This is a genomic window from Paraburkholderia nodosa, from assembly GCF_001718195.1.
GTDB lineage: Bacteria > Pseudomonadota > Gammaproteobacteria > Burkholderiales > Burkholderiaceae > Paraburkholderia > Paraburkholderia nodosa_A.
This window is the reverse complement of the sequence record NZ_MCNV01000001.1, coordinates 400,170-455,897: the sequence shown is the minus strand read 5'-3', so window position 1 is coordinate 455,897 and position 55,728 is coordinate 400,170. Positions and strand designations below refer to the sequence as shown.

52 protein-coding genes (1 of these 52 cut by a window edge) are annotated in these 55,728 nt (G+C 65.4%); 24 read left to right on the top strand and 28 right to left on the bottom strand.

The features are described from left to right. Positions 1-6: 6 nt before the first annotated feature. Together BFD71_RS01945 and BFD71_RS01940 are read right to left on the bottom strand one after the other, a co-directional pair. Entirely contained in the window at positions 7-648 is a 642-nt protein-coding gene (locus BFD71_RS01945; protein WP_069261576.1) for an HAD family hydrolase, read from the bottom strand. Between the two features lie 176 nt (positions 649-824). Next, on the bottom strand, positions 825-1,553 hold the full coding sequence (locus BFD71_RS01940; RefSeq protein WP_069261575.1) for a Crp/Fnr family transcriptional regulator: 729 nt from the start codon (positions 1,551-1,553) through the stop codon (positions 825-827). 115 nt (positions 1,554-1,668) lie between these two features. On the opposite strand from BFD71_RS01940, the gene BFD71_RS01935 reads away from it, so the two are divergent. Continuing rightward, positions 1,669-2,208: an Mpo1 family 2-hydroxy fatty acid dioxygenase gene (locus BFD71_RS01935; protein ID WP_069261574.1), complete on the top strand. Its 540-nt coding sequence runs from the start codon at positions 1,669-1,671 to the stop codon at positions 2,206-2,208. An 18-nt stretch (positions 2,209-2,226) separates the two neighbouring features. Here BFD71_RS01935 and rarD read toward each other — a convergent pair whose 3' ends face one another. After that, a complete protein-coding gene (rarD, locus tag BFD71_RS01930) occupies positions 2,227-3,120 on the bottom strand; it encodes an EamA family transporter RarD (protein ID WP_069261573.1) in 894 nt (297 codons plus the stop codon). 479 nt (positions 3,121-3,599) lie between these two features. Between rarD and egtD the strand changes: the two genes are divergently transcribed. After that, on the top strand, positions 3,600-4,604 hold the full coding sequence (egtD, locus tag BFD71_RS01925; protein ID WP_069261572.1) for an L-histidine N(alpha)-methyltransferase: 1,005 nt from the start codon (positions 3,600-3,602) through the stop codon (positions 4,602-4,604). A gap of 67 nt (positions 4,605-4,671) precedes the next feature. Here egtD and BFD71_RS01920 read toward each other — a convergent pair whose 3' ends face one another. Further along, positions 4,672-4,968 carry an acylphosphatase gene (locus tag BFD71_RS01920; protein WP_069261571.1) on the bottom strand — a complete coding sequence of 99 codons (297 nt, stop codon included), beginning with the start codon at positions 4,966-4,968 and terminating at the stop codon, positions 4,672-4,674. Between the two features lie 128 nt (positions 4,969-5,096). On the opposite strand from BFD71_RS01920, the gene hpnA reads away from it, so the two are divergent. Together hpnA and BFD71_RS01910 are read left to right on the top strand one after the other, a co-directional pair. Beyond that, on the top strand, positions 5,097-6,119 hold the full coding sequence (gene hpnA, locus BFD71_RS01915; RefSeq protein ID WP_069261570.1) for a hopanoid-associated sugar epimerase: 1,023 nt from the start codon (positions 5,097-5,099) through the stop codon (positions 6,117-6,119). Positions 6,120-6,228: 109 nt separating this feature from the next. Continuing rightward, on the top strand, positions 6,229-6,861 hold the full coding sequence (locus BFD71_RS01910) for a hypothetical protein (protein ID WP_069261569.1): 633 nt from the start codon (positions 6,229-6,231) through the stop codon (positions 6,859-6,861). A gap of 73 nt (positions 6,862-6,934) precedes the next feature. On the opposite strand, the gene BFD71_RS01905 is transcribed toward BFD71_RS01910, so the two are convergent. Both BFD71_RS01905 and hpnC read right to left on the bottom strand, forming a co-directional pair. After that, the gene (locus BFD71_RS01905) at positions 6,935-8,113 is read right to left on the bottom strand and encodes a glycosyltransferase (protein ID WP_069261568.1); all 1,179 of its coding nucleotides are present in this window, start codon (positions 8,111-8,113) and stop codon (positions 6,935-6,937) included. Further along, positions 8,110-8,979 (bottom strand): squalene synthase HpnC, encoded by an 870-nt coding sequence (gene hpnC / locus BFD71_RS01900; RefSeq protein ID WP_069261567.1) that lies wholly within the window; start codon positions 8,977-8,979, stop codon positions 8,110-8,112. The genes BFD71_RS01905 and hpnC overlap by 4 nt, the downstream gene beginning before the upstream one ends. A gap of 407 nt (positions 8,980-9,386) precedes the next feature. Between hpnC and ispH the strand changes: the two genes are divergently transcribed. Further along, positions 9,387-10,331: a 4-hydroxy-3-methylbut-2-enyl diphosphate reductase gene (gene ispH / locus BFD71_RS01895; RefSeq protein ID WP_028202780.1), complete on the top strand. Its 945-nt coding sequence runs from the start codon at positions 9,387-9,389 to the stop codon at positions 10,329-10,331. Positions 10,332-10,343: 12 nt separating this feature from the next. Then, positions 10,344-11,495 carry an adenosyl-hopene transferase HpnH gene (gene hpnH, locus BFD71_RS01890; RefSeq protein WP_028202781.1) on the top strand — a complete coding sequence of 384 codons (1,152 nt, stop codon included), beginning with the start codon at positions 10,344-10,346 and terminating at the stop codon, positions 11,493-11,495. A 76-nt stretch (positions 11,496-11,571) separates the two neighbouring features. On the opposite strand, the gene BFD71_RS01885 is transcribed toward hpnH, so the two are convergent. The 3 genes from BFD71_RS01885 to BFD71_RS01875 form a co-directional block, all read right to left on the bottom strand. After that, the gene (locus tag BFD71_RS01885; RefSeq protein WP_069261566.1) at positions 11,572-13,545 is read right to left on the bottom strand and encodes an SMP-30/gluconolactonase/LRE family protein; all 1,974 of its coding nucleotides are present in this window, start codon (positions 13,543-13,545) and stop codon (positions 11,572-11,574) included. A gap of 289 nt (positions 13,546-13,834) precedes the next feature. Next, entirely contained in the window at positions 13,835-14,041 is a 207-nt protein-coding gene (locus BFD71_RS01880; RefSeq protein WP_069261565.1) for a YbdD/YjiX family protein, read from the bottom strand. Between the two features lie 26 nt (positions 14,042-14,067). After that, a complete protein-coding gene (locus BFD71_RS01875; protein ID WP_069261564.1) occupies positions 14,068-16,155 on the bottom strand; it encodes a carbon starvation CstA family protein in 2,088 nt (695 codons plus the stop codon). Between the two features lie 340 nt (positions 16,156-16,495). Here BFD71_RS01875 and BFD71_RS01870 point away from each other — a divergent pair, with 340 nt between their 5' ends. After that, on the top strand, positions 16,496-17,986 hold the full coding sequence (locus BFD71_RS01870) for a cache domain-containing protein (protein ID WP_069261563.1): 1,491 nt from the start codon (positions 16,496-16,498) through the stop codon (positions 17,984-17,986). A gap of 2 nt (positions 17,987-17,988) precedes the next feature. Then, a complete protein-coding gene (locus tag BFD71_RS01865; protein ID WP_069261870.1) occupies positions 17,989-18,654 on the top strand; it encodes a response regulator in 666 nt (221 codons plus the stop codon). Positions 18,655-18,721: 67 nt separating this feature from the next. On the opposite strand, the gene BFD71_RS01860 is transcribed toward BFD71_RS01865, so the two are convergent. Then, positions 18,722-19,330, bottom strand: coding sequence for an MlaC/ttg2D family ABC transporter substrate-binding protein (locus BFD71_RS01860; protein WP_069261562.1), 609 nt, complete (start codon positions 19,328-19,330; stop codon positions 18,722-18,724). Positions 19,331-19,573: 243 nt separating this feature from the next. On the opposite strand from BFD71_RS01860, the gene BFD71_RS01855 reads away from it, so the two are divergent. Then, the gene (locus BFD71_RS01855) at positions 19,574-22,201 is read left to right on the top strand and encodes an MMPL family transporter (protein WP_069261561.1); all 2,628 of its coding nucleotides are present in this window, start codon (positions 19,574-19,576) and stop codon (positions 22,199-22,201) included. Then, entirely contained in the window at positions 22,198-23,244 is a 1,047-nt protein-coding gene (locus BFD71_RS01850) for an MlaA family lipoprotein (RefSeq protein WP_069261560.1), read from the top strand. The genes BFD71_RS01855 and BFD71_RS01850 overlap by 4 nt, the downstream gene beginning before the upstream one ends. A gap of 103 nt (positions 23,245-23,347) precedes the next feature. Here the strand turns inward: BFD71_RS01850 and BFD71_RS01845 are convergent, their stop codons facing one another. The 8 genes from BFD71_RS01845 to BFD71_RS01810 all read right to left on the bottom strand — a co-directional run bounded on the left by BFD71_RS01845 (position 23,348) and on the right by BFD71_RS01810 (position 31,010). Further along, positions 23,348-23,833, bottom strand: a complete 486-nt coding sequence (locus BFD71_RS01845) for an acyl-CoA thioesterase (RefSeq protein WP_069261559.1) — start codon at positions 23,831-23,833, stop codon at positions 23,348-23,350. Positions 23,834-23,950: 117 nt separating this feature from the next. Beyond that, positions 23,951-24,616: a phosphorylase gene (locus tag BFD71_RS01840; RefSeq protein WP_069261869.1), complete on the bottom strand. Its 666-nt coding sequence runs from the start codon at positions 24,614-24,616 to the stop codon at positions 23,951-23,953. Between the two features lie 53 nt (positions 24,617-24,669). Next, positions 24,670-26,688 carry a squalene--hopene cyclase gene (gene shc / locus BFD71_RS01835; RefSeq protein WP_083244994.1) on the bottom strand — a complete coding sequence of 673 codons (2,019 nt, stop codon included), beginning with the start codon at positions 26,686-26,688 and terminating at the stop codon, positions 24,670-24,672. Beyond that, complete coding sequence (hpnE, locus tag BFD71_RS01830) at positions 26,685-27,953, bottom strand: hydroxysqualene dehydroxylase HpnE (protein WP_069261558.1); 1,269 nt, start codon at positions 27,951-27,953, stop codon at positions 26,685-26,687. Before hpnE ends, shc begins: the two co-directional genes overlap by 4 nt. Beyond that, complete coding sequence (gene hpnD / locus BFD71_RS01825) at positions 27,953-28,804, bottom strand: presqualene diphosphate synthase HpnD (RefSeq protein WP_069261557.1); 852 nt, start codon at positions 28,802-28,804, stop codon at positions 27,953-27,955. The genes hpnE and hpnD overlap by 1 nt, the downstream gene beginning before the upstream one ends. 280 nt (positions 28,805-29,084) lie before the next feature. Then, positions 29,085-30,029, bottom strand: a complete 945-nt coding sequence (locus BFD71_RS01820; RefSeq protein ID WP_069261556.1) for a sensor domain-containing diguanylate cyclase — start codon at positions 30,027-30,029, stop codon at positions 29,085-29,087. Next, positions 30,026-30,649 (bottom strand): chemotaxis protein CheC, encoded by a 624-nt coding sequence (locus BFD71_RS01815; protein ID WP_069261555.1) that lies wholly within the window; start codon positions 30,647-30,649, stop codon positions 30,026-30,028. The genes BFD71_RS01820 and BFD71_RS01815 overlap by 4 nt, the downstream gene beginning before the upstream one ends. Further along, on the bottom strand, positions 30,642-31,010 hold the full coding sequence (locus BFD71_RS01810) for a response regulator (RefSeq protein WP_028202798.1): 369 nt from the start codon (positions 31,008-31,010) through the stop codon (positions 30,642-30,644). Before BFD71_RS01810 ends, BFD71_RS01815 begins: the two co-directional genes overlap by 8 nt. A 615-nt stretch (positions 31,011-31,625) precedes the next feature. On the opposite strand from BFD71_RS01810, the gene BFD71_RS01805 reads away from it, so the two are divergent. Both BFD71_RS01805 and BFD71_RS01800 read left to right on the top strand, forming a co-directional pair. Continuing rightward, on the top strand, positions 31,626-33,905 hold the full coding sequence (locus BFD71_RS01805) for a hybrid sensor histidine kinase/response regulator (RefSeq protein ID WP_069261554.1): 2,280 nt from the start codon (positions 31,626-31,628) through the stop codon (positions 33,903-33,905). Between the two features lie 165 nt (positions 33,906-34,070). Beyond that, complete coding sequence (locus tag BFD71_RS01800) at positions 34,071-34,790, top strand: hypothetical protein (RefSeq protein WP_069261553.1); 720 nt, start codon at positions 34,071-34,073, stop codon at positions 34,788-34,790. Between the two features lie 40 nt (positions 34,791-34,830). Here the strand turns inward: BFD71_RS01800 and BFD71_RS01795 are convergent, their stop codons facing one another. Further along, on the bottom strand, positions 34,831-35,385 hold the full coding sequence (locus BFD71_RS01795) for an NADPH-dependent FMN reductase (protein ID WP_069261867.1): 555 nt from the start codon (positions 35,383-35,385) through the stop codon (positions 34,831-34,833). A gap of 362 nt (positions 35,386-35,747) precedes the next feature. Further along, entirely contained in the window at positions 35,748-36,101 is a 354-nt protein-coding gene (gene arsC, locus BFD71_RS01790) for an arsenate reductase (glutaredoxin) (protein WP_069261552.1), read from the bottom strand. 490 nt (positions 36,102-36,591) lie between these two features. Between arsC and parA the strand changes: the two genes are divergently transcribed. Together parA and BFD71_RS01780 are read left to right on the top strand one after the other, a co-directional pair. Continuing rightward, complete coding sequence (gene parA / locus BFD71_RS01785) at positions 36,592-37,254, top strand: ParA family partition ATPase (protein ID WP_042271984.1); 663 nt, start codon at positions 36,592-36,594, stop codon at positions 37,252-37,254. Between the two features lie 24 nt (positions 37,255-37,278). Continuing rightward, the gene (locus tag BFD71_RS01780) at positions 37,279-38,358 is read left to right on the top strand and encodes a ParB/RepB/Spo0J family partition protein (protein WP_069261551.1); all 1,080 of its coding nucleotides are present in this window, start codon (positions 37,279-37,281) and stop codon (positions 38,356-38,358) included. Between the two features lie 137 nt (positions 38,359-38,495). On the opposite strand, the gene BFD71_RS01775 is transcribed toward BFD71_RS01780, so the two are convergent. Beyond that, entirely contained in the window at positions 38,496-39,854 is a 1,359-nt protein-coding gene (locus BFD71_RS01775; RefSeq protein WP_069261550.1) for a replication initiation protein, read from the bottom strand. A 41-nt stretch (positions 39,855-39,895) separates the two neighbouring features. On the opposite strand from BFD71_RS01775, the gene BFD71_RS40240 reads away from it, so the two are divergent. After that, positions 39,896-40,180 (top strand): hypothetical protein, encoded by a 285-nt coding sequence (locus BFD71_RS40240; protein ID WP_141710542.1) that lies wholly within the window; start codon positions 39,896-39,898, stop codon positions 40,178-40,180. 1,549 nt (positions 40,181-41,729) lie between these two features. Continuing rightward, positions 41,730-42,932 carry a DNA-binding protein gene (locus BFD71_RS01770; protein WP_069261549.1) on the top strand — a complete coding sequence of 401 codons (1,203 nt, stop codon included), beginning with the start codon at positions 41,730-41,732 and terminating at the stop codon, positions 42,930-42,932. A gap of 65 nt (positions 42,933-42,997) precedes the next feature. Here BFD71_RS01770 and BFD71_RS01765 read toward each other — a convergent pair whose 3' ends face one another. The 3 genes from BFD71_RS01765 to BFD71_RS01755 all read right to left on the bottom strand — a co-directional run bounded on the left by BFD71_RS01765 (position 42,998) and on the right by BFD71_RS01755 (position 45,203). Then, entirely contained in the window at positions 42,998-43,990 is a 993-nt protein-coding gene (locus BFD71_RS01765; protein ID WP_256094451.1) for a tyrosine-type recombinase/integrase, read from the bottom strand. A 53-nt stretch (positions 43,991-44,043) separates the two neighbouring features. Then, a complete protein-coding gene (locus BFD71_RS01760) occupies positions 44,044-44,451 on the bottom strand; it encodes a DUF2471 family protein (RefSeq protein ID WP_069261548.1) in 408 nt (135 codons plus the stop codon). 98 nt (positions 44,452-44,549) lie between these two features. Further along, positions 44,550-45,203 carry a helix-turn-helix domain-containing protein gene (locus BFD71_RS01755; RefSeq protein ID WP_069261547.1) on the bottom strand — a complete coding sequence of 218 codons (654 nt, stop codon included), beginning with the start codon at positions 45,201-45,203 and terminating at the stop codon, positions 44,550-44,552. 163 nt (positions 45,204-45,366) lie between these two features. Between BFD71_RS01755 and BFD71_RS01750 the strand changes: the two genes are divergently transcribed. Beyond that, positions 45,367-46,566: a glycine C-acetyltransferase gene (locus BFD71_RS01750; RefSeq protein WP_069261546.1), complete on the top strand. Its 1,200-nt coding sequence runs from the start codon at positions 45,367-45,369 to the stop codon at positions 46,564-46,566. Positions 46,567-46,583: 17 nt separating this feature from the next. Continuing rightward, entirely contained in the window at positions 46,584-47,615 is a 1,032-nt protein-coding gene (gene tdh, locus BFD71_RS01745; RefSeq protein ID WP_069261545.1) for an L-threonine 3-dehydrogenase, read from the top strand. A gap of 24 nt (positions 47,616-47,639) precedes the next feature. Here tdh and BFD71_RS01740 read toward each other — a convergent pair whose 3' ends face one another. Beyond that, entirely contained in the window at positions 47,640-48,317 is a 678-nt protein-coding gene (locus BFD71_RS01740) for a YceI family protein (protein WP_069261544.1), read from the bottom strand. A gap of 201 nt (positions 48,318-48,518) precedes the next feature. Between BFD71_RS01740 and BFD71_RS01735 the strand changes: the two genes are divergently transcribed. The 6 genes from BFD71_RS01735 (at position 48,519) to BFD71_RS01710 (ending at position 53,226) form a co-directional block, all read left to right on the top strand. Further along, positions 48,519-49,364, top strand: a complete 846-nt coding sequence (locus BFD71_RS01735) for an AraC family transcriptional regulator (RefSeq protein ID WP_069261543.1) — start codon at positions 48,519-48,521, stop codon at positions 49,362-49,364. Positions 49,365-49,431: 67 nt separating this feature from the next. Beyond that, a complete protein-coding gene (locus BFD71_RS01730) occupies positions 49,432-50,406 on the top strand; it encodes a DMT family transporter (RefSeq protein WP_083244992.1) in 975 nt (324 codons plus the stop codon). A 98-nt stretch (positions 50,407-50,504) separates the two neighbouring features. After that, positions 50,505-51,227 carry a TetR/AcrR family transcriptional regulator gene (locus BFD71_RS01725; protein ID WP_069261542.1) on the top strand — a complete coding sequence of 241 codons (723 nt, stop codon included), beginning with the start codon at positions 50,505-50,507 and terminating at the stop codon, positions 51,225-51,227. Continuing rightward, the gene (locus BFD71_RS01720; RefSeq protein ID WP_069261541.1) at positions 51,220-51,699 is read left to right on the top strand and encodes a nuclear transport factor 2 family protein; all 480 of its coding nucleotides are present in this window, start codon (positions 51,220-51,222) and stop codon (positions 51,697-51,699) included. The genes BFD71_RS01725 and BFD71_RS01720 overlap by 8 nt, the downstream gene beginning before the upstream one ends. A 187-nt stretch (positions 51,700-51,886) precedes the next feature. Continuing rightward, positions 51,887-52,459: a hypothetical protein gene (locus tag BFD71_RS01715; RefSeq protein WP_141710541.1), complete on the top strand. Its 573-nt coding sequence runs from the start codon at positions 51,887-51,889 to the stop codon at positions 52,457-52,459. 152 nt (positions 52,460-52,611) lie between these two features. Further along, complete coding sequence (locus BFD71_RS01710; protein ID WP_069261540.1) at positions 52,612-53,226, top strand: thioredoxin fold domain-containing protein; 615 nt, start codon at positions 52,612-52,614, stop codon at positions 53,224-53,226. A 128-nt stretch (positions 53,227-53,354) separates the two neighbouring features. Here the strand turns inward: BFD71_RS01710 and BFD71_RS01705 are convergent, their stop codons facing one another. The 3 genes from BFD71_RS01705 to BFD71_RS01695 form a co-directional block, all read right to left on the bottom strand. After that, positions 53,355-54,248: a DUF1571 domain-containing protein gene (locus BFD71_RS01705; RefSeq protein ID WP_069261539.1), complete on the bottom strand. Its 894-nt coding sequence runs from the start codon at positions 54,246-54,248 to the stop codon at positions 53,355-53,357. A 112-nt stretch (positions 54,249-54,360) separates the two neighbouring features. After that, positions 54,361-55,407, bottom strand: a complete 1,047-nt coding sequence (locus BFD71_RS01700) for an alpha/beta fold hydrolase (protein WP_256094450.1) — start codon at positions 55,405-55,407, stop codon at positions 54,361-54,363. After that, a protein-coding gene (locus tag BFD71_RS01695; RefSeq protein WP_069261538.1) for an alpha/beta fold hydrolase crosses the window boundary here: on the bottom strand, positions 55,404-55,728 show its 3' end. Its footprint extends 566 nt past the window's final position; only the last 325 of its 891 coding nucleotides appear in the window; its start codon lies beyond the right edge, outside the window — the gene reads right to left on this strand; it ends in the stop codon at positions 55,404-55,406. The genes BFD71_RS01700 and BFD71_RS01695 overlap by 4 nt, the downstream gene beginning before the upstream one ends.

The window sequence follows — 55,728 nt, the reverse complement described above, 5'->3', positions numbered from 1 at the left end:
CACCATTCACGCCGCGCCGAAGCCGCCCGCCGCCGCGAGCGGCGGCAGCGCCGACTCGCCGCGTATCCATGCGTACTGCGCCAGCTCGGCCATTTCCTTGTCGCCGCGGCTGTCGCCATAAGCGTATAGCGTGGCGGGCGCGTTCGTCCCCCACCACGCGCGCAGCCGCGCGACCTTCTCCGGCCCCCAGCAGTTGTTGCCCGCCAGATGGCCCGTGTATATGCCATCGCGCCATTCGAGTTCGCTCGAAAGCACGGTGCCGATGCCGACCGTCGTGGCCCACATGCGCAGATAGATCGACGGCGACGCGCTCACGAGCACGACCTCATGGCCGAGCGCCTGGTGCTCGGCCACGCGCGCGAGCATCTCGGGGCGCAGCAGCGCGGGGAGACGGCGCTCGACGAAGCGCTGCGCGGCGGCTTCGAGCACCTCGCGCCGCACGGCTCCCATCGCGGCGTACAGGAAGCGCGCCTTGGTCGGCCCGCGCGGCGACCAGCCTAGCGGGACGCCGATGAGCGAGGGCAGGCAGCGCAGCGCGGCGGCGGCGAAGCGGGCGGGGCCGGCGGCGTCGAGCATGAACGCGCGAAAGCTGTCGGACGTGGTGATGGTGCCATCAAAGTCGAATGCGGCGACGACGCGGTCGTTCATGAAACGGTATGGGCCTGGCGTGGAAGGGAAAGGCGACGCGGCTGGGCGCGCCGAACGGGCGTCATTGTCGGCGCAAACGCGATGCAGCTGCAACGCAGCCCAAGCGCGCCCGAGATGTTGACGCAATTCGTCAACATGTATCGATATGGACTCGCATCGATGCCGATGCATTAGCGTCATTGCGCGTTAGACGCCAGACCCGCGGCATCGACGATCTCGATTTCGCCGTAGCGCAATGCGAGCAACCCTTCGCGCTCGAACTGGCGCAGGATCTGGTTCACCGTTTGCCGCGAGAGTGCGAGCATCAGCGCGAGATCCTCCTGCGGCACGTTGATCACACGGCGCGCGCGCTGCCCGCCTTGCGTGCCTGCCGCCTCGCCGTACTCGTTCGAGAGCAGCAGCAACCGGCGCGCCACGCGCGCGGAAGCACCCAGCAGCGCGGTCTCCTCGATCGCGTCGAACGCGAGTCGCAGCTTTTGCGCGAGCAGCAGACCAAACGCATGCCAGTACGCAGGCGTTGCGTCGAGCAGCGCCACCAGCGCCGCGCGCGGCACGTGAAAGAGCGTGGAGTCGCGCTCGGCGTAGGCGTCGTGCGTACGTGCGCCGCCGTCGAAAAGCGCGATCTCGCCGAACCAGTGCGCCGGCCCGACCACGGCGAGCAGCACCTCGCGGCCCGCGACGCTCGCCGCCCCCACGCGCACCACGCCTTCCAGCACGCAGTAGAGACCGTCGTCGGCGTCGCCGCGCATGAAAAGGCGCTCGCCCGCCTGCAGCGTGCGCACGCGCCCCGCCGCGCGCAGCGCGTCGCGCAACGGTGCGGGCGCGCCGCGAAACCATGCGCTGCGCTCGAGCGCGGCGGCGGACGGCGAACTGGCGATGACGGGCGGGACGGAACGTGAGGGCATCGGGACAGGGCAAGCGGGGCGAGGCGAGTCACAAAGCGGCGCAATTGTCGGCTAGCCGAAGGTTTGCGCTCGTCAGCCCGACGATCATAATGATTTTGGAGACAGAGAGACACCCATGAGAAACCTGACCGGGCAGCTCACCCAGTACGCGGCCTATCACCGCGACGTGCGCAACATCGGCACCCATTTCGTCGGCATTCCGCTCATCGTGCTCGCGCTTGCGGTCCTGCTTTCGCGTCCGGTGATCGCACTCGGGATGCCGGTTCCGGTCTCGCCGGCGTGGCTCCTGTTCGGCGCCGCGACGATCTACTACCTCGTACTGGACGTGCCGCTCGGCCTCATGATGGCGGTCGTTTCCGTCGCGTGCGTGGCCTTCGGCGCCTGGCTCGCGCAGCAAGGCACCGCCGCGTGGCTGGGCGGCGGCGTGGGGCTGTTCGTGGTCGGCTGGATCTTCCAGTTCGTCGGTCACATCGCGTGGGAGCATCGCAAGCCGGCCTTCGTCGACGATCTCATCGGCCTCATGATCGGCCCGCTCTTCGTGCTCGCCGAAGCGCTGTTCAGCATCGGCTGGCGTCCTGAGCTGCGCGCGGCGATCGAGGCGAAGGTGGGGCCTACACGCATCAATCCGCCGCGTGCTCAGGCAGCGCGGCAGTAAGTGGCCGCTGCAAGGTCCTCAGCGTTCGAACCGAATGAGCCGCGCCGCGTGCACGGCCGTGAGCGCGACGGCGAGCCAGATCGGCACGTAAGTCCCGAGCTGCCGCATGCCCAGGTGCTCCCCCAGCAGCGTGACGGAGACGATCACGAGCAGCACCGGCTCGACATAGCCGAGGATGCCGAAGAGCGCCATCGGCAGCAGCCGGCTCGCCTTCAGGTACGACGCGAGCGCAACGGTGCTGAGCACGCCGAGCCCCGGCAGCAGCGCGAAAGCGAGGAACTTGTGCGCGTCGAGCAGCGCGAGCGAGCCGCCCGCACGCACTTCGATCACCGCCACCGGCACGAGCAGCAGCATCTCTACGGCGAAGGTGACGAGTGAATCCGCGTGGATCTTGCGGCGCAGCACGAAGTACGGCGGATAGCCGAACGCGACGAGCAGCGTGGGCCACGAGAACGCGTGCGTCGCCCACAGCTCGTGCGCCACGCCCACGGCGGCACACGCCACGGCGAGCCATTGCAGCGGCTCGAGGCGCTCGTGATAGTAAAAACGTCCCACCAGCACCATGATGAGCGGCAGCAGGAAATAGCCGAGCGACACTTCCAGCATGCGCCCGTGCAGCGGCGCCCACAGAAACACCCATAGCTGCGAGCCCAGCAGCGCGGCGCTCGCCACCAGGGCGAGCGCGGTGCGCGGCTCCTTCATCATGCGCGCGACGAGCGCGCGCAATTGCGGCGCGCGCTTGCGCAGCACCAGCAGGGCCAGCGCACCGGGCGCGGTCCAGATCACGCGCCACGCAAAAATGTCGAGGCCGCCGAGCGGCGCGAGCAGGAGCGTATAGGCCGACATCAGCGCGAACAGCGCCGAAGCGCCCACGGAAAGCGCAATGCCGCGCCCGGGTTCGTACTGGTTCATCGGGACACGCGGTGACAGAAAGCGCTAACAGCGGGATCGCGAACGGCGCCGTGCGTAGTTTTCGCACGCGCGGGTAAAAACGTTGTCATTTGAATTGGCTATTGAATAAGGCGGGGGCGGGCGTTGGCGTCGGGGAGACCGCATTCTAGTCGCGTTTGGGCGGCGGCAGGCGGCGCAAACCTGCGCCGGACAAGGCGGGCACACGCCGTGCGCGCTTCGCGCCCTGGTGCAGGCCGAGCAATTTTGTCCGGCAGATCACGCCACGATGGACTAGAACGTAAGTCTCGCCACGCCAGCCCGCCGTCGCCTTAACCGGCTGCAATCCGCGGCTGGAACTCGCGGCTGGAATTCGCTTCGACGAGCGAGATTTCACCGGGGCCGCTGGAGCCGCAGCCCGGCTTATCCCGGAGCGCCACGCCAGCGCCCGCCGCCGTGATTCACGACGCCGTCCCCAACGTCCAACGCCCCCTGGAGCCCGCATGCCATCTTCTGCGCCCCGCCCCGCCGTTGCCGACCTCGCCGGTGCATTCGCCCTTTCCCCCGCCGCCAGCGCATTCGCCGCCGAAGTGCGCGCCGGTTTGATGCGCTCGCCGCAAAAGGAACTGCCGTCGAAATATTTGTATGACGAAGTCGGCTCGGCCCTCTTCGAGGTCATCACCGTGCTGCCCGAATACGGCGTCACGCGCAGCGAGGAGCGCCTGCTCACGCGCTACGCGACCGAGATCGTCGAAGCGCTGCCCTCCGACGTGAAAGTCGCCGAACTCGGCAGCGGCAGCGGCCGCAAGACGCGCCGCATTCTCGAAGCGCTCTGCCGCAAGCGCCCGACGTCGTACTGCCCGATCGAGATTTCGCGCACCGCGCTGCAACTGTGCCGGCGTGAACTGGCCGACATCGAGCGCATTTCGATCGTCGGCTACGAGCGTGACTATCTCGCCGGACTGTCCGAAGTGAGCCGCCAGCGCAAAGAGGGCGAGCAACTGCTCGTGCTCTTTCTCGGCAGCACGATCGGCAACTTCGCGCGCCTCGCGGCCACGCGTTTCCTGCGTGACATCCGCGCGATGCTGCGCCCCGGCGACACGCTGCTGCTCGGCACCGACCTCGTGAAGCCCGTGGATACGCTGATCGCCGCCTACGACGACGCCATCGGCGCCACGGCCGCATTCAACCTGAACCTGCTGTCGCGCATCAACCGCGAACTGGAAGCCGACTTCGACCTGCACGACTTCGAGCACGTCGCGCGCTTCAATCCGGACGTGCGCAGCATCGAGATGCATCTGCGCGCGAAGCGCGACGTGCATGCCGAAGTGCGCTCGGCGCATCTCACCGTCGACATCGGCGCAGGCGAGACGATCTGGACCGAGAGCAGCCACAAGTATCACGCCGACGAAATCCCGGCGATCGCCGCCGACGCGGGCTTCGAATGCACGCGTCAGTGGGTCGAAAAGGATTGGGGATTCGCGGAGAGCCTGCTAGCCGTGAAGTAAGCGGCGTCCGAAACGAAAAAGCGGTGCGCCAATGTGCCTGGCGCACCGCTTTTTTATCGGGCGACGCTCAATGCTGCTCGAAGCGCTCGTAACGTTTTTCGGTCAGGCGTTCCTCGCTTTCCACCGAACTGACGCGCGCGGCCGGCGGCCCGTGGCGCAGCCACGAGAGCATGCGGTCCACCTGGTTCGCCGTGCCCTGGATCACGGCTTCGACCGAGCCGTCCTCCATGTTCGCGACGTAGCCGCGAATGCGCAGCGCGTGCGCCTGGCGCACCGTCGCGTGACGAAAACCCACGCCCTGCACCGTCCCGTGCACGCGCACGTAGTACGTTTCGAGGCGCGTATCCAGATCCGGTTCGCTCATTGTTCCTTTCTCCATGCAGGCTTTACGGTCGGCATTGTAGACGCCAACGCGCGCACGCGCCGGGCCCGCGCCACGTACAATCCGTGCCACGCCGCCGCGCCAATACCGAACATGGAAACGACCCTGCAATGACCGACACCTCCCGAGCCAACCGCGATCTCGTGCTGATCACCGGCGCGTCCGGCTTCGTCGGCTCGGCCGTCGCCCGCATCGCGCAGGAAAAGGGCTATGCGGTGCGCCTGCTGGTGCGCGAGACGAGCCCGCGCAAGAACCTCGAAGCGCTCGACGCCGAAGTCGTCACCGGCGACATGCGCGACGCCGCCTCGATGCGCCGTGCGCTCGACGGCGTGCGCTATCTCTTCCACGTGGCCGCCGACTACCGCCTGTGGGCGCCCGATCCGCACGAGATCGAGCGCGCCAACCTCGAAGGCGCCGAAGCCACCATGCGCGCGGCACTCGACGCGGGCGTGGAGCGCATCGTCTACACGAGCAGCGTGGCCACGCTCAAGGTCACGAGTTCGGGCAACTCAGCCGACGAAACCTCGCCGCTCACGCCCGAGCAGGCCATTGGCGTATACAAGCGCAGCAAGGTGCTGTCCGAGCGCGCCGTGGAACGCATGATCGAGCGCGACGGGCTGCCCGCGGTGATCGTCAATCCGTCGACGCCGATCGGTCCGCGCGACGTGAAGCCCACGCCCACGGGCCGCATCATCGTCGAAGCGGCCACCGGCAAGATCCCCGCGTTCGTCGACACCGGCCTGAACCTTGCGCACGTGGACGACGTGGCGAACGGCCACTTCCTCGCGCTGGAGCGCGGACGCATCGGCGAGCGCTACATCCTCGGCGGCGAGAATTTGCCGCTGCAGCAGATGCTCACCGACATCGCCGGCATGGTCGGCCGCAAGCCGCCCACGATCGCGCTGCCGCGCTGGCCGCTCTATCCGCTTGCGATGGGCGCGGAAGCCGTGGCGCGCTTCACGAAGCGCGAGCCATTCGTAACTGTCGATGCGCTCAAGATGTCGAAGAACAAGATGTATTTCACGTCGGCGAAAGCGGAGCGCGAACTGGGTTATCGCGCGCGGCCGTATCGCGAGGGCTTGAAAGATGCGCTCGCATGGTTCCGCGAGGCCGGCTATCTGAACGCCAGATGAGGCAAGCTGAGGAAACTGTTACAACTTTTCTTGCGACATGCGTACAACGCCTGAAGGGCAATGCGCGCAAGCTGCGGGTAGAATCGCGGGTCTTACCTGAGAAGCTCGCATGAATCTTCAAGACCAGATTGGCGTGCTCGAAGCGGGCGTCGATCAGCTCCTTCAGGCCGCCGCCGCCGCGCACGCACCGCGCGCCGATGAACGCGCCGCCGCAGTTCCCCAGCAGGACACTCCCGTTGCAAGCAGCGAAGCGGAGCAAGCCGTCGCTGAGCAGCCGCACGCCGTTGCCGTCGATACGGCCGCGGAGGCTGCCGGTGCGGTCGCCACCGCAGAACCCGTTGAAGCCGCCAATGCAACCGTGACCGACACTGCCGAAGCCATCGAACCCGCTGCCGAAACGGCCCGCGCCGCGCCTGCGCAGCCCGAACTGCACGTGGCGCGCCCGTCGCAAAACGAGATCACACTGACGATCGGCGGCCAGACGGTGACGCTCAACGCGCTGCAAGTCGGCCAGATGATCGAGGAGCTGTCGAACGCACGCGCCTCGATGCAGCCCGAACCGCCGCCCGGCATTCCGCAAGGCTGGCGTTTCGCGTCGACGAAGAATCCGATGATGGCCGTGCAGAAACAGTCCAACGGCGACCGCCTGCTGGTGCTGCGCCACACGGGCCACGGCTGGGTGCCGTTCACGTTCTCGCCCGACATCGTCGTGCAGATGTACATGATGCTCACGCAGCGCTAACGCGCGCGGGGATCGAAAAAAAGCCGTCGAAACCGACGGCTTTTTTCATTGGCAGCTTCTCGCACGAAGCGCTTTATCGCCCCTGCGCCGGCGCCTGCACGCGCGCCTTCCACTGACCGCCCTTGCCGCGCCAGAAGCGCCACGCCGAAGCGAACGTCGCGCCCACGTAGAACAGCGCGACGAGCGGCAGGAACGGCGCCCACAGCGGCGAACGCCGGTAGTAGGCAAGCATGGGCGAGTAGGCGCAGCACATCAGCGCCCAGGCGATCCACGCGGGCCAGCCGTGCGGCCCGAGCACGAGCGCGACCACGGGCGGCGCGAGATAGATGATCGTCATGCCGAGCAGCGTGCCCGCGAGCTGCCACGCCGAATAGTGCAACTGTGTGAACGCCGTGCGCGCGATCATGTTCCAGATGTCCTTCCACGAATCGTACGGGCGCAGCGACACGCTCTTCGCGGCAACGTCGAGCCGGATCGGGTGATGCCCTTCGCCGCGATGCTTGATGCGCGCGGCGAGGCTGCAGTCGTCGATCAGCTCGGCGCGGATCGATTCGATGCCGCCCGCCTCTTCGAGCGCCTGGCGGCGCACCAGCATGCAGCCGCCGGCCGCGGCCGCCGTGCGGTTCTTCGGGTTGTTGACCCACGAGAACGGATAGAGCTTCGCGAAGAAGAACACGAACGCCGGGATCAGCGCCTTTTCCCAGAAGGAGTCACAGCGCAGCCGCACCATCAGCGAGACGAGGTCGCGGCCTTCGGCCTGCGCGCGCACGACGAGCTGCGCGAGCGCCTCGGGCGGATGGCCGATGTCGGCGTCGGTTAGGAGCAGGTAGTCGGCGGGCAGCTTGAGCGTGCGCACCGCCTCGATGCCCTGCGACTGCGCCCACACCTTGCCCGACCAGCCCGCCGGCAGCGGCTTGGCCGTTATCACGCTGAGCTTTTCCGGGCACTGCAGCGCGAGCGCGGCGGCGCGCGCGGCTTCCGCGGTGCCGTCGGTGCTGTGGTCGTCGATCACGATCACGTGAAACTCGCCGCCGTAGTCCTGCTGGAGCAGCGAGGTCACGGCCTCGCCGATCGCGTCGGCCTCGTTGCGCGCCGGCACGACGGCACACGCGGCAGGCCAGCCGGCCGCGGGCTCGACGATCGGCAGCGGCGCGGCCGGGCGCGCGCGCCAGAATCCGCCGCGCCCGAACAGCAGCACGAGCCAGATGAGCAGCGAGAGACAGGAGACGGCAAAGAGAATGGTCGTAGTCATACGTTGTTACTCTCGATCGAAGGGGCGCGCACGCCCACGCGGCGCGACAGCCACATAGCCGCCGTGCGCAGGAGCACCACGGCCCAGTCGGGCGCGCGCAGCGCAGGCCGCGCGCGGAACACATCGTAGCCGCCGCGCTCGATGATTTCGAGCACGCGCAGTCCGCCATGCACGACACTGCACAGCTCGAGGCCGAAGCGCCCCGGCACGCGCAGCGCGAGCGGCGCGCCGCTCACCATCAGCGCCCGCGCGCGCGCCACCTCGTGCGCCATCAGCGCGCGCCAGGCGTCGTCCACCTTGCCCGCGGCGATCTGCGCTTCGGTGACGCCAAAGCGTTCGCGCTCGGCGAGCGGCAGGTAAATGCGGCCGCGCGCCCAATCGGCGCTCACGTCCTGCAAGAAGGTGATGAGCTGCAAGGCGGTGCAGATCGCGTCGGAATCGGCCAGATTCTCGGGCGTCGCCGCGTGAATCAGATGCAGCATCAGATGGCCGACCGGGTTCGCCGAGCGCCGGCAATAATCCAGCAGCTCGAAGCGATCGGCATAGCGCGTCGTGTCGATATCCTGATCGAACGCCGCGACGAGGTCGTAAAACGGCGCGAGCGGCAGGCGGCACTCGCGCACCACGTCCGCGAGCTTCGCGAACAGCATGGGGTGCACGCGCGCCGGGCGGCCTTCGGCCACCGCGTTCAGGCCTTCGCGAAAATCGGCGAGACGCGTGTGGCGTTGCTCGGGGCTCCAGTCGCCTTCGTCCGCGATGTCGTCGAGCGTGCGCGCGACGTGGTAGATCACGCCGACAGGCGCCCGCAGCGCCTTCGGCAGCAATACGCGCGCTACCGGAAAATCGTCGTAGTGGTCGGGTTCCATCAAGGCGTCCAGAATGGGGTCGTATCCCGACGCGCCATCCAGGCGACCCGCGGGACGCGATATTTTAAGCGTTCCCGGGGTATGTTGCACCGCGCAACGAGGCAGCGGCCGTTCCACAGCCCCTCCTGCATCGCGTGCACGAAGCGCCTTGCACAGGCCGTGGGAGCGCCACGCGGCGGGCTTTTTGAGAAAAATGGGTGGCTGACCGGGGTCCGGCGTCGCGTGCACGCCGCACTGCGCGCGCTGCACACAGCAAACGAAAGGCGAAGGGGTTAAAATGCGCGTCTGGTTTTGACTCCGTCACTCCTTTGGCGGATTTTTGCATCTTTAATAATAGACAGCCGCCGGCGATCAGGTCATTTTTACCGACTTGCTCGTCTTATGCGGCAGTCGGAGTTCGCCACCCTATGCGAGTGATCCTTGCCCAACCCCGCGGCTTTTGCGCGGGGGTTGTCCGCGCTATCGAAATCGTCGATCGCGCACTGCAGAAGCACGGCGCGCCGGTCTATGTGCGCCATGAAATCGTCCACAACCGTCACGTGGTCGAAAACCTGCGCAACAAGGGCGCGCGTTTCGTGGAAGAGCTCGACGAAGTGCCGGAAGGCGCCGTGGCGATTTTCAGCGCCCACGGTGTGGCCAAGACCGTGGAACGCGCCGCCGAGGAACGCGACCTCGACGTGCTCGACGCCACCTGCCCGCTCGTCACCAAGGTTCATGTACAGGGCCGCCAGTACGTCGCGGCGGGCCGCACGCTGATCCTGATCGGCCATGCCGGTCACCCGGAAGTGGAAGGCACGATCGGCCAGATTCCCGGCACCGTGCTGCTCGTGCAGAGCGAAGCCGATGTTTCGAAGCTCGATCTGCCGCTCGATGCACCGCTCGCGTACGTGACGCAAACCACCCTTTCGGTGGACGACACGCGCGGCATCATCGACGCGCTGCTCGCGCGGTTCTCCGACATCGTCGGTCCGGACACGCGCGACATCTGCTACGCAACGCAGAACCGCCAGGCAGCGGTGCGCGAACTGTCGGATCAGGTGGACGTTCTGCTCGTCGTTGGTGCGACGAACAGCTCGAACTCGAATCGTCTGCGCGAGATCGGCAGCGAAACGGGGGTGCCGAGCTACCTCGTCGCCGACGGTTCGGAAGTGAAGGCCGAGTGGTTCGCCAATGTGCAAACGGTCGGCATCACGGCCGGCGCATCGGCGCCTGAAGAAATGGTTGAGAACGTCATTGACGCGCTGCGCGCGTTGGGGCCTGTCGAGGTGTCGACGATGGCGGGCCGTGAAGAAAAAGTCGAATTCAAGTTGCCGTCGAAGCTCTTGCAACCGCTCGTCGCGCGCGAAGTTTAAGGAGGACACGCTTTGTCTATTCCGCTGCTACAAAAAGTCCGCGTTGGCTCGTACATCTTCCGCCAGCATTTCAGCGGCAACAAGCGCTACCCGCTCGCGCTCATGCTCGAGCCGCTGTTCCGCTGCAATCTCGCCTGCAATGGCTGCGGCAAGATCGACTATCCGGATCCCATCCTGAACCAGCGCCTGTCGCTGGAGGAATGCCTCGAAGCCGTCGACGAGTGCGGCGCGCCGGTCGTTTCCATCGCAGGCGGCGAACCGCTGCTGCACAAGGAAATGCCGCAGATCGTGAAGGGCATCATGGCGCGCAAGAAGTTCGTGTATCTCTGCACGAACGCGCTGCTCATGGAAAAGAAGATGGACGACTACCAGCCGAACCCGTACTTCGTCTGGTCGGTGCACCTCGACGGCGACCGCGAAGCGCACGATCACTCGGTCTCGCAGGAAGGCGTGTACGACAAGGCCGTCGCGGCCATCAAGGAAGCCAAGCGCCGCGGCTTCCGCGTGAACATCAACTGCACGCTGTTCAACGACGCCGTGCCCGAGCGCGTGGCGAAGTTCTTCGACACGGTCGGCGAGATCGGCGTGGACGGCATCACGGTGTCGCCGGGCTATGCGTATGAGCGCGCGCCGGACCAGCAGCACTTCCTGAATCGCGACAAGACCAAGAACCTGTTCCGCGAAATCTTCAAGCGCGGCAACAACGGCAAGAAGTGGTCGTTCAGCCAGTCGAGCCTGTTCCTCGACTTCCTGGCCGGCAACCAGAGCTACCAGTGCACGCCGTGGGGCAACCCGGCGCGTACGGTGTTCGGCTGGCAAAAGCCGTGCTATCTGGTCGGCGAAGGTTACGTGAAGACCTTCAAGGAGTTGATGGAAACGACCGACTGGGACAAATACGGCACGGGCAAGTACGAGAAGTGCGCGGACTGCATGGTCCACTGCGGCTTCGAGGCCACCGCCGTGATGGACACGGTCGCACATCCGCTCAAGGCCGCGCGCATCGCCCTCTCGGGCCCGCGCACGACGGGCGCGTTTGCGAAGGACATCCCGCTCGAAGGCGCACGTCCGGCTGAATACGTGTTCTCGCGTCACGTCGAGATCAAGCTCGAAGAGATCAAGAACTCGGCCAAGACCAAGAAGCCGGTTACGGTCGCAGCTAGCTAAAGCGGTTTCCGCCAAGGGCGGATGAAACGCAAAAAGGGCGCAACGGTTCTAGCCGTTGCGCCCTTTGTCTTTTTTGTCACTTCGCACTGAACGGCGACACCGTCGCATTCGCTGTGGCCGTGCTCGCCGCTGCCGGCGTCCACCGGTACACCACCGCGCTCGAAGCGTTGTAGTTATCCTTCGTCACGACATACTCACCCGTCGAGCGCAGATACGCGCGCAGACCGTACATCGAATCCACGTCGTTGCCCACGTACACCGCGTTCGGGTTGCTGTTGATGAGCGTCGTGTCGATCGCGCCCGTGGTGAGGTTGAACGCATCGATGTTCGGCACGGTGTGCACGTAGCCCACGAACAGATAGTTTCCGGCGGCCGCTATCGATTTGGGATTCGCGCTCGTGAGCGTGATCACCGGATTCGGCGCGCTCGTATTGCCGGCGAGCCAGCCGCGATACACCTCGACGCGCGTGCCGACCGCCGTCCAGTCGGTCACGCTCGCGTCCTCGCCCGTGAGGATCATCGTGTCGCTTTCGGGCAGGTAGGCGATGCGGGTGAGCCGCGAGATCGTGGCAGGAATCGGCGTGGTGATCGCGGCGCCCCAGGTCGGCTTGCCGGTCGAGTCGAAGCCGGTCAGCGGGTGGTGGGAAATGACGTTGGTCTTGTCGAGGCCGACCCACAGGTCGCCCTTGCTGTCGAGACAAAAGCCGTTGCGCACCGGGGCCGTCGTACTGAACGCCGCCCCCGGCAGCGTGTAATCCGGAATGGCGATATAGCCGCTCGCCGCATTGAAGTGGAAGAAGTAGAACGTATCGGGGTTCTGGCCGGCCGCCACGAGAATGCGCTTGCCGCTCACGCTCGCCACCTGCGCGAAATGGTCGCCGCGACCGGCATCGGCGAGATTGATGCGCGGATCGGACGGATACGTTATCGGGTCGATCGTGTTGGCCACAAAGGTGCCGCCGGCCGTGCCCGAATAGATATTCATGCCGCCGTAGAACAGCGCGCCGTCGGTGCCCGGATCCGGCGCCGCATTGCCTTCGAAGTTGAGCGACTGGAGCTTCCAGCGCAGCGTGCCGGTGCCGTCGTAAGCCTGCAGATCGGTGCCGCCGTTGCGGCCGAGGTCCCACGAGCCGCCCCACGGATTGTTCAGCACGTACAGCATGCCCGCGGAATCCTTGCCGATACCGACCACGCGCGTAAAGCGCTTGTCGCCCACCTGGCCCTTGACGCCCGTGGTCGTGTCGAGATAGCCGCCCAGCACGCCGAACGTGCCGGTTTGCGAAGGCGTGCCCGCTACGCTGAAGGTCTTGATGTTCATGTCGGGACCCGAGTCGCCGATCATCAACTGCGAGGTCTGCGCATCGAAATACAGCGACGACGGCCGCGCCGTGGACGCCAGCTGGATGGTATTCAGCAGCTGACCGCCGGCACTGAATTCGAGCACCGCGCCCGCGCTCTTCTGGGCGACCCAGAGGTTGCCGCCCGCGTCGAGCGTCAGCGCGCCCGGGCACGCCACGCTGATATCGCGTTGCCAGACGCCGTCCGTGGTGTACACGCGCACGCGGTTGCCGGGGAAATCGCTCACGTAGAGCAGCGAGCCCGAGGTCGCGAGTCCGGTGATGACATCGGCGAGCTTTTCGGTCGTATCGGCGCTCACGGGGATCAGCAGGTCGCGCGCGCCGCTCGTGCGGTTGTAGCGCCCGACGTTGCCGCTGCCATACGTGGCGTTGTACTGCATCGCGACGAACAGCGAAGTCGTGTTGCCCGTGATCGCGCCGCCCTGGAAGTCGCCATGCCCGCCGATCGAGCCGAGACTCTGGCCGTTCTGGTAGATCGCCACGCCGCCTTCGTTTTCATCCCACATCGACGAGGTATAGATGACGCCTTCGGGCGCGACCCACATCGAGCGGGCCACATTGCCCACGTGCGTCGCGTTGGCGCCGTAGGTGTTCGCAATCCAGTCGGTGGAGGATTGCGCTTCGCAAACGGGCGTAACCGTTGCGGTGAGAGCGGCCGCCAGCCAGGCTGCGCCGATTCGATGCAAGATCATGAAAGATTCTTTGATTCGCACACCTTACGGTGCGATTGTTGAAAATGCCGTGTTGCCCACGGGGCAAGCCCGCAGGCCGATTCCCGACGATTCGAATCCGTGCGCGCCGCCGCGCGCGGCGTCATGCGTCGAATTGGTGTGGAACTTCGTCAGAGTTAACGGCAGCCACACTGCGGGAATTGAGTGTTTTTTTTGAGCGCGCGCCGAGCCGCGAAGATTACAGGCGTAAAAAAAGCGCGACGGCCTTCGCCGTCGCGCTTCTTGCCGAACGTATCCGCTCAGTCGGGAGTCAGCAGCACTTCCCCGCGCCCGACCCATAGCGGGCATTTTGCCGCTCGCGGAAAAACTCCTCGTAGGTCATGACCGGGCGCTCGGGATGCGTCTCGCGCGCATGCGCGACGTAGCCCTCGTAGTCCGGCAAACCGACCATCAAACGCATGGCCTGGCCGAGATAGCGCCCGGCGGTCTGTACGTTGTCGCGAAGTCCCGAGAACATGATGTGCTCCGTTCAATAACGTCGATTCAATGCACGCGATTCGTCACGGCCGCCGCGCCGCCAGCCGGCATCGCCTGATACGGCGTTTCCTGCACGGTAGGACGGTCGATGCGGCGAGCACGCGCAATCGCGATCAGGCCATACACGACGATGCTCACCACGACGAAGATGAACAGGCCCGAAAGCGCGGCATCGACGTAGTCGTTGAAGACCATGCGCTGCATCTGCTCGAGCGACTTCGCGGGCGCGACGATCTTGCCATCCGCGATCGCCGCCGACAGCTTCTGTGCGTGCGCGACGAAGCTCACCTTCGGGTTGCTGTCGAAAATCTTTTGCCAGCCCGCCGTGAGCGTGCAGATGAGGAGCCACACCGTGGGCAGTGCCGTGACCCATGCGAACTTCTCGCGCTTCATCTTGAAGAGCACGACGGTGGCGAGCGTGAGCGCGATACCGGCGAGCATCTGGTTCGAGATACCGAAGAGCGGCCACAGCGTATTGATGCCGCCGAGCGGATCGACCACGCCTTGATAGAGGAAGTAGCCCCATGCGGCCACACACAAGCCCGTGGCGATCAGGTTGGCCGGCAGCGATTCCGTGCGCTTGAGCGACGGGTGGAATGTGCCGAGCAGGTCTTGCAGCATGAAGCGGCCCGCGCGCGTGCCCGCGTCGACGGCGGTCAGGATGAAGAGCGCCTCGAAGAGGATGGCGAAGTGATACCAGAACGCCATCATCGCCTCGCCGCCCACCACCTGGTGCAGGATCTGCGCCATGCCCACGGCCAGCGTCGGGGCGCCTCCGGCGCGCGCGACGATGGTCGTTTCGCCCACGGCCTGCGCGGTGTGCGTGAGCATCTCCGGCGTGAGCATGAAGCCCCAGTGGCCCACGGTTTGCGCGACCGCGTCCGGCGTCGTGCCGAGCACGGCGAGCGGCGCGTTCATCGCGAAGTACACACCCGGCTCGATCACCGAAGCGGCCACGAGCGCCATGATGGCGACGAACGATTCCATCAGCATCGCGCCGTAACCAATGAAGCGCGCGTTGGTTTCGTTATCGAGCAGCTTGGGCGTCGTGCCCGACGAGATCAGCGCATGGAAGCCCGACACCGAGCCGCACGCGATCGTGATGAAGAGGAACGGGAACAGGTTGCCCGACCAGACCGGGCCCGTGCCGTCGATGAACTTCGTGAAGGCCGGCATCTTCAGTTCCGGCGCGACGATCAGAATGCCGATCGCAAGCGCGAGAATCGTACCGATCTTGAGGAATGTCGAAAGGTAGTCGCGCGGCGCGAGCAGCAGCCACACCGGCAGCACCGAAGCGACGAAGCCATAGCCGATCAGGATCCAGGTGAGCTGCGTGCCCGTGAACGTGAACCAGGCGGCGAGCGTGGGCGAATCGTGCACGTGCTGGCCGAAGGCGATGGAAGCCATCAGCAGGACGAAACCGATGATCGAGATCTCGCCGATCTTGCCCGGACGGATGTAACGCACGTACAGGCCCATGAAGATCGCGATGGGAATCGTCGCGGCCACCGTGAACGTGCCCCACGGCGAGTTCGTGAGCGCCTTCACCACGATCAGCGCGAGCACCGCGAGAATGATGATCATGATGAGGAAGGTGCCGAACAGCGCGATCACACCGGGCACCGGACCGAGTTCCATCTTCACGAGGTCGCCGAGCGAGCGGCCGTCGCGGCGCGTGGAGAGGAACAGCACCACGAAGTCCTGCACGGCGCCCGCGAACACCACGCCCGCGAGAATCCACAGCATGCCGGGCATGTAGCCCATCTGCGCGGCCAGCACCGGGCCCACGAGCGGACCCGCGCCCGCGATCGCCGCGAAGTGATGGCCGAACAGTACGAACTTGTTGGTGGGCACGTAGTCGAGCCCGTCGTTGTGGCGCACAGCCGGCGTCATGCGCAGGCCGTCGAGCTGCAGGACCTGCGTGGCGATGAAGCGGCTATAGAAGCGATACGCGATCAGATAGACGCACACGGCGCAGATCACGATCCACAGTGCGCTGATTCGCTCGCCGTGCGCGAGCGCGATGGTACCGAACGCGAACGCGCCAAGCAGCGCGACCAGCGTCCAGACGACAAAACTGGATGTCCGACTCATGCGGTGTCTCCGTTATGTTTTTAGCTTTGTGTCCGGCATCGGAACCGGACCCTTGCGCGCCGTCCACAGCATCGTGGCGATGGCGGCGCATGCATGACGCATTGCGCCATGTCGTGGGCGGTAGTATTCGCTTTCAGACCGTCAGCCACAACCGGACAACTACGTAAGCGCGCTACGTAGAACTACGTAGGGAAGGCAACAATTCGTTGCGCGCGCAACGATAATCGCGGACCGCCGCGCAGGGTGTCGCGCAAGGACACTCTCTCGCGCGGCGCGTGAATTTGGCGCCTGCGCCGCGCGCGCCCGGTTATGCTTGCAGACTCAGCTTCCGAACACCGTCATGCCCGCCCCATTTTTCTTTGCCGACCGCCGCCTGAAGACGAAAATCTTCCTGCTCGCCGTCGTGCCGTTCCTCGCAGCGATTGCCGGCATCGGGATCGGTGTGCGCCAGCAGGCCACGCAGCTCGCGCAAACGCAGCACGCGACGATGCAGAGCGCGTATATGTCGAGCAAGGAAATCGAGCTGCGCCACTACGTGGAGCTGGCCACGAGCGCCATCGCGCCGCTCTATGCGCCCGAGGAAAGCGCCAGCGACGCGTTGCCCGCACCCGATAGCGAAGCCGACCGCCAGCTGGCCGCGCTAGCCGTGCTGCAGAAGATGGACTTCGGCCCTGATGGCTATTTCTTTGTCTACGACATGCACGGGCGCTCGCTCATGCATCCGCGCGAGCCCGCGCTCGTCGGGCAGGATCTCTGGAATCTGCGCGACCCGCAGGGCGCGCTCACGATCCAGCAACTGATTGCCGCGGCCCAGCGCGGCGGCGGCTATGTGCGCTATATGTGGCACCGGCCGTCCACGGGCAGGCTCGCGCCCAAGCTCGGCTATGTCGTGCCGCTGCCGCGCTGGGGCTGGATGATCGGCACGGGCATCTATCTCGACGACGTCGATTCGACGCTCGCGCACATCGACGAGCGCGCCTCCGCGAATATCGAGCACACCATTCAGTGGCTCGGCGCGATCGCACTCGCGGGCGTGCTCGTGATCGCGCTCGGTGCGCTCGTGCTCAACGTGAGCGAGCACCGCAGCACCGACGCCAAACTCAAGCGCCTTGCGCAACAGGTGGTCGAGTCTCAGGAGCAGGAGCGGGCGCGGCTTTCGCGCGAACTGCACGATGGCATCAGCCAGATGCTCGTTTCGGTGAAGCTGCTGCTGGAGTCGGCGCTGGCTCGCTTCGAGCGCGGCGAAACGCGCGTGCCCGCCGCCGAAGCGTCACTCGCCACCGGCCTCTCACGGCTGTCCGACACGCTGCGTGAAGTGCGCAGCATCTCGCACGCCCTGCGCCCCTCGATGCTCGACGACCTGGGCCTCGCCGCCGCACTGGAGCAACTCACGCGCGAGATGGCCGAGCAAACGGGCATCGAGATCGCCTTCACGCAAACCGCGCCGAAACCGGCGAGCAAAAAGGCGCAAGTTCCCGCGCTGCCGGACGCCGTCAACACCGTGCTCTTTCGCATTGCTCAGGAGGCGCTCACCAACATCGTGCGGCATGCGCAAGCGGCGCGCGCCGCGCTCACGCTGGAGGTCGCCGCGAGCGGCGTGACACTCGGCATTGCCGACAACGGCCGCGGCTTCGACGTGGCGCACGCGCTGGCCGACCCGCGCGCGGGTCTGGGCCTGCGCAACATGCGCGAGCGCCTCGAGTCGCTCGGCGGGCGCCTCGACATCACCTCGCAGCCCGGCCATACGCTCGTCACCGCGTGGGTGCCTATTGCGTCCAATGCAGCGTCCAATGCAGCATCCAAAGCCGCTGTATCAGGAACACCGAAATGACGATGACGAATGCAAACGTGAACCATTCGACCAGCCCGGGCGCCAAACCCGCGCGGCTCGTCCTCGTGGACGACCATCCTCTCGTGCGCGACGGCCTGCGCGCACGGCTCGAGGCCGTGCCGGGATTCGAGGTGGCGGGCGAAGCCGGCAACGCCGATGAGGCCATCGCGCTCGCCGCGTCGCTCGAACCCGATCTCGTGCTGATGGACGTGGGCATGGCCGGCGTGAACGGCATTGCGCTCGCGGGCATTTTCCACGAGCGCTTTCCGGCCATCCGCGTGTTGATGCTGTCGATGCACGACAACGTCGAATACGTGACCGAGGCGGTGCGCGCGGGCGCAAGCGGCTACGTGCTCAAGGATTCGCCGGCCACCGAGATCATCCGCGCGATCGAGGCGGTGCTGGCCGGGCGTACGTATTTCAGCGCGGGCCTGAGTGCGCGCATGATCCAGGCGTCGGCGCGCAGCACACCCGTCGAGCGTCTCACGCCACGCGAGCGGGACATTCTCGACGCGCTCGCGCAAGGACTCTCGAGCAAGCAGATCGCGCAGCGCGAGGGACTTTCGGTGCGCACGGTGGAAACGCACCGGCTCAACCTCAAGCGCAAGCTGGAGATCGAAGGGCAGGCGGAGTTGATCAAGTTCGCGGTGGAGCACCGCAGAAAGTGAAACGGGCGCTCCGGCTTACCCGGAGTGCCCGTCAATGCGCAATGCGTGTACAACCACCGATCGACGATCAGCTGCGCGCGTTGTGGTCGACGAGGAACTTGATGAGGCCGTCGATGCCGCCCTTGGCGATCTGGTCGGCAAATTGCGTCTGGTAGACCTGGATCAGCCAGGCGCCCATCATGTTGATGTCGTAAATCTTCCAGCCGTTGGGTGTTTGCGTGAGACGGTAGTCGATGGCGTCGTCGCCGCCGTTGCTGATCACGTGCGACTGCACCACGGTGTCTTTCGCGCCGGCACCCGTGTTCGACGGTGCGAACTTGAAGGTCACCTGGGTATCACGAAGTTGCGAGAGCGACGAGGCATACGTCTTCACGAGCAGGAGTTGAAATTGCTCATACAGCTTCTGCTGCTGTTCGGGCGTGGCCGTCGCCCAGGGTTTGCCAACGGCGATCCGCGTGGTGCGTTTGAAGTCGGTGGCGGGAACGAAATGGGTCTCGACCACCTGGGTGATCTTGTTCATGTCGCCGCCGCGGGCCTGCGGGTCGGCCTGCATCGCCTTCACGGTGCCTTCCACGGCGGCCTTGACGATGGCGTCCGGCGAGGTCTGCGCGAGCGCGGCGCCCGAAACGCCCGTGAAACAGGCGGCGACGAAAAATGCGGTCAGGTAACGTTTCATACGCTCTTCTGGAACAGTGAAATTCAGGCGCCGGTACAGTGCGACTCAGTGCGTGCGGTTAAGTGCAAGTGCAATCACGTAACCTTCGCGCCGCCGGCTGAGCCAGTATAACGGCTTTGGCAGATGCGCTGCCGGGGCGCCGCCTCGAGCCCAGGTGTGCAAGACCCGCGCCGGGACGGGCGGGGCCGGTATACTTGTGCGTTTCGCGTCAAAGAACCTAATTGACAGGGCCCCCTCGCCTGTATGCTGAAGCCATTCATCATTAGCCTCGTCGCCTGGTCGGTGCGCCGCGCGGCGTGGGTGATCACACTTGCGATCGTGCTTGCCGTGCTCTCCGGCGTGTACGTCGCGAGGCATTTCAAGATCAATACCGACGTCAGCGGTCTCGTCGAAAACACGGCCGAATGGGCCGCGTTGAGCGAAGCCAAGGACAAGGCGTTCCCGCAGCGCGCGAGCTCGCTGCTCGTGGTCGTCGAAGCCGACGCGCCCGAACTCGCCGACGCCGCCGCCGACAAGCTCGCGCAAGCGCTCAAGGCCGACTCGCGCGAATTCAGCGCCGTCTCGCAGCCCGCGGGCGGCCCGTTCTTCCAGCACAACGGCCTGCTGTTCCCGTCCACGGCCACGGTGCTCTCGACCACGGGCCAGCTCGTGCAGGCGCGCCCGCTCGTGAACCAGCTCGCGAAGGATCCGAGTCTCGCGGGTCTGGCCGGCACGCTCACGACCACGCTGCAACTGCCGCTCACGATCGGCCAGATCAAGTTGCCGCAAATGGCGAATCTGCTCGGCAGCGCCGCCACCGTCGTCGACGAGGTGCTCGCCGGCAAGCCCGCGGCGTTCTCGTGGCGCGCGCTCGTCGACAAGGACGCGGCGACGAAGCCGGCGTTCGCCTTCATCACCGTGCAGCCGGTGCTTAACTTCGGCGCGCTCAAGGCAGGCGCAAACGCGTCGGAAGCGATCCGCGCGACCGCCGCCTCGCTTCATCTCGACAGCGAATTCGGCGCGCGCGTGCGCCTCACGGGCGAACAGCCGCTCGCCGACGACGAATTCGCCTCGGTGCAGGACGGCGCCGCGCTCAACGGCGTGATCACGATCATCGTCGTGCTCGCCATCCTGTGGCTCGCGCTGCGCTCGGGCAAGCTGATCGGCGCAACGCTCATCACACTCGTGGTCGGTCTGGTCATCACGGCCGCGCTCGGCCTCATGATGATCGGCTCGTTCAACATGCTCTCGGTCGCCTTCATGGTGCTGTTCGTGGGGCTAGGCGTCGACTTCGGCGTGCAGTTCGGCGTGAAGTATCGCGAGGAGCGCTTCCAGGACGAGCGGCTCGACGCCGCGCTCCTCAAGACCGCGCGGACCATCGGCGTGCCGCTCACGCTCGCGGCGATCGCCGTGGCCGAAAGTTTCTTTTCCTTCCTGCCGACCGCCTACAAGGGCCTCTCGGAACTCGGGCAGATCGCGGGCGTGGGCATGTTCGTGGCATACGTGTGCAACATGACGGTGCTGCCGGCGCTCATCCGCGTGTTCAATCCCAGGGGCGAGCGCGCCTCGCCGGGCTTCGCGTTCCTCGCGCCCGTCGACAAATGGCTCGCCGAGCATCGCAAGCCCGTGCTGATCACCACGCTCATTATCGTGGTGGGCGCGACGCCGTTGCTGCTGCATCTGCGCTTCGACTTCAATCCGTTGCATCTTAAGGATCCGCATACCGAGTCGATGGCGACGCTGCTGGCGCTCAAGAACTCGCCCGTCATCTCGATCAACGATGTAAGCGTGCTCGCGCCGTCGCTCGAAGAAGCCGACAAGATCGCCGCGCGGCTCTCGAAGCTGCCCGAAGTCGCTCGCGCCACCACGCTCAGTTCGCTGATTCCCGACGATCAGCAGCAAAAGCTCATGCTGATCTCGAGCGCCGCGCAGCAGCTTCTGCCCGCGCTCACGCAGCAGCCGTCCTCTCCCGTGACCGACGAAGTGCGCGTACAGACGCTCAAGCGCGCGGCCAACCAACTTTCGCTCGCCGCGAGCGACCACCCGGGGCCGGGCGCGGCCGAGGCGAAGCATCTGTCCGACTCGCTCAACAAACTCGCGAACGCGAGCCCGGCCACGCGCGACCGCGCGGAAACCGCCTTCAGCCTCACGCTCAGGCTCGCCTTCGCGCAGCTCGCGCGCCTGTTGCAGCCCTCGGAGATCACGCGGGAAAACCTGCCGCCCGAGATGGCGCGCGACTGGGTGGCGCCGACCGGCCAGGCGATCGTGGACGTCGCGCCGCGCGTGCCGCCGGGCGTCGATCCCAACGACGATGTGATGCTCGCGCGCTTCGCACACGCGGTGAAGGCGGCGGAGCCGAACGCGATCGGCGGCCCGATCTCGATCCTGCACTCGGCGAACGTGATCATCCTCGCGTTCTTCCAGGCAGCGGGGTGGTCGGTGCTGCTCATCACGGCGCTGCTCTGGATCACGTTGCGCAATTTCGGCGACGTGCTGCGCACGATCATTCCTCTGCTGGTATCGGCGCTCGTTACGCTCGAATTGTGCGTCGTCTTCGGAATTCAGCTAAATTTCGCCAACATCATCGCGCTTCCCCTGATGCTCGGCGTCGGCGTCGCGTTCAAAATCTACTTCGTGATGGCCTGGCGCGCGGGGCAGACCGGCCTCCTGCATTCGAGCCTCACACACGCGGTGCTTTTTTCCGCCGCGACCACCGCCACGGCGTTCGGGAGCCTGTGGCTATCGCATCATCCGGGCACGTCGAGCATGGGCAAGCTGCTCGCACTGTCCTTGTTCTGTACGCTGATAGGCGCCGTGGTCTTCCAGCCGGTGCTGATGGGCAAGCCGCGCGCAAAACGCGCGAGATCGGAAACTCAGGGGATCGACCAATGAAGAAGAATCAAGCCGCGCTCACCATGGCGGCGGCGAGCCTGGCGCTCCTCGTGACGTCGGGTTGCGCCACGGGCCCCGACCGCAAACCGGGCGATCCGTTCGAGCCCGCGAATCGCGCAATTTTCACGTTCAACGACAAACTCGATACCTACGTCGCGCAGCCGGTTGCCAAGGGCTACCAGAAGGTGACGCCGCAGCCGCTGCGTCAGGCGATCACGAACTTCTTCTCGAACATCGGGGACGTCGACAACTTCGCAAACAACGTGCTGCAGCTGAAGATCACCGACGCCGTCCAGGATCTGATGCGCATCGCGATGAACACGACCTTCGGTCTGGGCGGCCTGATCGACTTCGCGACTTTGGCGGGGCTGCCCAAGCACCATCAGGACTTCGGCCTCACGATGGGCCACTACGGCATGCCGGCCGGCCCGTATCTCGTGCTGCCGCTGTTCGGGCCCAGTTCGGTGCGCGACGGCATCGGCATGGCCGTGGACGTGAAGTTCAACGTCATCAACTACTTCGAGCCGGCGGTGCGCAACCCGATGTATCTCGCGCAGTTCATCAGCGCGCGTGCGGACCTGCTCGGCGCAACCGACCTGCTCAAGCAGGCGGCACTCGACCCGTATTCGTTCGTGCGCGACGCCTACCGCCAGCAGCGCGAATCGCTGATCCGCGGCTCGCGGGGCAACAATGCGCCGCTGCCCGATTACGGCGAGCCGGGCGGCGAGGCCGCACCGAACGAGAACGGGGCACCCCATTACGAAGACCCGGGCGAGTCGGGCGGTGCAGGTGGCACGGCGGCCCCCGGCGCTTCGAACAATGGTCTGCCGAATTACGAGGATCCTGGCGAGGGGAGCGCGACGGGCGCTACCGGGGCTGCTACGACGGGTGCGGCCGCGGCTGGCGCGGGTCCGGGTGCTGCTGCGGCGGCCGGCACGGCGGGTGTAGCCGCGGCGGCCGCTTCCGCACCGGCGGGCGCATCGGCGCCTGTCGCGGCTTCGGGTGCGACGGCAGCGCCTGTGAAGCCCGCATCGGCGCCCTGAACGCAACAAAGGGCCCCCCGTTTGCGGGCGGGCGGCGTATCAATGCAAAAAACCCGGCAACCTTTCGAGGTTGCCGGGTTTTTTATCGTGTCGCGAGCACCGCTCAATGCACCGAAGCGTCCTCGCTCTCGGCCTGGCGTTCGGCCTCGTTCGCCGCCGCCAGCGCCGTGGCATCCGCCGTCGTCTGCACGGTCTGGCGATAGCGCTCGTAGGCTTCGTCGGCGTAACGGATACGCTCGCGGCCGTGCGGGGCCGGCACGCCGTCGGCGCCGAGGTTCACGAACACCATCTTTTCGATCGTCAGGATGCTCTTGCGCGTGATCTTGTTGCGCACTTCGGCGCGCAGCGTGATCGACGTCCGGCCGAAATCCGTGGCCGTGATGCCGAGCTCGATGATGTCGCCCTGACGCGCCGAGCTCACGAAGTTGATCTCCGACATGAACTTGGTCACCACGCGTTGATTGTCGAGCTGGCAGATCGCGTAGATCGCCGCTTCTTCGTCGATCCAGCGCAGCAGGCTGCCGCCGAACAGCGTGCCGTTCGGATTCAGGTCTTCAGGCTTGACCCACTTGCGAGTATGAAAATTCATGGCTGGCCACTCCCCGATATGTGATTTGTCCCCAGCTCGCCGGAACGAACCTAGGGTTAACACCGAGATGTTACCAGAGATAGGGGTTTACCCTAGCATTTCAATAACCCGGCAGGGTCATTTCGGGAAAAAAGCGCCGGTGGCCGTCAACACCTGCCGCGCGGCGCTCAGCGACTGGCGTGCCGCTTTCGCGTCCGCCGCCACGCGCAGCAGGCCGCCCAGTTGGGCCGGGTCGCGCGCCAGTTCGCGCAGGACCGGGAGCACCGCCGTCGTGCCGTCATCGCGCAAGCCGGCCATGGCCGCTTTCGGCAGGCTGCGCCACGCCGGATCGACGATCGCGCGGCACACTGCGAACGGCACGCCATGCGCGGCCGCGGCGGCGGCGGCCAGGTGCGATTCCATATCGACGGCGAGCGCTCCGCACGCGCTGAACAGCGCGGCCTTGTCCGCCGCACCGGTGAGCGGCGCGGCAACGGCTGCCTCCACGCCGCGCCGGGTTTTCGCGGCGAGCGGCGAGGCCGTCAGCGCGTCGGCCATGCGTGCGCTCCAGGCGGCGTCGGTCGCGACGCGCCCGAACGGCCCTTCGATCGCTTGCGCGATCACCAGCGTGCCAGGCTCGAGATCGGGTGCAAGTCCGCCCGCCGTGCCGAAGCTGACGATGCCCGCCGCGCCGTCCTCGAGCGCCGCCGCAAGCGCGCTCTGCAGCAGATCGGCGCGCGCGGCATAGACGGCGCGTACGCCATCCTGGCCTTTGCCCGCGGCAATGCTCGCCTCGAAGGCCATGCCCGTTACTGCGATCACGGGCAGGGCGCGCGCCTTGATCCCGGCCGCCGCGCTCACAGACCGACCGTGACGCGCGTCATGCCCGCGCGCTTGAGGTTGCGGTAGCGCGCGAGCGCCCACAACGGGAAGAACTTGCGATAGCCGTGGTAGCGCAGATAGAACACGCGCGGAAAGCCCGTGGCCGTGAAGCGCGTTTCGTCCCAGAGGCCATGTTCCTGCTGCGTTGTCTGCAGAAACTCGATGCCGCGTGCCACCGCCGGATGATCGACCGCGCCCGCCGCCATCAGGCCGAGCAGCGCCCAGGCCGTTTGCGAAGCCGTGCTAGTGGCGCGCTCATAGCCGCGGTATTCGAGCTTGTAGCTCGTGCCGTCTTCGCCCCAGCCGCCGTCGTCGTTCTGGATCTGCACGAGCCATTGCACCGCGCGCTTCATGCGCGGGTCGTCGTGACTGAGACCGGCCGCGTTGAGCGCGCACAGCGCCGTCCACGTGCCGTAGATGTAGTTCATGCCCCAGCGACCGTACCAGCTGCCATCGGCTTCCTGCTCTTCGAGCAGATAGTTGTACGCGCGGCGCGCGTGCTCGCTCGCGGCCGGCAGCTCGCCGAGCTGCGCGAGCATCGAGAGGCAGCGGCCCGAGACGTCGGCGGTCGGCGGATCGAGCAGTGCGCCGTGGTCCGAGAACGGGATGTTGTTCAGGTAGTACTGCGTGTTCTCCGGCTCGAACGCGCCCCAGCCGCCGTTGCTGCTTTGCATGCCGACCACCCATTCGCGCGCGCGGGCGATCGGGGCGTCGTAGGCATTCGTGTTGTCGAGCTTGTCCACGCGGTCCATCGCGGCCACGACCACGGCCGTGTCGTCGACATCGGGGTAGTGCGGGTTCGCGTACTGGAACGCCCAGCCGCCCGGACGCACGGCCTCGCGGCGCGAGATCCAGTCGCCGCGCACGTCGAGAATCTGCAGCGGACGCAGCCATTCGAGACCGCGGCGCGCGGCATCCGCGGCGCGCGCGTCGCCGGTCTCCAGCAGGGCGTGCGCCGCCAGCGACGTATCCCACACCGGGGACAGGCAGGGCTGGACGTACGCTTCCTCCGTGTGGACCGTCACCAGCTTTTCGAGCGACTGGCGTGCGATCGCGCGGTGCGGATGATCGGCGGGATAGCCCAGCACGTCGTACATCATCACGGCGTTGGCCATGGCCGGGAAGATCGCGCCCAGACCGTCCTCGCCGTTCAGGCGCTCGTCGACGAACGCCACCGCGGCGTCGATCGCGCGCTGGCGCAGGTAGGTCGGAAAGAGCGGATCGGTCACGCGCAGCACGCCGTCCACGGCGCGGAAGAAACCGAACCAGCCCTTGCTCTGATGCGGGGAGCGGGCGTTCAGGCCTACGCTCACCGGCGCGCCGCGGAACAGCTCGTCGATGCGCACGCCACGCGGGTTGCGCGCCACCGGACGCTTCGCGCCCAGCACGAGCAGCGGCACGATCACCGTGCGCGCCCAGTACGACACCTTCGACAGATGGAACGGGAACCACTGCGGCAGCAACGTGATCTCGACGGGCATCATCGGGACTGCGTACCACGTCACCACGCCAAACAGCGCGAGCAGGATGCGCGTGAACACGTTGACCTGCTCCGCGCCGCCCGCCGCGAGAATCGCCTCGCGCGCCCGCACCATGTGTTCGGCGTCTTCGGCGTCGCCGATCATCTTGAGTGCGAAGTAAGCCTTCACGCTTGCGCTCACGTCCATCGCGCCGTCGGTGAAGAGCGGCCAGCCGCCGTCCGGCAGCTGGATGCGGCGCAAGTAGCGCGCGATCTTCTGTTCGAGTTCGAGGTTCGCGGTTTCGCCCAGGTAATGCACGAGCAGCACGTATTCGGCCGGGATCGTGGCGTCCGCTTCGAGTTCGTAGACCCAATGGCCATCGGCGCGCTGGTCGGCGAGGATCGCATCGGTCGCGCGCACGACGGCGGCGTCGAGCATGGCGAGCGGTGCGGCCGTCTCTTCGGCAAACGTGGGAGTGGGCATCGCCACGCCCGGCGTGGCGACGCCGAGCGTGTCCTGGGATAAATCGTTCATCTACGTTCCAAATTTTCGGTCAGGAGCAGCTCGGCGGCCTTGCGGCCCGAGCGGATCGCTCCTTCGATCGTCGCGGGCAGACCGGTAGCCGTCCAGTCGCCTGCAAGCATCAGATTGTTCCAGCGCGTGCGCGTCGCGGGCCGGCGCCATTCCTCGTCGGGCACCGCGGCGAAGGTCGCGCGCGCGTCGGCGCACACGCGCCAGGCAGGCATCGGCTCGAGCGGCAGCGAGGCCGCCTCGGCCACGTCGGTCCACACGCGGCGCGCGATCTCCTCGGGGTCGAGGTCGAGCACGCCGTGCGCGTCGTGGATCGTCGCCGACAGGCGCCCCTCGGCCGTGCACAGCCAGTGGGCCGTGCCGTTGACGAGCGCCATCGGCGTCACGAGGCCCGGCGGCGCCGGCACCGCGTAGTGCACGGTGACGATCGCATTGTGGCGCTGCGGCGCCTGCAGCGCCGGCACGAGCGCCGCGGCGGCCGCGCCGGGCACGGCCAGCACCACCGCCTCGTCGGCTGCGAGCGTGATGCGCCCGTCTGGAAAATCGAGTGCGGAGACGCGGCCCGCCGCGTCGTCGTACTCAATCTCCCTGAGCGGCGAGTCGAGGCGGATCGCCGCGCCGCCGTGCTGAAGCATGCGCAAGGCCGGATCGACGAATGCGCTGGAAAGGCCCCCGCGCGCCGCCAGTGGCCGGAACGACTCGCCACCCGCCGCGAGCGACTCGCGCAGCATCGCGCCCGCCAGCTCCGCGCTGCCCACGCGCGGCTCGACATTGAGCGCCGTGAGAAAGAACGGGTGCAGCAGCCGGTCCCACAGCACGCCTTCGCAGCGCATGGTCTGCGCCATCGTGCGGCCCGGCTTGGCGAACAGAAGCGGCAGCAGCCCCAGATAGTCCGCGGCGCGCGTACCCGGTACTCGCGAGCGCGAGTCGCCGATCCAGAACGGCATGCGCGAACGCGAGAAGCGCACCGTCCAGCGCGAGCCCGCGGCGATATCCATGAACGCGAAGCCCGGCTCGGTGGGGCCGGAGAGCGCGTCGCCGGCGCCGATCGTGCGCACGTACTCCAGCGTGCGCGCATGTCCCGCCAGCACCAGATGATTGCCCGTGTCGAGCGTCGCCGAAAGCGTGCGGTCGTAGTACGAGCGGCAGCGTCCACCTGCCTGGCTGGCGGCCTCGTAGAGCGCCACCTGCACGCCGCGCCGCTGAAGCCGCACGGCCGTCGCGAGGCCCGCAAGCCCAGCGCCGATGACGTGGACTAGCCGAGGCATCAGAACAGCGCGTAACGCGCGACGATCCACATGAGCCGTGCGCGCGGCTTGCTGACTTTCGTGCGCGGCAGGTCGAAGCCGCGATCCACGGTGCGCTCGAGCAGCACGCGGTAGACGCCCGACATGATGCGCGGCGCTTTCACCTGCGCGCGCGGCGCGGCGTCCATGATCGCGTCGGCCTGCGCGAAGTGCGCGCGGGCGCGCTGCACGAGCGTCTCGCACACACGCGGCAGCGACGGGTCGGCGGCGATCGTGTGCGGATTGCCCGCCGCGATCCCTTCGCGCGCGAGCAGTTCGCGCGGCAGATAGCAGCGGTTGATGTCCGCGTCTTCGTCGATGTCGCGCAGAATGTTGGTGAGCTGCAGCGCGCGCCCCAGATGGTGCGACAGCAAGCGGCCCGGCTCCTCCTGCATCCCGAAAATTCTCACCGACAGCCGGCCTGCGGCGCTCGCCACGCGGTCGCAATACAGGTCGAGCGTGTCCTCGTCGGGGGCGCAGATGTCCTCGGCGGCGTCCATGGCCATGCCGTCGATCATCGCGTGAAAATCTGCGCGCTGCAGCCCGAACGTATGGATATGGCGCGTGAGCGCCGCGAGCGAGGCGCGCGGCGTGCCCGCATAGCACGCGTCGATGTCGGCGCGCCATTGGTCGAGCCCCGCCGCGCGCTCGGCGCGGGGCAGGTCGCTGTCGGCGATGTCGTCGACAGCGCGGCAGAAGGCGTAGACCTGATACATGGCGTCGCGCTGCGCAGGGGGCAGGATCCGCATCGCCAGATAAAACGAGCTGCCCGACGAAGCGGCGGCAGCGTCGGTTTGTTGTGTATCGTCGACGACGAGATTGGAAACAGCCAAGACGATCTCCGCTGGGGGCGCCCTCACCGGGCGTTCGACTCTATTCGGGCCCGCATTGCCGCGGGTCGCCCGCGCGCGCGGACACGCGCGAGGCACCCGACCCTTAAATTGCTTGCCGGGAGGCGTGCAAGGCCGGAAACGGGCAAAAGTATATCAACCTTTGGGCAACCCGCGCAGGGCCGTCAGCGCCTGGGGACCGCAGTGGAGGCATGGCCGCGCAGCCCCGGAGCATGGGGCGATGAGCCGGATTGAGGCGGGAGCCGTTTGCGCCCGACTCGGATCAGGCGAGCGCGACCGAGCGGTTGCGCCCCTGGCGCTTCGCCGTGTAGAGGGCGGCGTCCGCCTCGTTGATCATGCCTTCGTAGTCGGGCGCACCCGTGCGCGCCGTCGCGGCGCCGACGCTGGCCGTCACGGGCACGATCACGCCTTGCACCTCGATCGGCTCGTCGGCGATCGTGCGGCGGATCTTCTCCGCGACGTAGAGCGCGTCGTCGAGCGGCGTGCACGGCAGGAGCAGCGCGAATTCCTCGCCGCCGAAGCGGCCGAACACATCCTGCTTGCGCACCACGCCCGACACGCGCTGCGCCATCGAGCGCAGCACCGTGTCGCCGGCCACATGGCCGAATTCGTCGTTGATGCGCTTGAAGTGGTCGAGGTCGAACAGCAGCATCGACAGCTCGCCGCCGTAACGCTGCCAGCGCAGGAATTCGTCGGCGAGGCGCGTTTCGAAAAAGCGCCGGTTCGCGATGCCGGTGAGACCGTCGCGGTCGGCGTATTCGCGCAGCTTCGCCACGGCGTCCTCGCGCTCGCGCTGCATGACGCTCACGTGGGTGACATCGGAGATGGTCACGCACACGGCTACTACGTCGCGCCCGCGCATGAGCGGCATGAAGGTGCAGTCTTGCTGCATGTAGTCCACACCGCCCGTGATCGGCCGGTCATGGTCGAACTGGAACAGATACGGGCGCTGCTCCCACGAGCTGAACGCAAAGCTGCCCAGCTGGAACACGCTTTCCACCTTGCGCGTGAGCCACGCGCGCGGCAGGTCCGGGAAGCGTTCGAAGATCGAGCGGCCGATCACGTCCTCGGCGGTCACGCCGCTGTGATCCTGCATGAAGCGGTTCCAGCTCAGCACGTTCATGTCGCGATCGACCACGAATATGCCGAAGCCCACCCGTTCGACAACGAGGTCCGCTAGTGTTGGCAACCCGGCTGGCTCGTTCATAGGCTATGTAACAACGCGTCGATGGCCCGGCTCACGACATGGATCGACTCCTCGGCCATCAGCATGACGAGGTGGGCGCGAAAGCGCTGGTCTTCCAGCGCGAAATTGACTTCGACGAGTAGCGCGACGTCCCAGGCGAGCAGGCCCGGCTGGAACACCTCGTCGAGCATGATCGCCTCACCGAGCAGGCCCGGCTGCGAAAACACTGGCATGCGCCCGAGCTGGTCGAGCATCGACGACACGCACGCGCCCGTGAGCGCGTTGGCGACGTCGAACATCAGCTCTTCCTCGGTGAGGGCATCGTCGCCGATCGTCGCGTAAGGTCCGCCGACCAGGCTGCCAAGTTCGGCGATCTCGCCGCTTCGGCAGATCACCAGCGCCTCGCCCTTGATTTCCGAGCGAAAGCCCTGGCGCACGGCCGCAACCGGGCCGTCGATACCGGTCATCTCGCGTAGCGCCGCCGCGGCCTCGGAGACGGCGACCACGCGCACGCGCGGCACCGACAACTCGATGAAGGCGTTGAGCAGCGCCGACAGACGCGTCGCGGCCTGCCCCATGCCGAGATTGGCGATCTCCTGCAGCGCGTCGCGCTGGAGTTCCGTGAACACTCGATCAGGCATACAACCCGTACTCCTTCAGGATGGGCAGCAGCGCCTCCTGGGTTACCGGCTTTGCGACGAACGCCGCCGCGCCGAGTGCCTGCACGCGCTCGCGGGCACGAGGCTGGACGTCCGCGGAAACGACGATCACGAACGTGTTCAGGTCTTCGTGCTGCAACGCTTCGAGGACCTGGAAGCCCGTCAGGTCGGGCATCGTGAGGTCGAGGAACATCACAGCCGCACGACCGGCGCGGTAATGGGCAAGCGCTTCGTGTCCGTTCGACGCGTACGAAATCGCCACGTCCCAGTCCTCGGGCAGCGCCTTCGTGAGCACCTTGCGGGCTAACAGCGAGTCATCGGCGATCACGATGGGCAAGGACATGGATATGCTGAATGAGTGTGCGTTGGACGGAGTGCGTTTCGACGGATTAACGGCGGAGCGGGCAATTACTTTAGGGAGACTTCAAAGAAAAATGCGAACCGGGCCGAATAATTCGTAACGCATAAACGGACCCGCGCGCTGGCGCGCCGACGCAACGCGCATGGCTGCGCCGTTGCCCAATGGCTACCGGCAACCCGTGCGCCGGTGTGAAGGCCCTCGTCTGCATGCCTGCAGCCACCCCGTAGCATGGCCATCCGCCGTAATGGCGAGCGTGGCGTTCATGCGAATGCGTTATTTATCGTGTCCGGGATTCTCGAATCAAATTGAATCAAATGCAACTCGCCGTTAATCATTCGACGAACAAAATCGACTCATTCTGGCTAATTTATGGAAATAAATTATCCATCCCTTAAATAAAGAACGTTGATTATCCCTTTGTGGTACGTTTGCGCTTCGCCGATTTTCGCGAATTCGGCATTCAGCGAGAGAAAACCCCTGGCGGCCTGCCTGACCGGCGATGCTTGCGGCGCACCGGGTATGCGCTGGCCGTCGGGGCGTCATCGCGGTCGTTTATCATGTCGACTGCCCGCCGCCTTTTCCCTGCTTTTCCGTACGATGATTGCTGACCGGCCCGAGCGGCCAGACGAACGCATACCCCAGCCACCCCCTGCCGACGACGCGCCGTTTCCGGCCGCGCCGGGCCACGACTTCACGGTACGCCGGCGCACGCTGCTCGCGCTGCTCGTCGCGGCGATCGTGCTGCCGTGCCTCTACGTCGCCGCCATGGCGTACAACGACTTGCGCGCGCGCGAAGCCGACGCCACCGACACCACGCTGCGCACCGTGCGCGTGGCCGAAGAGCACGCGCTCAAGGTGTTCGACATGAACGAGGCGCTCGATGCTCGCGTAGTCGACCTCGTGCGCGATCTGAACGACGACGGCATCCGCGCCAGCGAGCCGCAGATCCACGAGAAACTCGATGCCATCGGCGGCGGTTATCCGCAAGTGGCCGCGGTGTCGATTTTCGGCACTAACGGCGACCTGCTCGCGAGCAGCCGCTATTCGCCGCCGCCGACCATCTCGATCGCCTCGCGCGACGACTTCGCCGGCATCCGCGACGGCCGCGTGCTCGACCACGTCTCGCGTGTGATGCAGGGCCAGGTGAGCGGCGAGACCGTGTTCAACATGGGCGTGGCGCGCCTCGACGAAGCCGGCGGATTCGCGGGTCTCGTCTCGGTCGCCTTGCGCCCCGGCTATTTCAGCTCGTTCTACCGCGACCTGCTCGGCCCCGGCTCGCCGATGTCGCTCGGCCTCGTGCGCAGCGACGGCACGATCCTCGCCTTCGATCCGCCGCCGCGCGTGGACGGGCCCACGATCACGCCGCACTCGCCGCTGGGCGCCGCGCTCCAGCGCGGCACGGAGTCGGGTGTCGTGCGCATGCATTCCGCGCTGCTCGGCAGCAACGTGATCCTCGCGTTCCGGCGCGTGGGCGCGTACCCCGTCTACGTGACCTGCGCGTATCGCACGCCGGCGATCTGGGCGGCGTGGTACCGGCACCTGAGCGTGCTCATCATCTCGATGTTCACGCCGTCGATTGCCCTCTGGTGCGTGATCTGGCTGTCGCTGCGGCGCCTCGCCGCCGAAGAGGAGGCGTGGGAGCGCTGGCAGGCAGAAGCCTCGATGCGCCGCTCGATCGAATCCGCCTACCGGCAGTCGCGCAAGATGGAAGCGCTCGGCAACCTCGTGGGCAGCGTCGCGCACGACTTCAACAACCTGCTGATGATCGTCTCGGCCAACGTGCAGATCGCGCGGCGGCGCGGCGCGGCGGGTTTGGAGCGCGAACTCTCGGCGGTCGAGCGCGCGCTCAAGAGCGGCCAGTCGCTCACGCGCCAACTGCTAGGCGTGGCGCGCAAGCAGCCGCTGCGCAACGAGACGATCCACGTCGGGCGCTGGCTGCCGGCGGCCCGCGAACTGCTGCGCGCGTCGCTGGGCGCGAAGGTGTCGCTCATCGTCGAAGTCGACGACGACGTGTGGCCCGTGCTCGTCGATGTGGCCGAATTCGAGCTCGCGCTCATCAATCTCGCGGTGAACGCGCGCGACGCGATGCCCAACGGCGGCCGCTTCACGGTGCGCGCGCGCAACATCAGCTTCCGGCCCGACGAAGGCTTCCCGCTCGACGGCGACTTCGTGCACGTCACCCTCGAAGACACCGGCACGGGCATGCCGCCGGACGTGCTCGCGCGCGCGTTCGAGCCGCTCTACACGACCAAGTCGAAGGGCACGGGCACCGGTCTCGGACTGCCGCAGGTGTTTGCGTTCTGCGAGCGCACCGGCGGACTCGCCGCGATCGACAGTGCGATCGGCGCGGGCACGACGGTGCATCTGTATCTGCCGCGCTCGCTCGCCGAGCCGCCCGCGCCGCGTCCGAGCGAGCCGCGCGAGGAGAGCGCCGAGGTGCAGCATGGGCTGAACGTGCTGCTCGTGGAGGACAACGACGAAGTCGCGGCCGGCACCGAGGCGCTCCTGCAGATGATGGGCCACCGCGTGACCTGCGCGAGCGACGCGGCGAGTGCGCTGGAACGGGTCGAAGCGCCGCCTGCCGAGGGCGAGCCCACGCCGCGCTTCGACCTCGTGCTTTCCGACATCCACATGCCGGGGACGATGAACGGCATCGATCTGGCCGAGGCGCTGCAGGGGCTCGAGCCGGACCTGCCCGTGATCCTCGTGACAGGCTATGCGGAGGAGCTCGAGCGCACGCGCAATGCCGATGTGCGTGTGCTATCGAAGCCGTTCGACATCGCGCTGCTGGAGAAGATGCTCGAGGCGATTCGCGAGGACCGCCAGGCGCGCGCGAAGCGCGAACACGATGCGACGCTCCCGAGCCCGCGAGCATGACAAGTCGCAGGAACACGCTTCGCGGCACGAGGCTTGCGACAGCCAGCACGACCCGCAGAATCAGGCGGTTAGACGTCGCGCGCAGCATGCGCCAACCGATGCACGAGCAAAGCACAATCGGCGCATGATGTAAGCAGGCGTCGCCATCTGGCGAAGGAGGCTGCCATGAAACAGACCGTGACCGGCGTTTTCCAAACCTACGAGGAAGCACGCCACGCGCAGGACGCGCTGCTGCAGCGCGGCTTCGCGGCGGGCGACATCGACCTGCCGGCGCGCACCGAGGGTGTGCTGGCCGGCATCGAGCGGCTCGTGGGAAGTTTTTTCTCGTCGACGGGCGATGCGCGTCGCACCACCGAGGCCCAGACGGGCATGACGCCGCCGCCGGGCGAAGCGGTGCGCATCGGCGTGCATGTGAGCGACGAGGCACACGCCAACCTCGCGTACGAGACGCTGCGCGAAGAGCATGCGACGGAAGTCGCGCTACGCGGCACGCCGTGGGCATGGCCCGCGACGGACCGTCCGGTCGCGCGCGAGCACTCGGCGCTCGACGAACTGGGTCTCTCCGAATTCGCCGATGCCATGCGCCGCCGTGCCGCGCAGACCGATGCCGCGCGCGAACAATCCTCCGTTGACCCGACCGTCGAACCCACTGTCGAACCGATGCGGCCGACGAGCGAGGCCGAAGCGACCGTGCTCACATCGGCCAGTGCACCGGGCGCTGGTGCGGTGATGGGCGCGCATCATGTGGACGTTCCTGGCGCACCCGAAGCGACGCGACCCGCAGCAGGCGTCGCGCCGCAAATTCCGGACGAATTCCTCGAATACGAGGAAGATACGCCCGAGCACCACAAGGACATGCCGGGGCAGCGCCGAACGTTGCACTGAAGCCCCTCGCGCAAATGCCGCGTGGGTTGCGTTTCAGGCGTCAGCGGCCGAGCTGGCGCTTGACCCAGGCCACGTACGTATCGACGAAGCCCTGCAGGAACTTGCGGGTGTCCTCGTTGACGATCTCGCCTTTCTCGTTAACGCGGCTCGGGTCGTGCTTGATGAACATCTCGGGCTGACCGAGCAGCGGGACGTCGAGATAGGCGAGCACGTTACGCAGATGTTGCTGCGAGAGCGCTGTGCCCGTTGCCCCCACCGACGTGCCGAGCACCGCGCCCGGCTTGCCGCGCCACGAATTCGTGCCCCACGGCCGCGAACCCCAGTCGAGTGCGTTTTTCAACCCGCCCGGAATCGAGCGGTTGTATTCGGGCGTGACGAACAGCAGGGCGTCGACCGCTTCGATCTGTTGCTTGAAGCGGCGCGCCACCTCGGGATAGTCGGCGTCGTAATCCTGGCTGTAGAGCGGCAGCACGCCGATGTCGAGATACTCGAAAGTAAAATCGGCGGGTGCGAGCGAAGTCACCGCGTGTGCGAGTTGCCGGTTGAATGAATCCTTGCGCAGACTGCCGACTACCACTGCGATCTTGTAGGCCATTTCGGTTTCCTCGGAAGCGCGCGCGAAGCGCAATGGAAGGAAACGTCATCATAGACGTATGCGCCTTCCGGCGATGCGCAGACGCTCGCTCGGGTCAGCCCGATATCGGGATCGGCGAGGCGTTGTGGATAACCGTGGGTAACGCGAATTTATCCACAGATTTTGGGCATAAGCTTGTGGACAACTTGCGCGAAGAGCCGATGAACACGGGCCTCGCGTCGGATTCGTCTGCAGGTTAGCAAAGATGCAATTTCCATGCGTGCATGGCAGGGATTGCACCTCGTCCATGCACGCGGGCGCTCGCGCTCGCGATTCGCTCGCTTTTGGCGCCTGAGTACCCCAACGCATGCATCCCGGCGATGTCAGCCAAACAGTGCGGCAATGTTTTCGGTCGGGCGCCCGATCACGGCGCGGCCATTGCGCACGACGATGGGTCGCTGCAGCAGAATCGGATGCCGCACAATTGCTTCGTAGAGCTGATCATCTGTAACGCCAGGCGCATCGAGGCCGAGTTCTGCGTACTCGGTTTCGCCGGTGCGAATCATGTCGAGCAGCGGGCAGCCCAGCATCGCGTGCAGCGCTTTGAGTCGGTCGACGGTGAGCGGTTGTGTCAGGTATTCAATCACCTCGACTGACTCGTTTGTCGTTGCAGTGGATACCAGTTCATAAGCCGCGCGGGACTTGGAGCAGCGGGGGTTGTGGTAGATCGTGATCATGACGTCGCAATTGCGAGAGAAGAGTGGTGGTGGGTGAGCCTCGGTGAGACTGGGGCCTCGCTGCGATTTTACCGGGGGCGCGCTGGCACGCGTAGGCCGCTTCCGCGGACCATTCCTGACTCTTGGTGCCGAGGTTTGCTGCCATGGGGGCGTCATGTGGATTCGCGGTGAGATTTTCCGGTCGCGCTTTGTGTGCGACGGGGAAGCGATGGAGTGAGGCGCGGACTTTATGCGCATAAAGCCGTGAGGTGCGCCGATATCATCGTCCGGTGTGCCCGTTAGCAGATCGACGCCATGCATCGAAGGCATTGCCGAGGCAGATTTCAGTGCCGCGCGCGAACGCTAGCGACGTTCCCACGCCCCTGTCCGAGCTTTATGCGCATAAACCTTGTCCGAATGGCTAATTCGACTGCAAATTACGCCAAAAATCATTGAACTGAAAAACATTCCAGGTAAAATCCCAAGCTAATAGCAAAAAGGAGAATACCAATTGGCAGCAGAGATAATCGCAGTCACGCAGCAAAAGGGCGGGGTCGGCAAAAGCACGATCGCGATGCATCTCGGCGCGGCCTTTCACGAAAAGGGGAAGCGGGTTCTCGTCGTGGATGCCGACGGCCAAAACACGCTGGTCCATTGGGCCAGTGCGTCAGCCGATGGTGACACCGGCATCCCGTTCCCGGTCGTCAATCTTTCCGAAGCCGGTGGCCAGATCCATCGGGAGATCAAGAAGTTCGTCAACGACTACGACGTGATCGTGGTGGACTGCCCGCCGTCGATCACGGAAAAGGTCTCGGGTGTGGTGTTGCTCGCTGCGACCGTCGCCGTCATTCCGACTTCGTCTTCTCCGGCTGACTACTGGTCGAGTGTTGGTCTCGTGAAGCTCATCCAGCAGGCTCAGGTCATGAACGAAGATCTGCGCGCGGTATTCCTGCTGAACAAGACCGAGGAGAAGCGCATGCTCACCCGCGAGCTGAAGCGCGCCCTCGAAGAGCTTGGTTTCCCTCTGCTCAGAACGCAGATTCCCACACGTGAGGCGTACAAGCAGGCGATGGCCTTGGGCCAGACCGTTCTGCAAATGAACGATCGCGGCGCTCGCCTCGCCGCGGTGGAAGTGCGCGCATGCGCCGACGAGATCGCGGCCATGCTCCCCTGACTTTATGCGCATAAAGGACCCTGAATGAAACCCTCCCAATTCGCCAAAGGCTTTCAGGCTCGTCCGGATACGACGAGCAGCGAGAAGCGCACTGCGCTCGACCGTCTCAACGCCATCGACGGCCTCGTCCAGGACAAGCCAAAAACGCGCGAAGTTGCTGGGCGCTCGAGTCAGCCTGCGCTTGTGACCGGCCTTGAACCTGCCGTCGAGCCGATTCTCGACGATGCGCCTGGCCTCGAAAATGAATCGGTTGAATACCGCACCTGGCGCATCGCTCAAGGCTACCGTCCGGGGCAGATCATCGAGTTGCCGCTCAAGGACATCAAGCCGAGCCCCTTCAATCCGCGTCACTTCTATCTGAAGGCATCGATCGCTGAACTCGCTGTCAATCTTGCGAAGCAAGGGCAACAGCAGGCGATCCATGTCATTCCCGACTATGCGGCGCCGGGCAGCTACTACGTGAGCGATGGCGGCCGTCGCGTGCGGGCACTGAAAGAAGCGAACAAGGAAGTCGTCAAGGCAATCGTCGTCGACCTGCCGATCGGCATTCAGAGCTACAAACTCGGTTACGACCTGAACGTCCAGCGCGATTCGCAGACCGTTTTCGATAACGCGGTGGTGTGGAAGCGATTCATCGACGAAAAGCATTTTCTGAGTCAACGTGAACTTGCCGACCACCTCGGCCTCGACGAATCGACGGTGGCGGTTGCGCTATCGATCGGCAAGTTGCCGGAATCGGTCATGCAGGAAATGGTGGCACGCCCGGACCGCTTCGGCTCGAACATGGCCTATCAGGTCGGGCGCTATCACGGCGCGCGCGGCACCGATGCCACGCTGCGTCTCATCAACCGCATCGTGGCCGACGACCTCAGCACGCGTCAGGTAGCGGATATCGTGAAAGGCCGGGCGAGCGCGCAGGAAAGCCCGAAACCGGCTGGGCGGCAACGCTACGCACAACGGCTGGAGATCAAGCTGGACGGTGTCGCCGTGGGCGACTTGAAGTCTTATGGCGACGACCGGCTCGAGTTGCGCCTGAAGGGACTCACCAAAGATCGACGGGACGCGATTCTTCAGCAGATCGAACAGATCCTGAAAACGAAATAACCTTGGAAAATGTGTCGACGGCTGCCACGCACTGGCGGACCGTCGACGATTGAGGCACGATCGTTTCATGCCTCACAATCGCCCGAACGGTCACACCCTCACCGCCCCGCATTGCACGGGCCGGCCATAACTGATGCTCAGGCAGCGCGCGTTTGGCTCAGCGTGAACGCGAGCAGATCGCCGTCGGTCGGTTCGCCCCAGGTCTTGCGCGCGAGCCAGTCGAAGAACGCCGTATCGGCCAGTTTCGATTCCAGCCCGCGACGACGCCAGTCGTCGCGCAAATGCGATCCCAGTCCCGGCAGTTCATCCGTCTCAAACGACTGACGCGCCAGTTCACGCTCCATGTCGCCCTGCTCCTCATAGAGCGAGCGCGCTTCCTTGCGCCGATACGCCGCGTACTCATCGAGCAGCCGCGCCTTCGGATCGTCGGCTGAGACCGCTGCCGCCGCACCGCGGCCAACGGCCGGTGTGGCGCCTGCCGCGGTCTCGACCGGCGGCGCATAGCCCTTCTTCAACGCGTCCTTGAACAGCGCCGCGGCGCTGCGTACCGGCGGCAAGCTCGTACTGCGCATGCGCTGTTCGGTCAGCTGCAACGCTGCGCGAATGCGGTTTTCCTCGCTGTCGGCGTAAAGCGACTGCGCTTCCTTGAGCGGAATCCCGATCTTGACCATGCGGTCGACGAGCGTGCTGTCGAACACATTCGGATGCTCGTCGAGCGCGAGCATCGGCTGTTTGCGCTCGGTCACGCGAAACTGGATCTCGGCGACACGGCGCCCTTCGCGATGCTCGATCAACTCGACGAAGATGTTCGTCACCGCGTTGACTTCGGCAATTGCGGGCCGCAGATAATCGCGCTTGAAATACTTGTACTCGCGTTTGGCTTCGTCGCCGGCTTCGGTGTCCGGGGTACCGGAAAGGATTGGGCGCCACCACTCCCAGGTCTCGCGCATCGTCAGATGGCTGGGGTTGGTCAGATAGCGCACGCAGATCTCGTAGAGCGCCAGCCCCGCGCTGCTGCGCAACTGACTCTGGAACTGCAGGCTCAGGCGGGCGTACTGGACCGGATCCAGCAGCTTCTTTTTGATCTTCGGCGCGAACGAGAACTCCACCCAGACGCGACGAGTTTGCGGATCCTCGAGAATTTCCGCGTCCGCAATCAGCGTGGAGATGCCCCACTTGCGGCCGGGCTTCTGGCTCGACGTGCCCTGGCTCCATTCGACCTGCACCGACACCATGCGGCGCAGGTGCTCCTTTACGAGCGCCGTATCGTTCGAATCGAACGCCGAGTTGGCGACGATGTCGGACAGTAGCGCACGGTAGGTATCGCCAGACTCGTCGGCCTGCTGGGCGACGGCCAACAGGACATTGAACAGCTTGCGGGTCAGCAGGGTGATCTTGCCGCTCTTCGGCTGGATCGCGATCGCCTCGACGGCCTTGCGCAATTCCGCCGAGCTGGGGCTTACCACATCGGTCTTTTTCACGCGCTTCGTGGCCATGCGTCGGGTCGAGAAGAGAATTTCGCGAAAGGATACCGTCTGTGGTGATAGGCGTCTATAGGGCCTCCCTCACCATTGCCGGTGATGCGCATCTCGCGCGCGCCGCTCACCGCGGCACCCTCCCGTATCGCCTCACCTTTGGTCAGATGCCCATCCAGTGGGGCGCTTTGCGTCATGCACGCTCCGGCCGGATCCCGCATTTCTGCCTGAGTACCAAAGGTTGCCATCGGCTCCCGTATTCGCTCACCTTAAATATTTTCGTGCTGACGGTGAAAAAAGTCCGTCGATGGTCGCGAAATCCTGGCAACCAACCGGTTGCCGGCTAAAAAATCCACAACGGTGCGATCGCACTGCAACAAAGCGTGGCCCGCCGCACGGACAAAACGATCGGAAAGTCCCACTTGTGGCGGCAAAAGCTGTCCGACACGGCGATCGAAGCGCCAAATCATCAGCGCGTTACGAGGGAGTGCCCCAGGTATCCCGAAAATCCTCACCTGTCGTCGTGCGGGCCAAAGTTATTGGCGCGCTCCCGAAAGCCGACGCTGCGGCTGTTACGCCGGAATTGCTCCCGAAAAATCTCACCTTTTGCATCCCGGTCCGGTTGCGCTGCACCGTCGTGGCGCCTCCCGGAAATCCTCACCGCTCATTGCGCCGCAAAGAAAAAATCAATGGATTCCGTAACTTATCCACATGTGTGGCAGGCGGGGGAAGGCGATATCGGTTCCCGCATTCCCTCACCTCAGATCGAGACACGAGATTCAGGCATATGCGAGTTTGCCGAGAAAAACCTCCTGAATATTCTCACCCATACCGGATGACAACCGGGAGTAACACCCTCCGCGAGCCCGTATTCTCGGCGTCTGCAGCGCAGTGAACGCCAACTTTCTCCCGAAACTGCTCACCTTCGGCAGGAAATATGCCAAAAAATGCTCCCGAAAAACCTCACCTTAGCTAAAGAGCGTCGGCGGATCCTGAGACTTTCGCGGCACTGCGGCAATCTCCCGAAAATCCTCACCCTCTGTCGCGTGAAGTCTTCGGGAACGTCCTTCGCGCAGCCGGAAGATTCGTGCGGCTCGATGGCAGCCCCCGAAAAAGCTCACCTCTGGGCCCTGAAAGCGCCCATTTCGCCCGATTTCGGGCGTTGGCTCCCGAAAAACTTCACCTTCGAACTGCATTTTTTCCCGATTCTTCTCACCGCACGCATTTCAGCCCCTCGATTTAGGCAAAAAATGGCGCGAATCACCGCTCCCGAATCCCCTCACCGTTGCATTTTCCGTAACATCGGAGCCGGGCCCGGCCGTGCGTGATATGCCCGTCCGTGGCCTCCCGTATCGCCTCACCCTTGCCGGGAAGTCAAGAATCCCCCCGCTCCTGAACCCGCTCACGTCCTCTCCTGCAGTGGCTCACCGGCGTTCCCGAAGCCCGCCACCGAACTGTCCCGCAGGGGCTCACCCAAGGTCCCGTAAAGCTTCACCTGATCGGCCGGAAACCCCCGCCAGGCAAGGATTTGCCGTGGCGTTAACGTTTTTAACCGGTATCAAGGGTGTTTACTTTTATATCTCTCAAGCAAGAATCCTCCCGCGAGCTACCCGAGATATCCACATTCCTAACCCACCACCGCGCCACCTCCCCGAGGCGGCTCGCGTGAAACAACGGATCGCAGTAGAATCAGGCGAGAAATTCACGCGTTTACAAGGGCTTATGAAACAAAGTTCGATTTGTTTCACGGAAAACCCGCGCTGATCTCTTCTCGTGACGAGCTAGATGGCCCCTTGACGGCCATCACCCTACCGCTGGCAAGCTCAGGACTCAAAAACGTAGCAAATAGAACGTAATTTGTTATTATTCGTCCACTCCACCGCCGAGAAGACGAATATGCGAGACCAGGACCGACAGGCAATCCGCGAAGAAATCGAGGATTTGCGAAAAAACGGAGCACGCAGGCAGGAACTGTCCTTACACGCCTGCAAACGCTTGTTCTTCGATTTCGAGATCAAGCCGTCGATGGCTGCCGTCCGCGAGCTGACCCAAACCGGAAGCGCCAGCGACATCCCCAAGGATATAGAGCTTTTCTGGCAGCGCATTCGCGCGACCTCCAAAGTGCGTGTCGGCGCCGGGGCAATTCCGCCCGCACTGGAAGAGCGCGCCGGCGAGCTGCTGGGCGCGCTTTTCGAGGAAGCGCTCGCGCTCGCGGGCGAAGCCCTGCAGGCGGAACGTACGGAATTCGAAGCCGGCCGCCTCGATGCCGAGCAGGCGACCCGGGAGGCCGAGGCCCGTCGTTCAGCCGCCGATGAGATGCTGCAGCGCAGCGAAGCGCGCGTGGAAGCGGCCTATGAGCGGGTGCGCGAACTCGAAAGCCAGCTCGCCGCGGCGTCCGCGCAGGGCGTCGCAGCGCATGGCAATCGGGAAGTGCTGGTACAGCGTCTGGAGATGGAAAACGACGCCCTGCGCAAGCGGATCGAGGCGGAGCAGACCACCAACGCGGGGCTGCGCGACCGCATCGACGGCTTGCACGAGGAAATGCGCAAGAGCACCGAGCACTACGCGCAGCAGATCAAGGACGCGCTCGCCGAGGCCGAACGGCGCGTGAAGCCCATGCTGGTCGAACTCGATTCGCTGCGCACCATGTCGTCGACGTGGCAGGCGGCCCAGCGCGATGCCAGCAAGAAGGAATTCGATTTCATCCAGCAGTTGGCGACGGCGAAGGCCCGCGCCGACCGGCTCGACGCCGTGCTGCGCGAACGGTCCGACGAAGTGGACGTGCTTACCCGGCAGGTCACCGCATTACGCGGGCAGCAGGGACTCGATACCTCGGTCGCGTCGTTGCTGTGTTCACTCGCTGCCGCGGGCCGGCTGGGCGCAGCCGAACTGGCGAGTCTCGGCACCGTGGTCGACGGTCAAGTCGCCTTGCCGGCGCGTTGTCCTAACTGTCACGAAGGGGAACCAGAGTTGTCCGAAGTGGACGATGGTTTCGAATTCACTTGCCCGGAGTGCGAGCACACCTCGGGCACGGGCGCGACGAAGCTTGCGGCGTACGCGCGCTTCATGGCCGGCAAGCATTCACACGAACAGGCTTGACGTGAGCTTTTACGGGAGGCGCGCACACGCCTCTCAAACGTTCAATCGCCGGCCGACGCGACGTTTCATGCCTCGTCGTTTTGCGCCGATACGTGCTGCGGCGCCTCGCGTTCCGCCCACGTCTTCCATGCACGATGGAGCCTCCCCGCAGAGATCGGCTGCAGAAAGCCGAGCCACTGCCCTACCTGATCGATATCCACGCCGCGCTCGAACAGGTCTGCCGCGAACGAGTTACGCAAGGTCTGCGGACTCGCGCGTTCGGCGCGCGTTTTCGCCACGCCCGCCGCTTCCATCAATGCGTCGATGGCGCGCAGCACTGTGGCCTTGTGCATGGGGCGCCCTGAGGGCGAACCCGGAAACACCAACTGCCCGGGCAGTCCGGCCAGGCGGCGCGCTTCGAGCCAGGCGCCGAGCACGTCGACGGCAAATGGCGTCAGTCGCGTGACGCGCGTAAACGCCGGATTGGCGGCTTCAATCGTGACCCACTCCGAGCCGATCGCCACACAATCGAGCGTGAGCGCGATGGCGTCTCCCGTTTTCAATCCGCCGCCCAGGAAGATGGCAACGAGCGCACGGTCGCGGCGCTCGCGCCATCGTTTCGCAGCCGATGGCTCGACGAGCGGCGAGAACAATTGGCCGATGATCGCGGCGCGCTCGGCGGGCGTCAGGAAGCCGGTCGGCTCGTTTTCGCGCGCGTTGCGCCATGCGGCTTCGCCGTCCTGGGCGATGAAGCGCGCCGGATTCGTGGAGGCGAGTTCGATTTCGCGCACGTGATCGAGCACGCGCTCGATGAGCCGCAGGTAGCGAAGCCGCTGCGGTTTTTTTATATCGAGGCTAGCGACGAATTCGGCGATCGTGCCCGTATCGACGGTCATGATCGTCTTGCGCTTGAGCGCGAGCCATTCGAGGAAGCGTCCCCATTGCACGCGATAGACCTCGGCGGACGAACGGCGCAAGTCCTGCGAGGCGAGCCAGGCGTCGAACGCCGCGACGGGGTCGCGCTGCCAGTCCTGGCGTTGCTGGTCGAAGAGGTCGCGTGAGGAAGTCGAAGACGCCATCTCTATCATTCCGTTAGTTGCGTTACACGAACATTATAGCGATAGCTCGATGATCAGCCACCCCAAGCCCTCGCACGCCGTACCGCGTCGTGGCGTCTTGCCTGCCGGCGCGACTCTTCCGCGCCTTGTGCGGCGCGTTCGTAGGCCGACACCGCGAATGCAAATACCGCCGGCAACGCGTTGGAGTGTCCGAAGTCGACGGCCTCGTCGGTTTCTGGCCAGGCGAGGTCGCCCGGCCGCTGAAAGAGGCCAAGCATCAAGGCGTCGTGGCGGCTGGCAAAGCCGAGATCCGCGAGGGCTTCGGCCTCGATGGCATGCAGCAGGCGCCACGTTAGCGGCACCTGCCGCGCGATATAACGCTGCGCGATGTTGCGAACGATGTGTTCGAGGTCGCGTGCGGCGGCCTGAAAGCGCAAGGCCGCCAGAGCGGGCTCACGCGGTAGTTCGGTTGGGAGGGACATCGACGGCTCCAGTCGGACTTTCACTGTATAAATATACAGTAGTCGGACCGATCGCGCAGCCTCGTCCGTTCGGTCAGCGCCAGCCGTGAGGCGGGCCGTCAGCCGTGAATCACCACCAGCAGCGCGCGTGCTTCACCCTTGCCGGCGTTGCGGATCGCATGCGCCTGATCGGCAATGTAGCGCGCCGTGTCCGCGGCCTTCAGACGCTGCGTCGCGCCGGCCGCCTCCACCTCGATGCTTCCCTGCAGCACAGTGAGATGCTCGCGCGTGCCGGGTTCGTGCGCGGCCGAAACCAGCGCCCCGCCGGGCTTGAGCGTTAGCTCATACCATTCGAAGTGGCCGGCCAGCTCAATGGGTCCCCACACGCGCAACTGGTAACCCGCGTCGTGGCCGTGCAGCGTTGGGATGTCGTGCGGCCCGGCCACCGCGATCGCCTCGGGCGCCTTCGGGGCGGCGAACAGCGAATCGAGTTTGACGCCCAGCGCGTTCGTGAGCCGCCATGCCACGGCAATGGTCGGGTTCGCCTTGTCGCGCTCGATTTCCGATAGCATGGATTTTGAGACGCCCGCGGCGCGCGAGAGGTCGTCGAGCGTCATCTTGCGCTCGGTGCGCAGCCGCTGGATCTGCTCGCCCACGCGCGGCGGCGCGATGGCCGGCATGGCGGAAGCAGGTAGTACGTGAGTTGCGGCCGACGCAGGGGCGTCAGGAACGGCGCCCGCCGGGGCGGATCGCGGTTTGCGGGTGCTTGCCATTCACGGCCTCATCGATTAGAGTGCGTTCGACATATCGAACTCGGGTTCGAAATAAAGGAAATTTTCGCCAACGGCTGACGGCGACTATAGCAAACTGCAGACAAACCGCAGGCCTGTCGCAGCAAAACTGCGGCAGGCCGCAGCGATGTGAGGAGCACGATTCATGCGTACCCCGTATCTCGACCACTTGCGCGCGACGCTCGACCAGATTCGCGCCGATGGCTTCTACAAGAACGAGCGCGTGATCGCCACGCCGCAGTCGGCCGACATCCGGCTCGCAGACGGCAGCGACGTGCTCAACTTCTGCGCAAACAACTACCTCGGCCTCGCCAACGACGCGCGTCTCATCGCCGCCGCAAAGGACGGGCTCGAGCGCGATGGTTTCGGCATGGCGTCGGTGCGTTTCATCTGCGGCACGCAAAGCGTGCACAAGCAGCTCGAAAGCGCGCTCGCCACGTTTTTGCAAACCGAAGACTGCATTCTCTATTCCAGCTGTTTCGACGCGAACGGCGGTCTCTTCGAAACGCTGCTCGGCGAAGAAGACGCCATCATCAGCGACGAACTCAATCACGCAAGCATCATCGACGGCGTGCGCCTTTCAAAGGCGCGCCGCTATCGCTACAAGAACAACGATCTTTCGGATCTCGAAGCAAAGCTGAAAGAAGCGGACGAAGCCGGCGCGCGCTACAAGCTCATCGCCACCGACGGCGTGTTTTCGATGGACGGCATCATCGCCGACCTCAAGGGCATCTGCGATCTCGCGGACCGCTACGACGCGCTCGTGATGGTCGACGACTCGCACGCGGTCGGCTTCATCGGCGAGCATGGGCGCGGCACGCCGGAGCACTGCGGCGTCCTGCAGCGCGTGGACATCATCACCGGCACACTCGGCAAGGCGCTGGGTGGCGCGTCGGGTGGCTATATCGCGGCGAAGCAGGAAGTCGTCGACTTGCTGCGCCAGCGCTCGCGCCCCTATCTTTTCTCGAACACGCTGACGCCGAGCATCGCGGCCGCCACGCTTGCGGTGCTCGAGTTGATTGAGAGCGACGAGGGCGCACAACTGCGCCGCCAGGTACGCGAGAACGGCGCACAGTTCCGTCGCGAAATGAGCGCGCTCGGCTTCACGCTCGTGCCCGGCGAGCACCCGATCATTCCGGTGATGCTGGGCGACGCCCAGGTCGCCTCGAAAATGGCCGACGCGCTGCTGCACGAGGGCGTCTACGTCATCGGCTTTTCGTATCCCGTCGTGCCGAAGGGCCGCGCGCGCATTCGCACGCAGATGAGCGCCGCGCACACGTCCGCACAGATCGGCCGCGCCGTCGAGGCGTTTGCGCGGGTCGGGCGGCAGCTCGGCGTGATTTAACAAGGATTGCGAATCAAATGAAAGTACTCGCCAAACTCGAACGCGCGCCCGGACTCACGCTCACGCGCGTGAAGAAGCCCGAAGTCGGCCACAACGACGTGATGATCAAGATCCGCAAGACCGCGATCTGTGGCACGGACATCCACATCTGGAAATGGGACGACTGGGCGCAGAAGACCATTCCGGTACCGATGCACGTGGGCCACGAATACGTGGGCGAGATCGTCGAAATGGGCCAGGAGGTGCGCGGCTTCCAGATTGGCGATCGCGTATCGGGCGAAGGGCATATCACCTGCGGCTTTTGCCGCAATTGCCGCGCGGGGCGGCGTCACCTGTGCCGCAACACCACGGGCGTCGGCGTGAACCGCGAAGGCGCGTTCGCCGAATACCTCGTGATTCCGGCCTTCAACGCGTTCAAGATTCCGCCCGAGATCTCCGACGATCTCGCCGCGATCTTCGATCCGTTCGGCAATGCCACGCACACGGCGCTTTCGTTCAACCTCGTGGGCGAGGACGTGCTGATTACGGGCGCGGGGCCGATCGGCATCATGGCGGTGGCGATCGCGAAGCACGTGGGGGCGCGCAACGTCGTCATCACGGACGTCAACGACTACCGGCTCGAGCTTGCGCGCAGGATGGGCGCAACGCGCGCCGTGAACGTTTCGCGCGAGTCGCTGCGCGACGTGATGAACGAACTGCACATGGCCGAAGGCTTCGACGTGGGCCTCGAAATGTCGGGCGTGCCGAGCGCGTTTACGGCGTTGCTCGAGTCGATGAACCACGGCGGCAAGGTGGCGCTGCTCGGCATTCCGCCCGCGCAAACCGCCATCGACTGGAATCAGGTCATCTTCAAGGGGCTGGAAATCAAGGGCATTTACGGCCGCGAGATGTTCGAGACCTGGTACAAGATGGTCGCGATGCTGCAGAGCGGGCTCGATCTCTCGCCCATCATCACGCACCGCTTCGGGGTGGACGACTACGAGAAGGGCTTTGCGGCCATGCTCTCGGGCGAGAGCGGCAAGGTGATTCTCGACTGGACCACGGCCTGAACGCGAATCGATTTGGTGAAGCTGTTACGGCGCTCCGCCCGGCGCCGGCTGTTCGAATTCGGCCTCGATGCGCACGTCGATCTCGTCGCCCACGGCGGGATACCAGCTCGTCAACCCGAACGCCGAGCGCTTGAAATGGCCCGATGCGGTGAAGCCTAACGTAGGCTGCTTCGTGAGCGGATTCGGCGCGTAGCCGTTCAAGGTGACGTCGAGCGTGACCGGTTGCGTTACGCCGCGTATCGTGAGATTACCGGTGAGCGTGCCGCGCCCTTCGCCCGTGCGCTCGAAGTGCGTGCTCGTGAAGCGGATCTGCGCATAGCGTGCTACATCGAGCATCTGCGGTCCTTTGACCATGGTGTCGAGCGCACTGACATTGGTGTCGAGGCTCGTGGCGTCGATGGTTGCGTCGACCGCGGCCGCTTCGAGGCCGCCTGCCTGCCAGTCGAGCGTCGCCTGCGCGCGGTCGAAGCGCATGACGAAGCGCGTGTAGTGGAAGTGATCGACGTCGAACACGACGCTCCAGTGATGCGCATCCATCACGTAGTGTCCCGCCGGCACGTCGGCTTCCGTGCGGCTCACGCTGTGCGTGACCACGCGCAGCGGCGTACACGCGGCGAGACTCGCTGCGCAGAGCGCCACGCAGAAGGCGCGGCGCGAGCCGCGAACGAGGGGCGCAAGCGATACCAGCTGCCGGTCTTTCATCTCATCTCCCTTTGACTCGTCGACACCCGTAAGGACGTTTGGCGACGTGCGTTTCTTCCATCCGGTTCGCGAAGCATAACGCGACGGGGCCGGATCGCGGCGACCCGCGCAGTTTCTCGTCCAGGTCACGCGCACATTGCGCGCCGCGCGAAACTCGGGTCTCATACGCCGATTGGAGTCCGAACGAGCGGAGAGCCGACTATGCCAGCCACGAACCACGCCGTGCGTTTTCACGCCACGCTCGTGCGCGACGTCGACGCGATGACGGCCGCCACGGCGCGCGCGTTCGGGCGTCACACGCACGACCAGTACGGCATTGGCGTGATCGATCGCGGCGGCCATGTCTCGCTCAGCGATGCGGGCCAGGTCGAGGCCGTGCCGGGCGACCTCATCCTCGTCAATCCGGGCGAGGTGCACGACGGCCGCCCGCTCGACGCCGCCGGGCGCACGTGGCGCATGTTGTATTTCGAGCCGCGCTGGGTCGACGCGCTGCAAGCCGACATCACGCAAGGTGAGGACGCCACTTTTGCGCTCCACGCGCCGGTGATCAGCGAGCCGCGTTTGCGCGCGCTGTTCGATGCGGCTTTCACTCATGTCACCGACCCAGGCCATGACCTCTCGCAGATGGCCTTCGACGCCGCCGCGCTCGAGATGATGACCCGGCTCGTCGAGGCGCTCGGCCACCGGCGCGTGCTCGCGCAGTGCTCACCGGCGTCGCTCGCGCGCGTGCGCGACATGATCGACACCGACCCGGCCCAACCGTTCTTACTCGCCGAACTCGCGCAGGCGGCGGGGCTGAGCCGCTTCCAGCTCCATCGCGGCTTTTTGCGTGCGTTCGGTGTCGCGCCGCACGGCTACATCCTGCATCGCCGCGTGGCGCTCGCGCGGCGCCTGCTCAAGGCGGGCCATGCCCCGGCGCAGACCGCGCTGGCCGCCGGTTTTTGCGACCAGAGCCACTTGAACCGCGCGTTCGCGCGGCAGTTCGGCGTATCGCCGGGGCGTTACCGGCTTGCGCGCGGCATGAGTCGCACGCGCATCATCCGCTGACGCACAACGATCCAAGACGGCGCGCCGTCGTGAGCCTATACAGGCGTATCACCACGAGGAGCGCTCCATGTCGAACCGATTGCCGTCGCGCGAAAACGCGCGGCGCTTGACCCTCTCCCCCCGATCCGTCGCGCAGGCGCAATTGACGGCGGCCATGCTCACCGTGGGCAGCACGGTCATTGCGAGCAAGGCCATCGGCGCCGGGCTCGATCCGCTGCCGGCCACCGCGCTGCGCTTCGGGATGGCGTTGCCGGTCTTTCTGCTGCTCATGCGTCTGACCGGTACGGCGTTTCCGCGTCCCGGCCTGCGCGACGCGCTGTTGCTCGTCTCACAGGCTGCGATCGGCAGCGTCGGATATACGGTCTTGCTGATCGCGGGCACGCAGCGTACTTCGGCGAGCGATGCCGGCATCATCCTCGGCACGCTACCGGCGGTCTGCGCGTTGACGGCGGCGCTGGTGCTCGGAGAGCGGCTGCGCGCAAGGACGCTCGTTTCGGTGACGATCGCGAGCCTCGGCGTGGCGATGATCACACTCGCGCCCGGCGAGCATCGCGATGGCGCTCGCTCGCTCACGGGCGACGCGATGATCCTTGGCGCCGTCGTGTGCGAAAGCCTGTTCGTCCTGCTGAACAAACGGCTGTCGCAACCGTGGCCGCCCCTTGCGCAGGCGAGCGCGATGACGGGCATCGGCTTCGTCGTAGCGGGCTTGTGCGCGCTGCCCGGCTGGTTTGGCGCGGCTCACACCGTGCAGTTGAACGCCTTGCTCGGCGTGGCGTATTACGCGCTCGTGCCGACGGTGGCCGGATTCTGGCTCTGGTATGCGGGCGCGGCGCGCGTGCCGGGCGGCGAGGCCGCAGTCTTTACCGCGGTGGCGCCGGTGTCGAGCGTGGCGCTGGCCACGGTGCTGCTCGGCGAGCCGCTTACGCTCACGCGCGTGCTCGGCCTCACGCTGGTCGTGGTCGCCGTGTTCGCGGTCTCAGGACGCGGGCTGTGGGATCGCGTTAGGGCGCAGCGCAGCGCGCGCGACAGCAAAGTGTCTTGACTTGGGAGAATGATCGTTCTACATTGCGGACTGGGAGAACGATCATTCTCCCGCTGATCTTCGCAATCCCGCCGCAATCGCGCCCAACGAGACTAGCCATGAGCCCGCCCGCCGTAACGAACACCGAAGCGAACGCAGACGCGCCGCAGGCCGATGCGCGCGAGCGCCTGCTCGAAGCCGCTGAGGCGCTGATCTACGCGGGCGGCATTCACGCAACGGGCGTCGATGCGATCGTTCGCGCGGCGGGGGCGGCGCGCAAGAGCTTCTACACGTATTTCGAATCGAAGGACGCGCTCGTCGCGGCTGCGCTTTCGCGGCGCGACGAGCGCTGGATGCGCTGGTTCGTCGCCGGCACGCTCGCGCGTGGACGCACGCCGCAGGCACGTCTTGTCGGCATGTTCGACGTATTGCGCGAGTGGTTCACGTCCGAAGGCTTTCACGGTTGCGCGTTTCTCAACGCCGCCGGCGAGATCGCGTCGCCTGCCGACCCCGTGCGCGTGGTCGCGCGCGAACACAAGGAGCGTCTGCTCGACTTCGTGCGCGAACAGAGCGAGGCGTGGGCCGCGATCGTCGGCGTCGATCGCCGGATCGCTGCCCGTCTCGCGCGGCAATGGCTGATCCTGATCGATGGCGCGATCGGCGTCGCGCTCGTCAGCGGCGACGCCGATGCGGCGCTCGACGCACGCGCGGCAGGCCGATCGTTGCTCGACGCCCTCGCACCGAAAAGCGGTTCCGATTCCCCAAGCCAATCCCAAAACCGATCCCCATCGCGCGCACCGCTACGGCGCGCCGCCCAACGCAAGGAGCAAGACCATGAGTGATTCGCCCGAAGTGCGTCCGCCGCTGCCGCCGTTCACGCGCGAGAGCGCCATACAGAAAGTGCGCGCAGCGGAAGACGGCTGGAACACGCGCGACCCGCAACGCGTTTCGCTTGCATACACGCCGCAAAGCGTGTGGCGCAATCGCGCCGAGTTCGTGACGGGCCGCGGGGCCATCGTCGAACTTCTCACGCGCAAGTGGGCGCGCGAACTCGACTATCGCCTGATCAAGGAGCTATGGGCGTACACGGACAATCGCATCGCGGTGCGATTCGCCTATGAGTGGCACGACGATTCGGGCAGCTGGTTCCGCTCGTATGGCAACGAAAACTGGGAATTCGACGCGAACGGCCTGATGGCGCGCCGTCACGCATCGATCAACGACCTGCCGATCCGCGAGGCGGATCGTCTCTATCACTGGCCGCTCGGGCGCCGTCCCGACGATCATCCGGGCCTCTCCGACCTCGGCCTCTGACGCTTCGCTTTCATCGGGACGACTCGCTACGCTGGCACCATGCCGGCGGCGAGCGAGTTGCCCGATCCGAGCCTCGACTCCATTGCGCACGCTTCGGGTTGCGGTACAGTTCGTCATTCACCGCGAACCAGCAATCAGAAAACTGACGATCCTCAAGCGGATCGGCGCAAGAAAGGACGGAGAGCCCATGCGGTTTTGGCACAAGCAAGGTGACGCAGCAACGATAACGACAACGGCAGCGACAAAACTGGCGAGGAAAACGAAACGCGGCGCGGCTGCCGCCCTGTCGCTCCTGCCGGTGCTGTTGTTCGGCACGGCGCAGCCGGCGCACGCGGCGAACTGGTGTAGTTCGGGCCTGTGGGTCGATGCGATGGTGGGCTCGTACCACATCCATCCCGACAAGGACTTCGAACAATTCAATCCGGGCCTCGGCATCGAATGCTGGCCCGGCGACACGTGGGCCCTTACGGCAGGCGGTTTTCGCAACTCGTTGCGCCGGCCCTCTTATTATGGCGGCGCAGTGTGGGCGCCGGAGTTTCTGCACTGGGGCTTCGTGCGGCTCGCGGCGATGGGCGGCATCATCTCCGGCTACAACTATGGCAATTGGGGCCTCGGCCACGACCATACGATCGGGCCCGTGGTCGCGCCTATCGTGATGGTCGCGTACAAGCGCGTGGGCGTGAACTTCATCGTCATTCCGCCGATACCGTCTGACGATCTGCCGTTTACCATCGGGTTTCAGTTGCGGTTCAAGTTCTAGGGTCCAACGTCCTCCCGCAAACTCTCACCTTTGCTGCTCACCTGACGCCTTTGCCATATTGGCGTCAGTGACGTGCCACGGCCCGACCCTAAGATACGAGCCTTCGCTTCACAGACGCGCGACGTGACGCGCTATCCAGTCAGAGGGAAAGAATGAAGAAGTTCACACGCATGCTGATCGCTGCAGGCGCGCTGGCAATGAGCGCTGGCGCTACGGCCGCCGCGGCCGCTGAGCCCACCTGGTTGCCCGCAACGGCGGCTGCAAGCCTGCAGAATGCGAGTACGATCGTCGAAGGCGCGAATGGGCCGAACGTGAAGTCGACGCTTTATGTCTTTATGGACCCAAACTGTATTTACTGTCACTTAGTGTGGAAAGCACTGCAACCGTATGAAGCGGTCGGCCTGCAGGTGCATTGGATTCCTATGGGCTTTCTGAAGCCCGATTCGGCGGGCAAGGCGGCTGCGCTGCTGGAGGCGAAAGACGGCGCCGCGCTGCTCAAAGAACTGGAAACGCATTACTCGGAGAAGGACGAATCGGGCGGCATCGCTCCGCTCGCGCACATCTCCGCCGCCGACAAGAACAAGCTCGACGACAACATCAAGCTCTTTCAGGACCTCGGTTTCGACGGTACGCCTACGCTTGTTTATCAAGGCTCGGGCGGACGCTGGGCCAATGTCAGCGGCTTGCCGAAGCTGGACGACTTGCCGGGCATGCTGAATCTGCCGGCGCAACCGATCACCGATGCCGAGTTGCAGAAGTATCGTTGAGCGCGCGCGGCGGTGAGTCATTCACCGCATCGTGAGTTCACCGATACAACGATAGGTGAGGAGTTCCAGGAGTCGAATGTCGTGCGCTCCTCCCGAAAAGCCTCACCTTTGTTCTCGCAGCCCAGGTTTCAGAACTTGTAATCGGGATTCTTCGGATCGAATGCTTCGTCGTCGAAGGACTTCGGCGTGATGCTGTCGATGACGATTTTCTCGAACATCTGTCCGTCGTCGCCATAGGCTTCGACGGTGCGGAAATACGGATGCCGCAGGTCCAGCCCCAGCGTCTGCTTCTTCGCGTAGAACTGCGGCTTGCCGCTCGGCGAAACGTAGGTCAGCGCCACCACACGCACGCCGTCTATCGTTTTCACCTCGACTTGCGGCTTGTAGGACGCGCCCACTTCGACGTACTTCTTCGCGTCGGTCATGAACTGGCTCACGATGAATTCGGTGCCGAGATCCGTGATCTTGTGATTCGATTGCGAGCGCGCGAGCGTGCCGTCGAGTGCGGTCCACATCGGCATCACGCCGAGCAGGCCGCCCAGGTGTCCGTACATTTCGTCGCTGCGCTTCGAGGCGTCGTAGATCACCTCCTCGCCCGAATGATCGCCGTCAGGCAGCCATTTCGCGTAGATGCGCAGCGGCTCGTGCTCGAGCTTCACTAGCATGTGCGCGGGCTTCGCGGGCCACTTGCCGTTCAGGCGCTCCCAGCGCGACAGCACGAATTCGTATGAGGGATAGCCCGCCGGGCCGAGCTTGATGAGCGTGGGCACGACGAGCGGATCGAACGCCTCGAAGAGCGCGGTCAGTTGCGCATCGTCCATCTTCGTGAGCGTGTCGTTCTTCTGTGCGCGCTGCAGCCAGCGCACCTGTTGATCGACGCTCAGTTTCGCGACTTCGGCGGCGGACGTTGCGCTTTGCGATGCGTCGCTTGTTTGCGCGCCGTTGCCTTGCGCGAATGCCGTGCTACTGGCGAGCGCAAGCGCCGCACACGCGATGAACGTCCGCGCTTTCTGAATTTTCATTTCCTGTCTCCCTTGATGAATGCTTGCGGCCCGCGCGTTCGCACGCGGGCCGACGCATTTTTCGGCTTCGCGATTTCCTCTTCACGCAGCGCACGCCGTGTGGCGAGGCCGGCTAAGTCACAGACGGATTGCCCAACACGCCCGGTGCCGGCGAACCGATGTCCGTGCGCGACTCATCCGCCTCGATCGCGCGCTCGTGGCTCGCGTGCACTGTGCCCGAGAGCGCGGAGAGCAGCCAGTCGTAGGTCGTGGACGGCGCGGTGACGGGCAGCATATGGCCGCCGCTCATCACCTTGAGCGTCACCTGGCTCGTGAGGCGGCTGAGCGCCTCGCCGTGTCGGGTCCAGTCGAGCACGACGTCGTCACGGCCAAACAGAACATCAGCGGGAACGCTCAGTTCTGCGTAGCGTTGTTCCATCTGCACGAGATCATCGGCGTCTTCAATCGCGACGAGATCGGCGGAGGCGTTGTAGAAGCCGCTGGGCCGCAAGCTCAGGAGTCCGCCGCCGCGTGTGCGGAAATCGCCCGGTACGGCCTCGGGCGCGAACACCTGCTTGAGGACCGCGGAACTGGTCGCGAGGCCGATGGGCGTAGCGAACGTGCACGCCACGAAGCGGCGCACGGCGTTCGAGCGCAGCACGAGCGCGCGAAAGGCCTTGGGCACCTCGGTCTGCACGTGCGTGAGCGGCGCGATCAGCGCGAGCCGCGAAACGGCGTGCGGATGATCGAGCGCTACGGCCAGCGCGATCGCGCCGCCGAGCGAATGCCCGACGAGCACCGGCGATTCGAGACCCAGCGCTTCGATGAAGCGCGCGACCGTGCGCGCCTGCGCGCGGATGGTCGCCGATGCGTGCGGCCCGCGTGTGGAGTAGCCGGAACCCGGGCGATCGATGAGTATCACGCGATGTTCTCGCGCGAGCGCCTGCATGGGCAGCCACGCGAAGTTGCGCATTTGTCCGCTCAGGCCGTGAATGAACACGATGGGCGGCCCACTGCCGAACTCGACGTAATGAATCCGGTCGCCGTCGATGTCGACCAATTGACCGTCCATCGGCACGGCGGCTTCGATGCGGCGCGTGGCGCGTCGCGTGAATGCGGCGAGCGCGGCGAGTGCAGCGCCGGCTGCAACGACCGCGGCAGGCAGGGCAAGTGGGTTCACTGGCGGTCCTCTGGGGGCAGGTTGGGTTCGAAGCCTTGTGCGCGTGACGAAGCGCAAGTGGCAAAACGCGTGAAGCGCGCCGCGATCTGCCGCGCCTCGCTCACCACCGCCCAATGCGGCGCGGCGATAATCTCGCGCTGATGTTGTCCAAGCCAGCGCTCGATGCCTTCGGACATGGCCGGCGTCACATAGCGGTCGAAACGCGGCACGATGAACTGTACCGGAATACGCGTGCTGCGCTCGCGCGGGCGCCGCGCACAGGCAAGAAAATTCGCGCGATAGAGTTGCAGCCCGTTGAGCGCGTTGCGCAACTGCCGGGGA

What these genes read in the sequence shown, in the direction of transcription:
- BFD71_RS01765 (WP_256094451.1), bottom strand. Translation starts at nt 43,990, where the DNA reads ATGGCGTCTTCGACTTCCTCACGCGACCTCTTCGACCAGCAACGCCAG.
- BFD71_RS01780 (WP_069261551.1), top strand. Translation starts at nt 37,279, where the DNA reads ATGAAACCCTCCCAATTCGCCAAAGGCTTTCAGGCTCGTCCGGATACG.
- BFD71_RS01945 (WP_069261576.1), bottom strand. Translation starts at nt 648, where the DNA reads ATGAACGACCGCGTCGTCGCCGCATTCGACTTTGATGGCACCATCACC.
- BFD71_RS01800 (WP_069261553.1), top strand. Translation starts at nt 34,071, where the DNA reads ATGAAACAGACCGTGACCGGCGTTTTCCAAACCTACGAGGAAGCACGC.
- shc (WP_083244994.1), bottom strand. Translation starts at nt 26,688, where the DNA reads ATGAACGATTTATCCCAGGACACGCTCGGCGTCGCCACGCCGGGCGTG.
- hpnE (WP_069261558.1), bottom strand. Translation starts at nt 27,953, where the DNA reads ATGCCTCGGCTAGTCCACGTCATCGGCGCTGGGCTTGCGGGCCTCGCG.
- BFD71_RS01750 (WP_069261546.1), top strand. Translation starts at nt 45,367, where the DNA reads ATGCGTACCCCGTATCTCGACCACTTGCGCGCGACGCTCGACCAGATT.
- BFD71_RS01855 (WP_069261561.1), top strand. Translation starts at nt 19,574, where the DNA reads ATGCTGAAGCCATTCATCATTAGCCTCGTCGCCTGGTCGGTGCGCCGC.
- BFD71_RS01815 (WP_069261555.1), bottom strand. Translation starts at nt 30,649, where the DNA reads ATGCCTGATCGAGTGTTCACGGAACTCCAGCGCGACGCGCTGCAGGAG.
- BFD71_RS01920 (WP_069261571.1), bottom strand. Translation starts at nt 4,968, where the DNA reads ATGAGCGAACCGGATCTGGATACGCGCCTCGAAACGTACTACGTGCGC.
- BFD71_RS01720 (WP_069261541.1), top strand. Translation starts at nt 51,220, where the DNA reads ATGAGTGATTCGCCCGAAGTGCGTCCGCCGCTGCCGCCGTTCACGCGC.
- BFD71_RS01795 (WP_069261867.1), bottom strand. Translation starts at nt 35,385, where the DNA reads ATGGCCTACAAGATCGCAGTGGTAGTCGGCAGTCTGCGCAAGGATTCA.
- BFD71_RS01910 (WP_069261569.1), top strand. Translation starts at nt 6,229, where the DNA reads ATGAATCTTCAAGACCAGATTGGCGTGCTCGAAGCGGGCGTCGATCAG.
- BFD71_RS01850 (WP_069261560.1), top strand. Translation starts at nt 22,198, where the DNA reads ATGAAGAAGAATCAAGCCGCGCTCACCATGGCGGCGGCGAGCCTGGCG.
- BFD71_RS01770 (WP_069261549.1), top strand. Translation starts at nt 41,730, where the DNA reads ATGCGAGACCAGGACCGACAGGCAATCCGCGAAGAAATCGAGGATTTG.
- BFD71_RS01940 (WP_069261575.1), bottom strand. Translation starts at nt 1,553, where the DNA reads ATGCCCTCACGTTCCGTCCCGCCCGTCATCGCCAGTTCGCCGTCCGCC.
- rarD (WP_069261573.1), bottom strand. Translation starts at nt 3,120, where the DNA reads ATGAACCAGTACGAACCCGGGCGCGGCATTGCGCTTTCCGTGGGCGCT.
- BFD71_RS01740 (WP_069261544.1), bottom strand. Translation starts at nt 48,317, where the DNA reads ATGAAAGACCGGCAGCTGGTATCGCTTGCGCCCCTCGTTCGCGGCTCG.
- hpnC (WP_069261567.1), bottom strand. Translation starts at nt 8,979, where the DNA reads ATGGAACCCGACCACTACGACGATTTTCCGGTAGCGCGCGTATTGCTG.
- BFD71_RS01710 (WP_069261540.1), top strand. Translation starts at nt 52,612, where the DNA reads ATGAAGAAGTTCACACGCATGCTGATCGCTGCAGGCGCGCTGGCAATG.
- BFD71_RS01905 (WP_069261568.1), bottom strand. Translation starts at nt 8,113, where the DNA reads ATGACTACGACCATTCTCTTTGCCGTCTCCTGTCTCTCGCTGCTCATC.
- BFD71_RS01715 (WP_141710541.1), top strand. Translation starts at nt 51,887, where the DNA reads ATGCGGTTTTGGCACAAGCAAGGTGACGCAGCAACGATAACGACAACG.
- BFD71_RS01775 (WP_069261550.1), bottom strand. Translation starts at nt 39,854, where the DNA reads ATGGCCACGAAGCGCGTGAAAAAGACCGATGTGGTAAGCCCCAGCTCG.
- BFD71_RS01810 (WP_028202798.1), bottom strand. Translation starts at nt 31,010, where the DNA reads ATGTCCTTGCCCATCGTGATCGCCGATGACTCGCTGTTAGCCCGCAAG.
- BFD71_RS01935 (WP_069261574.1), top strand. Translation starts at nt 1,669, where the DNA reads ATGAGAAACCTGACCGGGCAGCTCACCCAGTACGCGGCCTATCACCGC.
- BFD71_RS01870 (WP_069261563.1), top strand. Translation starts at nt 16,496, where the DNA reads ATGCCCGCCCCATTTTTCTTTGCCGACCGCCGCCTGAAGACGAAAATC.
- BFD71_RS01875 (WP_069261564.1), bottom strand. Translation starts at nt 16,155, where the DNA reads ATGAGTCGGACATCCAGTTTTGTCGTCTGGACGCTGGTCGCGCTGCTT.
- BFD71_RS01760 (WP_069261548.1), bottom strand. Translation starts at nt 44,451, where the DNA reads ATGTCCCTCCCAACCGAACTACCGCGTGAGCCCGCTCTGGCGGCCTTG.
- BFD71_RS01880 (WP_069261565.1), bottom strand. Translation starts at nt 14,041, where the DNA reads ATGTTCTCGGGACTTCGCGACAACGTACAGACCGCCGGGCGCTATCTC.
- BFD71_RS01725 (WP_069261542.1), top strand. Translation starts at nt 50,505, where the DNA reads ATGAGCCCGCCCGCCGTAACGAACACCGAAGCGAACGCAGACGCGCCG.
- BFD71_RS01735 (WP_069261543.1), top strand. Translation starts at nt 48,519, where the DNA reads ATGCCAGCCACGAACCACGCCGTGCGTTTTCACGCCACGCTCGTGCGC.
- BFD71_RS01865 (WP_069261870.1), top strand. Translation starts at nt 17,989, where the DNA reads ATGACGAATGCAAACGTGAACCATTCGACCAGCCCGGGCGCCAAACCC.
- BFD71_RS01755 (WP_069261547.1), bottom strand. Translation starts at nt 45,203, where the DNA reads ATGGCAAGCACCCGCAAACCGCGATCCGCCCCGGCGGGCGCCGTTCCT.
- hpnA (WP_069261570.1), top strand. Translation starts at nt 5,097, where the DNA reads ATGACCGACACCTCCCGAGCCAACCGCGATCTCGTGCTGATCACCGGC.
- BFD71_RS01730 (WP_083244992.1), top strand. Translation starts at nt 49,432, where the DNA reads ATGTCGAACCGATTGCCGTCGCGCGAAAACGCGCGGCGCTTGACCCTC.
- BFD71_RS01805 (WP_069261554.1), top strand. Translation starts at nt 31,626, where the DNA reads ATGATTGCTGACCGGCCCGAGCGGCCAGACGAACGCATACCCCAGCCA.
- tdh (WP_069261545.1), top strand. Translation starts at nt 46,584, where the DNA reads ATGAAAGTACTCGCCAAACTCGAACGCGCGCCCGGACTCACGCTCACG.
- arsC (WP_069261552.1), bottom strand. Translation starts at nt 36,101, where the DNA reads ATGATCACGATCTACCACAACCCCCGCTGCTCCAAGTCCCGCGCGGCT.
- BFD71_RS01820 (WP_069261556.1), bottom strand. Translation starts at nt 30,029, where the DNA reads ATGAACGAGCCAGCCGGGTTGCCAACACTAGCGGACCTCGTTGTCGAA.
- BFD71_RS01705 (WP_069261539.1), bottom strand. Translation starts at nt 54,248, where the DNA reads ATGAAAATTCAGAAAGCGCGGACGTTCATCGCGTGTGCGGCGCTTGCG.
- ispH (WP_028202780.1), top strand. Translation starts at nt 9,387, where the DNA reads ATGCGAGTGATCCTTGCCCAACCCCGCGGCTTTTGCGCGGGGGTTGTC.
- BFD71_RS01840 (WP_069261869.1), bottom strand. Translation starts at nt 24,616, where the DNA reads ATGGCCTTCGAGGCGAGCATTGCCGCGGGCAAAGGCCAGGATGGCGTA.
- BFD71_RS01860 (WP_069261562.1), bottom strand. Translation starts at nt 19,330, where the DNA reads ATGAAACGTTACCTGACCGCATTTTTCGTCGCCGCCTGTTTCACGGGC.
- BFD71_RS01845 (WP_069261559.1), bottom strand. Translation starts at nt 23,833, where the DNA reads ATGAATTTTCATACTCGCAAGTGGGTCAAGCCTGAAGACCTGAATCCG.
- egtD (WP_069261572.1), top strand. Translation starts at nt 3,600, where the DNA reads ATGCCATCTTCTGCGCCCCGCCCCGCCGTTGCCGACCTCGCCGGTGCA.
- BFD71_RS01885 (WP_069261566.1), bottom strand. Translation starts at nt 13,545, where the DNA reads ATGATCTTGCATCGAATCGGCGCAGCCTGGCTGGCGGCCGCTCTCACC.